This is a genomic window from Streptomyces sp. NPDC006372, from assembly GCF_040612515.1.
In the GTDB taxonomy this organism is placed as follows: domain Bacteria; phylum Actinomycetota; class Actinomycetes; order Streptomycetales; family Streptomycetaceae; genus Streptomyces.
Genome location: NZ_JBEXQJ010000004.1, coordinates 110730 through 165268 on the forward strand (window position 1 = coordinate 110730; position 54539 = coordinate 165268).

54 protein-coding genes and 3 pseudogenes (2 of these 57 cut by a window edge) are annotated in these 54539 nt (G+C 71.7%); 36 read left to right on the top strand and 21 right to left on the bottom strand.

The annotated features are described in order from the left end of the window. Nucleotides 1-144, top strand: the 3' end of a protein-coding gene (locus tag ABZ016_RS09895; protein WP_356916052.1) for a hypothetical protein. The gene continues 240 nt to the left of window position 1, outside the view; only the last 144 of its 384 coding nucleotides appear in the window; its start codon lies beyond the left edge, outside the window; the stop codon is at nt 142-144. Between the two features lie 14 nt (nt 145-158). Here the strand turns inward: ABZ016_RS09895 and ABZ016_RS09900 are convergent, their stop codons facing one another. Further along, complete coding sequence (locus ABZ016_RS09900; RefSeq protein WP_356916331.1) at nt 159-1151, bottom strand: LacI family DNA-binding transcriptional regulator; 993 nt, start codon at nt 1149-1151, stop codon at nt 159-161. Between the two features lie 288 nt (nt 1152-1439). Here ABZ016_RS09900 and ABZ016_RS09905 point away from each other — a divergent pair, with 288 nt between their 5' ends. Continuing rightward, the gene (locus ABZ016_RS09905; RefSeq protein ID WP_356916053.1) at nt 1440-3494 is read left to right on the top strand and encodes a glycoside hydrolase; all 2055 of its coding nucleotides are present in this window, start codon (nt 1440-1442) and stop codon (nt 3492-3494) included. A gap of 108 nt (nt 3495-3602) precedes the next feature. Here the strand turns inward: ABZ016_RS09905 and ABZ016_RS09910 are convergent. Beyond that, nucleotides 3603-3773: pseudogene (locus tag ABZ016_RS09910) on the bottom strand (antibiotic biosynthesis monooxygenase); the annotation flags it as partial. A gap of 101 nt (nt 3774-3874) precedes the next feature. Here ABZ016_RS09910 and ABZ016_RS09915 point away from each other — a divergent pair. After that, nucleotides 3875-4741 carry an LLM class flavin-dependent oxidoreductase gene (locus ABZ016_RS09915; protein WP_356916054.1) on the top strand — a complete coding sequence of 289 codons (867 nt, stop codon included), beginning with the start codon at nt 3875-3877 and terminating at the stop codon, nt 4739-4741. A gap of 26 nt (nt 4742-4767) precedes the next feature. Here the strand turns inward: ABZ016_RS09915 and ABZ016_RS09920 are convergent, their stop codons facing one another. Next, a complete protein-coding gene (locus tag ABZ016_RS09920) occupies nt 4768-5391 on the bottom strand; it encodes a helix-turn-helix domain-containing protein (RefSeq protein WP_356916055.1) in 624 nt (207 codons plus the stop codon). Between the two features lie 157 nt (nt 5392-5548). Here ABZ016_RS09920 and ABZ016_RS09925 point away from each other — a divergent pair, with 157 nt between their 5' ends. The 3 genes from ABZ016_RS09925 (at nt 5549) to ABZ016_RS09935 (ending at nt 9811) form a co-directional block, all read left to right on the top strand. Continuing rightward, the gene (locus ABZ016_RS09925) at nt 5549-6319 is read left to right on the top strand and encodes a glucose 1-dehydrogenase (RefSeq protein ID WP_356916056.1); all 771 of its coding nucleotides are present in this window, start codon (nt 5549-5551) and stop codon (nt 6317-6319) included. 79 nt (nt 6320-6398) lie between these two features. Next, nucleotides 6399-8210: an NAD(P)/FAD-dependent oxidoreductase gene (locus ABZ016_RS09930; RefSeq protein ID WP_356916057.1), complete on the top strand. Its 1812-nt coding sequence runs from the start codon at nt 6399-6401 to the stop codon at nt 8208-8210. Then, complete coding sequence (locus tag ABZ016_RS09935) at nt 8207-9811, top strand: SMP-30/gluconolactonase/LRE family protein (protein WP_356916058.1); 1605 nt, start codon at nt 8207-8209, stop codon at nt 9809-9811. Before ABZ016_RS09930 ends, ABZ016_RS09935 begins: the two co-directional genes overlap by 4 nt. Here ABZ016_RS09935 and ABZ016_RS09940 read toward each other — a convergent pair. Continuing rightward, nucleotides 9808-11256 carry a DEAD/DEAH box helicase gene (locus tag ABZ016_RS09940; RefSeq protein ID WP_356916059.1) on the bottom strand — a complete coding sequence of 483 codons (1449 nt, stop codon included), beginning with the start codon at nt 11254-11256 and terminating at the stop codon, nt 9808-9810. The genes ABZ016_RS09935 and ABZ016_RS09940 overlap by 4 nt on opposite strands. 148 nt (nt 11257-11404) lie before the next feature. Further along, the gene (locus tag ABZ016_RS09945; RefSeq protein ID WP_003991681.1) at nt 11405-11608 is read right to left on the bottom strand and encodes a cold-shock protein; all 204 of its coding nucleotides are present in this window, start codon (nt 11606-11608) and stop codon (nt 11405-11407) included. Nucleotides 11609-11954: 346 nt separating this feature from the next. On the opposite strand from ABZ016_RS09945, the gene ABZ016_RS09950 reads away from it, so the two are divergent. The 3 genes from ABZ016_RS09950 to ABZ016_RS09960 all read left to right on the top strand — a co-directional run bounded on the left by ABZ016_RS09950 (nt 11955) and on the right by ABZ016_RS09960 (nt 16195). Beyond that, entirely contained in the window at nt 11955-14168 is a 2214-nt protein-coding gene (locus ABZ016_RS09950) for an MMPL family transporter (protein WP_356916060.1), read from the top strand. A 114-nt stretch (nt 14169-14282) separates the two neighbouring features. After that, on the top strand, nt 14283-15518 hold the full coding sequence (locus ABZ016_RS09955; protein ID WP_356916061.1) for a sensor histidine kinase: 1236 nt from the start codon (nt 14283-14285) through the stop codon (nt 15516-15518). Next, nucleotides 15515-16195 (top strand): response regulator transcription factor, encoded by a 681-nt coding sequence (locus ABZ016_RS09960; protein WP_356916062.1) that lies wholly within the window; start codon nt 15515-15517, stop codon nt 16193-16195. Before ABZ016_RS09955 ends, ABZ016_RS09960 begins: the two co-directional genes overlap by 4 nt. A 9-nt stretch (nt 16196-16204) precedes the next feature. Here the strand turns inward: ABZ016_RS09960 and ABZ016_RS09965 are convergent, their stop codons facing one another. The 5 genes from ABZ016_RS09965 to ABZ016_RS09985 all read right to left on the bottom strand — a co-directional run bounded on the left by ABZ016_RS09965 (nt 16205) and on the right by ABZ016_RS09985 (nt 20520). Continuing rightward, entirely contained in the window at nt 16205-17413 is a 1209-nt protein-coding gene (locus ABZ016_RS09965) for a serine hydrolase domain-containing protein (protein WP_356916063.1), read from the bottom strand. A 95-nt stretch (nt 17414-17508) separates the two neighbouring features. Next, a complete protein-coding gene (locus ABZ016_RS09970; protein ID WP_356916064.1) occupies nt 17509-18222 on the bottom strand; it encodes a response regulator transcription factor in 714 nt (237 codons plus the stop codon). Beyond that, nucleotides 18219-19397 (bottom strand): histidine kinase, encoded by a 1179-nt coding sequence (locus ABZ016_RS09975; RefSeq protein WP_356916065.1) that lies wholly within the window; start codon nt 19395-19397, stop codon nt 18219-18221. Before ABZ016_RS09975 ends, ABZ016_RS09970 begins: the two co-directional genes overlap by 4 nt. Nucleotides 19398-19453: 56 nt before the next feature. After that, a complete protein-coding gene (locus tag ABZ016_RS09980) occupies nt 19454-19774 on the bottom strand; it encodes a GYD domain-containing protein (RefSeq protein WP_356916066.1) in 321 nt (106 codons plus the stop codon). 98 nt (nt 19775-19872) lie between these two features. Next, nucleotides 19873-20520, bottom strand: a complete 648-nt coding sequence (locus ABZ016_RS09985; protein WP_356916067.1) for a MerR family transcriptional regulator — start codon at nt 20518-20520, stop codon at nt 19873-19875. Between the two features lie 182 nt (nt 20521-20702). Between ABZ016_RS09985 and ABZ016_RS09990 the strand changes: the two genes are divergently transcribed. Together ABZ016_RS09990 and ABZ016_RS09995 are read left to right on the top strand one after the other, a co-directional pair. Further along, nucleotides 20703-21626: a hypothetical protein gene (locus ABZ016_RS09990; RefSeq protein ID WP_356916332.1), complete on the top strand. Its 924-nt coding sequence runs from the start codon at nt 20703-20705 to the stop codon at nt 21624-21626. Further along, nucleotides 21623-22057, top strand: a complete 435-nt coding sequence (locus ABZ016_RS09995) for an ABA4-like family protein (RefSeq protein ID WP_356916068.1) — start codon at nt 21623-21625, stop codon at nt 22055-22057. The genes ABZ016_RS09990 and ABZ016_RS09995 overlap by 4 nt, the downstream gene beginning before the upstream one ends. Nucleotides 22058-22070: 13 nt before the next feature. Here ABZ016_RS09995 and ABZ016_RS10000 read toward each other — a convergent pair. Both ABZ016_RS10000 and ABZ016_RS10005 read right to left on the bottom strand, forming a co-directional pair. Beyond that, nucleotides 22071-22193, bottom strand: a pseudogene (locus tag ABZ016_RS10000) (DNA-binding response regulator); the annotation flags it as partial. Then, nucleotides 22190-22594, bottom strand: a complete 405-nt coding sequence (locus ABZ016_RS10005; RefSeq protein ID WP_356916340.1) for a hypothetical protein — start codon at nt 22592-22594, stop codon at nt 22190-22192. The gene ABZ016_RS10005 and the pseudogene ABZ016_RS10000, both read right to left, overlap by 4 nt. Nucleotides 22595-22795: 201 nt before the next feature. On the opposite strand from ABZ016_RS10005, the gene ABZ016_RS10010 reads away from it, so the two are divergent. From ABZ016_RS10010 to ABZ016_RS10025, 4 genes are all read left to right on the top strand, one after another. Then, nucleotides 22796-23152 carry a hypothetical protein gene (locus ABZ016_RS10010; RefSeq protein ID WP_356916069.1) on the top strand — a complete coding sequence of 119 codons (357 nt, stop codon included), beginning with the start codon at nt 22796-22798 and terminating at the stop codon, nt 23150-23152. A 342-nt stretch (nt 23153-23494) separates the two neighbouring features. Then, nucleotides 23495-25552, top strand: coding sequence for an FAD-dependent oxidoreductase (locus ABZ016_RS10015; RefSeq protein WP_356916070.1), 2058 nt, complete (start codon nt 23495-23497; stop codon nt 25550-25552). Beyond that, nucleotides 25549-27393 (top strand): thiamine pyrophosphate-binding protein, encoded by a 1845-nt coding sequence (locus ABZ016_RS10020; RefSeq protein WP_356916071.1) that lies wholly within the window; start codon nt 25549-25551, stop codon nt 27391-27393. Before ABZ016_RS10015 ends, ABZ016_RS10020 begins: the two co-directional genes overlap by 4 nt. Next, on the top strand, nt 27386-27895 hold the full coding sequence (locus ABZ016_RS10025; RefSeq protein ID WP_356916072.1) for an inclusion body family protein: 510 nt from the start codon (nt 27386-27388) through the stop codon (nt 27893-27895). The genes ABZ016_RS10020 and ABZ016_RS10025 overlap by 8 nt, the downstream gene beginning before the upstream one ends. A gap of 5 nt (nt 27896-27900) precedes the next feature. On the opposite strand, the gene ABZ016_RS10030 is transcribed toward ABZ016_RS10025, so the two are convergent. Then, nucleotides 27901-28488 (bottom strand): TetR/AcrR family transcriptional regulator, encoded by a 588-nt coding sequence (locus ABZ016_RS10030; protein ID WP_356916073.1) that lies wholly within the window; start codon nt 28486-28488, stop codon nt 27901-27903. Nucleotides 28489-28624: 136 nt separating this feature from the next. Here ABZ016_RS10030 and ABZ016_RS10035 point away from each other — a divergent pair, with 136 nt between their 5' ends. The 15 genes from ABZ016_RS10035 to ABZ016_RS10105 all read left to right on the top strand — a co-directional run bounded on the left by ABZ016_RS10035 (nt 28625) and on the right by ABZ016_RS10105 (nt 44019). Further along, nucleotides 28625-29644, top strand: coding sequence for an aldo/keto reductase (locus ABZ016_RS10035; RefSeq protein ID WP_356916074.1), 1020 nt, complete (start codon nt 28625-28627; stop codon nt 29642-29644). Nucleotides 29645-29860: 216 nt separating this feature from the next. Continuing rightward, nucleotides 29861-30772, top strand: coding sequence for a LysR family transcriptional regulator (locus ABZ016_RS10040; RefSeq protein WP_356916333.1), 912 nt, complete (start codon nt 29861-29863; stop codon nt 30770-30772). Nucleotides 30773-30915: 143 nt separating this feature from the next. Continuing rightward, nucleotides 30916-32085, top strand: coding sequence for a CoA transferase (locus ABZ016_RS10045; protein WP_356916075.1), 1170 nt, complete (start codon nt 30916-30918; stop codon nt 32083-32085). Nucleotides 32086-32104: 19 nt separating this feature from the next. Then, nucleotides 32105-32881, top strand: a complete 777-nt coding sequence (locus ABZ016_RS10050) for a crotonase/enoyl-CoA hydratase family protein (protein ID WP_356916076.1) — start codon at nt 32105-32107, stop codon at nt 32879-32881. Between the two features lie 7 nt (nt 32882-32888). Beyond that, nucleotides 32889-33635: an acetoacetate decarboxylase gene (locus ABZ016_RS10055; RefSeq protein WP_356916077.1), complete on the top strand. Its 747-nt coding sequence runs from the start codon at nt 32889-32891 to the stop codon at nt 33633-33635. Then, nucleotides 33632-34606, top strand: a complete 975-nt coding sequence (locus tag ABZ016_RS10060) for a 3-hydroxyacyl-CoA dehydrogenase NAD-binding domain-containing protein (RefSeq protein ID WP_356916078.1) — start codon at nt 33632-33634, stop codon at nt 34604-34606. Before ABZ016_RS10055 ends, ABZ016_RS10060 begins: the two co-directional genes overlap by 4 nt. Before the next feature lies 1 nt (nt 34607). Further along, complete coding sequence (locus tag ABZ016_RS10065; protein ID WP_356916079.1) at nt 34608-35810, top strand: acyl-CoA dehydrogenase family protein; 1203 nt, start codon at nt 34608-34610, stop codon at nt 35808-35810. Between the two features lie 139 nt (nt 35811-35949). Then, nucleotides 35950-36624, top strand: a complete 675-nt coding sequence (locus ABZ016_RS10070) for an HAD family phosphatase (RefSeq protein WP_356916080.1) — start codon at nt 35950-35952, stop codon at nt 36622-36624. Nucleotides 36625-36722: 98 nt separating this feature from the next. Continuing rightward, nucleotides 36723-37136, top strand: a complete 414-nt coding sequence (locus ABZ016_RS10075) for a hypothetical protein (RefSeq protein ID WP_356916081.1) — start codon at nt 36723-36725, stop codon at nt 37134-37136. A 113-nt stretch (nt 37137-37249) separates the two neighbouring features. Then, complete coding sequence (locus tag ABZ016_RS10080) at nt 37250-38617, top strand: MFS transporter (RefSeq protein WP_356916082.1); 1368 nt, start codon at nt 37250-37252, stop codon at nt 38615-38617. Nucleotides 38618-38639: 22 nt separating this feature from the next. After that, nucleotides 38640-39299, top strand: coding sequence for a response regulator transcription factor (locus tag ABZ016_RS10085; RefSeq protein WP_003991703.1), 660 nt, complete (start codon nt 38640-38642; stop codon nt 39297-39299). A 27-nt stretch (nt 39300-39326) separates the two neighbouring features. Further along, complete coding sequence (locus ABZ016_RS10090; protein ID WP_356916083.1) at nt 39327-40718, top strand: HAMP domain-containing sensor histidine kinase; 1392 nt, start codon at nt 39327-39329, stop codon at nt 40716-40718. Continuing rightward, complete coding sequence (locus ABZ016_RS10095; protein ID WP_356916084.1) at nt 40715-41758, top strand: TAXI family TRAP transporter solute-binding subunit; 1044 nt, start codon at nt 40715-40717, stop codon at nt 41756-41758. Before ABZ016_RS10090 ends, ABZ016_RS10095 begins: the two co-directional genes overlap by 4 nt. A 38-nt stretch (nt 41759-41796) precedes the next feature. Continuing rightward, a complete protein-coding gene (locus ABZ016_RS10100; RefSeq protein ID WP_356916085.1) occupies nt 41797-42738 on the top strand; it encodes an RNA polymerase sigma-70 factor in 942 nt (313 codons plus the stop codon). Between the two features lie 84 nt (nt 42739-42822). Continuing rightward, nucleotides 42823-44019 (top strand): FAD-dependent oxidoreductase, encoded by a 1197-nt coding sequence (locus tag ABZ016_RS10105; RefSeq protein ID WP_356916086.1) that lies wholly within the window; start codon nt 42823-42825, stop codon nt 44017-44019. Between the two features lie 2 nt (nt 44020-44021). Here the strand turns inward: ABZ016_RS10105 and ABZ016_RS10110 are convergent, their stop codons facing one another. Next, the gene (locus ABZ016_RS10110) at nt 44022-44864 is read right to left on the bottom strand and encodes a hypothetical protein (RefSeq protein ID WP_356916087.1); all 843 of its coding nucleotides are present in this window, start codon (nt 44862-44864) and stop codon (nt 44022-44024) included. A gap of 94 nt (nt 44865-44958) precedes the next feature. On the opposite strand from ABZ016_RS10110, the gene ABZ016_RS10115 reads away from it, so the two are divergent. The 4 genes and pseudogenes from ABZ016_RS10115 to ABZ016_RS10130 all read left to right on the top strand — a co-directional run bounded on the left by ABZ016_RS10115 (nt 44959) and on the right by ABZ016_RS10130 (nt 45862). Beyond that, complete coding sequence (locus tag ABZ016_RS10115) at nt 44959-45126, top strand: hypothetical protein (protein WP_356916088.1); 168 nt, start codon at nt 44959-44961, stop codon at nt 45124-45126. Beyond that, nucleotides 45123-45203, top strand: a pseudogene (locus ABZ016_RS10120) (hypothetical protein); the annotation flags it as partial. The gene ABZ016_RS10115 and the pseudogene ABZ016_RS10120, both read left to right, overlap by 4 nt. Nucleotides 45204-45336: 133 nt before the next feature. Continuing rightward, the gene (locus ABZ016_RS10125) at nt 45337-45525 is read left to right on the top strand and encodes a hypothetical protein (protein WP_356916341.1); all 189 of its coding nucleotides are present in this window, start codon (nt 45337-45339) and stop codon (nt 45523-45525) included. Between the two features lie 49 nt (nt 45526-45574). Beyond that, nucleotides 45575-45862 (top strand): DUF4190 domain-containing protein, encoded by a 288-nt coding sequence (locus tag ABZ016_RS10130; protein ID WP_356916089.1) that lies wholly within the window; start codon nt 45575-45577, stop codon nt 45860-45862. 15 nt (nt 45863-45877) lie between these two features. Here ABZ016_RS10130 and ABZ016_RS10135 read toward each other — a convergent pair whose 3' ends face one another. Continuing rightward, a complete protein-coding gene (locus ABZ016_RS10135) occupies nt 45878-46708 on the bottom strand; it encodes an alpha/beta hydrolase (protein ID WP_356916090.1) in 831 nt (276 codons plus the stop codon). Between the two features lie 277 nt (nt 46709-46985). On the opposite strand from ABZ016_RS10135, the gene ABZ016_RS10140 reads away from it, so the two are divergent. Beyond that, nucleotides 46986-48932 (top strand): protein-arginine deiminase domain-containing protein, encoded by a 1947-nt coding sequence (locus ABZ016_RS10140; protein WP_356916091.1) that lies wholly within the window; start codon nt 46986-46988, stop codon nt 48930-48932. An 83-nt stretch (nt 48933-49015) separates the two neighbouring features. Here the strand turns inward: ABZ016_RS10140 and ABZ016_RS10145 are convergent, their stop codons facing one another. Further along, complete coding sequence (locus ABZ016_RS10145; protein ID WP_356916092.1) at nt 49016-49441, bottom strand: DUF1707 domain-containing protein; 426 nt, start codon at nt 49439-49441, stop codon at nt 49016-49018. An 86-nt stretch (nt 49442-49527) separates the two neighbouring features. Between ABZ016_RS10145 and ABZ016_RS10150 the strand changes: the two genes are divergently transcribed. Further along, nucleotides 49528-50133: a TetR/AcrR family transcriptional regulator gene (locus tag ABZ016_RS10150; RefSeq protein ID WP_356916093.1), complete on the top strand. Its 606-nt coding sequence runs from the start codon at nt 49528-49530 to the stop codon at nt 50131-50133. Here the strand turns inward: ABZ016_RS10150 and ABZ016_RS10155 are convergent. From ABZ016_RS10155 to ABZ016_RS10175, 5 genes are all read right to left on the bottom strand, one after another. Further along, nucleotides 50117-50884, bottom strand: a complete 768-nt coding sequence (locus ABZ016_RS10155; RefSeq protein WP_356916094.1) for a hypothetical protein — start codon at nt 50882-50884, stop codon at nt 50117-50119. The genes ABZ016_RS10150 and ABZ016_RS10155 overlap by 17 nt on opposite strands. A 212-nt stretch (nt 50885-51096) precedes the next feature. Continuing rightward, on the bottom strand, nt 51097-51969 hold the full coding sequence (locus tag ABZ016_RS10160; protein WP_356916095.1) for a transporter substrate-binding domain-containing protein: 873 nt from the start codon (nt 51967-51969) through the stop codon (nt 51097-51099). 59 nt (nt 51970-52028) lie between these two features. Beyond that, complete coding sequence (locus ABZ016_RS10165; RefSeq protein WP_356916096.1) at nt 52029-52817, bottom strand: amino acid ABC transporter ATP-binding protein; 789 nt, start codon at nt 52815-52817, stop codon at nt 52029-52031. Further along, nucleotides 52814-53626 carry an amino acid ABC transporter permease gene (locus ABZ016_RS10170; protein ID WP_356916097.1) on the bottom strand — a complete coding sequence of 271 codons (813 nt, stop codon included), beginning with the start codon at nt 53624-53626 and terminating at the stop codon, nt 52814-52816. The genes ABZ016_RS10165 and ABZ016_RS10170 overlap by 4 nt, the downstream gene beginning before the upstream one ends. Continuing rightward, nucleotides 53623-54539, bottom strand: the 3' portion of a protein-coding gene (locus ABZ016_RS10175) for an amidohydrolase (protein WP_356916098.1). It continues 328 nt past the right edge of the window; 917 of the gene's 1245 nt are visible here — the last part of the coding sequence; the start codon falls outside the window, past its right edge; the stop codon is at nt 53623-53625. Before ABZ016_RS10175 ends, ABZ016_RS10170 begins: the two co-directional genes overlap by 4 nt.

Here is a 54539-nt window from a genome sequence, read left to right on the forward strand (position 1 = left end):
TTCTGGTACGACGGCTTCGATCGCCCTTCCACGCTTTCGAGCCACTTCCGGATCTCCGTCGCGGAACTGGTGGCCACGAAGGAGACACCGCCCGCCGAGCCTCGCAAGAAGGGCTGGGTGAGCAGGGTGATCCCCGGCAGGTAGTCCGACCGCCGGACTCACCGCCCCCGCCCCGGCGGCGCCGTGCTCTCCCGCACCACCACCCGCGTGGGCACCAACGTCGTCCCGTGCTCCGCCCCGTCCTGCCGCATCTTGCTCAGCACCCCTTCCACGCACAGCCGTCCCACCTCGGCGAAGTCCTGGTGGATGGTCGTGAGGGGCGGGAGGAAGGACGCGGACTCCGGGATGTCGTCGAAGCCGATGACGCTGATGTCGCCGGGGACGCGCAGGCCGCGTTCGTGCAGGGCCCGGAGCAGGCCGAGGGCCATCTGGTCGTTGGCCGTGAACACCGCCGTGCAGTCCGGCTCGTCGGCCAGCCGCAGACCGGCCCGGTAGCCGGACTCGGCCGACCAGTCGCCCCGGACCAGGGGCGGCGGGACCCGGCCCGCCTCGGTCAGCGTGTCGCGCCAGGCGTTGGCGCGGCGCTGGGCGGCGAAGGAGCCCTCCGGGCCGGCCAGATGCCACACCGTTTCGTGGCCGAGGTCGAGCAGGTGCCGTACGGCGTCCCGCGCTCCGCCCGCCTGGTCGGTGTCGACCACGGTGTAGCGGTCACCGGCGTCCGAATCGGCCACCACGACCTGCACACCGGGCGGCAGCGAGACCGTCGCCGCGTCCAGCAGATGGATCTCCATGATGACGATGACGGCGTCCACGGCGAGTTCGCCCAGGCGGGAGAAGGCGCCGTTCACCTCGTCCTGGGTGGGGACGGCGACGGGCAGCAACGTCACGGCGTAGCCGTGCTGGGCGGCGGAGGTGGCGATGGCCTCCAGGGTGCGGATGTTGCCCATGGTGGAGAGCGAGAAGGTGATCACGCCGAGCGTGCGGAACTCGCCCCGCCTGAGGGCCCGGGCCGCGCTGTTGGGGCGGTAGCCCAGTTCCCGCATGGCGTCCAGGACCTGGCGGCGGGTGTCCTCCGTGACGCCGGGGAAGCCGTTGGAGACGCGGGAGACCGTCTGGGAGGAGACCCCGGCGAGGCGGGCCACGTCGGCCATGGAGGCGCCCTGCCGGGGCCGGGCGGCACGCCGTCTCGTACGGCTCGTGCCCGTCGGCTCGCTCTCGCCGTCCACCGCGCCCACCTGCCCCTTTGATGTCGGTCCGGAACGAGTCCTTGACCCCTGAGATTCGGACAGTGTAGACATCCCGCCAGTGGATGTTTACGTAAACATTGCCTAGTCGAAACCACGCGACAAGGCATCGAATCCGTATGAGTCGCACCACGTAGGCCCCGATCTCTGCGTCCGCCCGGACGCGCGGCACGCGGAAGAGTTGGAGTACTCGAGATGGCACACCGCACCCGTAAGAGAAGGCTCCTCGGGGCCATCGGCGTCACCGCCGTGGCGACCGGAACCCTCCTGGCCACGACGACCCTGCCCGCCGCGCACGCCGAACCGGCCCAGGCCGCGGCCGCCGGGGTCACCGTCCGGCCGGACCCCTCCTACTCGGGGGAGAAGTTCGAGGGCTGGGGCACGAGCCTCGTCTGGTTCGCCAACGCCACCGGCGACTACCCGCCCGCGATCCGCGAGAAGCTCTACAAGCTCCTCTTCGGCGACGACGGGCTCAACCTGAACATCGCCCGCTACAACATCGGCGGCGGCAACGCCCCCGACGTCAAGGACTACCTGCGGGCCGGCGGCGCGGTCGAGGGCTGGTGGAAGGCCCCGGCGGGCACGACCCGCGAGGACGTCGACTGGTGGGACGCCGACGACCCGGCCGACTGGAACAAGAACGCGGACAAGACGCAGCGCTGGTGGGTCGACCGGATCAAGAACGACATCACCCACTGGGAGACCTTCAGCAACTCCCCGCCCTGGTTCATGACCGAGAGCGGCTACGTCTCCGGCAACTTCGACGCCGGCAAGGACCAGCTGAAGACCGACTCCGTCGAGGACTTCGCCAAGTACCTGGTGGGCGCGACCGAGCGTCTGGAGAAGGCGCACGGCATCAAGGTCGACACCCTGGACCCGTTCAACGAGCCGAACACCAACTACTGGGGCACCAAGCTCGGCCCCGACGGCGAACCGACCGGCGGCCGCCAGGAGGGCGCCCACATCGGCCCCGAGCTCCAGCAGAAGGTGATCCGCGCGCTGGCCCCGGTGCTGAAGAAGTCCCGGTCGGACGCGGAGATATCCGCGATGGACGAGACGAACCCCGGCACGTTCGCCACGAACTGGAACTCCTACCCGCAGGAGGTCCGAGACCTCGTCGGCCAGATGAACGTCCACACCTACGGCACCGGTCAGCGCACCACCGTCCGCGACCTGGCCAAGGCCGCCGACAAGCCGCTGTGGATGAGCGAGGTCGAGGGCGACTGGGGCGACGGGCAGAGCTTCACGGACATGCGGCCGGGCCTGGGCCTCGCCCAGCGCATGGTCGACGACCTGCGTGAACTGGAGCCCAAGGCCTGGGTGTTCTGGCAGCCCGTCGAGGACTACGACAACATGAAGCCGGGCGGCGAGTCCGCGAAGGGCGGCAACTGGGGCGAGATCCAGCTCCCGTTCAGCTGCACCTCGAAGGACACGCTGAAGTCCTGCCCGGTCTACACGAACACCAAGTTCGACACGGCCCGCAACTTCACGCACTACATCAAGCCCGGCGACCGGCTGATCAAGACGAACGACACGTCCAGCACCGCGGCGATCTCCCGCAAGGGCGACGCGGCGACCGTCGTGCACGTCAACAGCACCACCGAGGCCCGTGAGGTCACCCTCGACCTGTCGAAGTTCGGCCGCGTCTCCTCCCGTGCCACGGTCACCCCGGTGGTGACCAGCGCCGACGGCAAGCTGGAGAAGCAGAAGGCCGTCCGGGTCACCGGCAAGCAGGCCACGCTCACCGTGCCCGCCCAGTCGGTGACGTCGTTCCTCGTCAAGGGCGTGTCCGGGGTGGCGAAGGACGCGGCCGAGCTGCAGAAGGGCCACACCTACCGGCTGACCGGCGCCCAGAGCGGCAAGGACCTCACCATCGCCGGCAACGGGACGGGCCTGGTCATCAGGAGCGCGAACGCGACCGACCCGGCCGGTCAGCAGTGGCGGGTCGAGCAGGTCCGCGGCAAGGACAACCGCAAGCGGTACGTCCTCACGGAGACCGCCACCGACAAGCGCCTGGCCATCCGTGACGGCGCGCTGGTCGCCGAGCCCGACGAGGGCCGCCGCGACGCCGCCGCCGAATGGATCATGTCCTCGACCGGCGACGGCACCTGGACCCTCGTCAACGCCGCCACCGGCCAGCTCCCGGACGTCTCGGGCCAGTCCACGAACGACGGCGCGAGTGTGGGCGTGTGGCAGCCGAACTCCGGGGCGAACCAGCGCTGGAAGGTGACGGAGGTGACGGGCGGCTAGCCCTTCGCGAGGCGTACGCCCTTTCCGACGCCCCCGCCTGCCGCCGCCGCACGGTGCCGGCAGGCGGGGTCCCGCTCGACAGCCACCGCATCCCGAGGACCAGCCGGGTCAGCCCGCGGGGCTCTGCGTAACCTTCCCCCGCTCGAACCCGTGGCTCCGCTCCACCTTCGCCACATGCAGCGTGTAGCTCTGGTACCACTCGGCCCGCCCGCGCTCCTGCGCCGCACGGTGCTCGACGTCGGTCCGCCACTCCGTGAGGGCGTCCGCGTCACGGAAGTAGCGGGGTGACTGCTCATGGCGTCACCGTAAGACAGAGGGCGCGTCTGCGGCCGCCCGGTTAATCGATTGCCGACCCGGGGAGCGTTCAGCAGGATGCGGGGATGCGCTTCTCGGTCAACATCCCGAACTTCGGTGACTTCGCCGATCCCAGGACCGTGGCGAAGGTGGCCGTGGCGGTGGAGCAGGCCGGGTGGGACGGGCTGTTCGTCTGGGATCACCTGGTGCATCGACGGCACGGGGACAGGCCCTTCGGGGATCCCTGGATGCTGCTGACCGCCGCCGCGTTGGCGACCTCCCGGATCAGGCTGGGCACCATGGTCACCCCGGTCGCCCGGCGGCGCCCGCAGCAGCTCGCGCGCCAGGTCGCGACACTCGACGCCGTGAGCGGTGGGCGGGTCACGTTCGGCGCGGGACTGGGCGGGCCCGTCGAGGACGAGTACGAGAGCTTCGGGGACACCACGGACCCGAAGGTGCTGGCCGAACGGCTGGACGAGGGCCTGGACCTGCTGCCGCGCTACTGGTCCGGTGAGCCGGTGAACCACGACGGGCGGCACTATCAGGCACGGGACGTGACGCTGCTGCCCGCCACGGTGCAACGTCCTCGGCCGCCGGTCTGGATCGCCGGCTTCTGGCCGAACCGCCCGCCCATGCGCCGGGCCGCACGCTGGGACGGAGCGGTTCCCCTGTTCCACGAGGCCAGGCACGGCCACGTGCCGCCCCTCGACCAGGTCCGGGACCTCGTCGCGTACCTCCGGGCGCAACGCGAGGGGCGGGCCGACGCTCCCTTCGAGATCGTCCTCGGCGGGGCGACACCGGGCGATGACCCGGCCAAGGCCCGTGACGTCATCGGCCCGTTGGCCGAGGCCGGCGCCACCTGGTGGGACGAGCGGCAGATCCAGACCGGCGACGCCATCGACCGCCTGACACCGGTGCTGCGCCGGGTCGAGCAGGGGCCGCCCAACCTGTAGTCAGGGGGAGTGCGCGGCCGGGCGGCTCAGGACTTCGCCACCGCGTCCACCATCCGCACCGCCCGCGTGACCGTCTCCGTGAAGGACGGCCCGGCCTCCCGTTCGGGCCGCAGGGCCCAGTCCTCCACCCCGATGCGCAGCGCGGTGTTCAGTACGCCCGCCTCCACGCGGACCGCGAGATCATCGGCGGGCAGGCCCGTGCGCTCGGCGATCATCGCGGCGAACGCCGCCTCCGCGTCGTAGTGCGCCTCCAGCCACACCGCACGCAGCCCCGGCTCGTCACGGCACAGCCGCAGCAGGTCGCCCAGGGCGCGCAGACGCGGTGAGGCGTCGGCGTCGTCGTACTGGATGCCGAGGATCGCCTCGGCGAGCGAGCCGTGGTCCGCCCGGCACTCCCGCAGCCGCTCCGACAGCAGCTCCAGGCCCGTGGTGAGCAGGGGGCGTACGCACTCCTCCTTGGAGCGGAAGTACCGCCAGAGCGTGCGCGTCGACACCCCGGACGCGGAGGCGATGTCCTCCGCGGTGACCGCCGCCACGCCCTTGGCGGCGAAGAGCCGGACCGCCTCCTCGGCGATCTCCATGCGCGTCTCGGCGCGTCGCCGCTCCGTCAGCGGCGGCCGCCCCGTGGCACCACCTGCTCGTCCGGCCATGCGCCCTCCTCGACTTGCCGTGCTCACTCTATTTTACGTCGCGTCACGTCTTGGTGGCGTGAAACGACCTGTTGGCACGTCACGTCTTTATGTCGCACTGAGACAAAAACCAGTACTGTGCCGGACGCCGGGTCAACGCGACAAGCGGAGGAACGCCATGAGTGGCACGGGTCTGTCGGGCAAGAGCGTCATCGTCACCGGAGCCGCCTCCGGCATCGGCCGCGCCACCGCGCTGCGGTTCGCCGCGGAGGGGGCGAGGGTCGTGGTCGCCGACCTGAACGCGGAGGGCGCCAAGAACGTCGTGGGCGCCATCGAGGCCGCCGGCGGAACGGCCGTCGCCGTCACGGGCGACCTGAGCGACGGCGCGGTGGTCGACGCGGTCGTGGCCGCCGCGGTCGGCACCTTCGGCGGCGTCGACGTCCTGGTCAACAACGCGGGCGTCATGGACAGCATGTCCGCCGCCGCGGACGTCACCGACGCCGAGTGGGAGAGGGTCCTGCGGATCAACGTCACGGCACCGTTCCTGCTGACGCGGGCCGCCCTGCCGCACATGATCGCGGCGGGCGGCGGCGCCATCGTCAACACCGCCTCCGAGGCGTCGCTGCGCGGCAGCGCGGCCGGCACGGCCTACACCGTGTCCAAGCACGGTGTCCTCGGGCTCACCCGCTCCCTCGCGGTGATGTACCGGGACCAGGGCATCCGCGCCAACGCCATAGCCCCGGGCGGCACCGCCACCGACATCACCGCCGACGTCCACATCGACCGGGAGGCACACGGACCGTCCGTCGTCGGGCGGCACTTCGTCAACATGGGCCGCATCTGCGAGCCGGAGGAGCAGGCCGCCGCCATCGTCTACCTCGCCTCCGACGCGGCGAGCGGGGTCAACGGCGTGATCCTGCCCGTGGACAACGCCTGGGCCGCCGTCTGACCGACGTGGTCGCCCCCCGGACCTCCGCGGAGCCAAGAGAGCCACGAGCCACGAGAGTCACGAGAGGAAGAGGACAGCCATGTCCACCCCCCACAGCCCGGCACCCGCCCTGGACTTCGACCCGGACGCCCTGCGCGAGCGGTACCGGGCCGAGCGCGACCGGCGGATCAGACCGGACGGCAACCGTCAGTACCGGCGCACCACCGGCGAGTTCGGCCGCTTCGACGAGGACCCGCACGCCGGGCCCGGGCGCACCCGGGAGCCCCTGCACGACCACGTCGACGTGGTCGTCGTCGGCGGCGGGTTCGGCGGCCTGCTGGCCGGTGCCCGGCTGCGCCAGGCGGGTCTGGAGGACGTCCGGATCATCGAGAAGGGCGGCGACTTCGGCGGCACCTGGTACTGGAACCGCTACCCCGGCATCCACTGCGACATCGAGTCGTACGTCTACATGCCGCTGCTGGAGGAACTCGGCTACGTCCCGAAGTGGAAGTACGCGCCGGGCGAGGAGATCCGGGAGCACGCCCAGGCGATCGCACGGCACTTCGGCCTCTACCGCGACGCCTGCTTCGGGACGCAGGTGAGCGAACTCCGCTGGGACGAGGGCGAGTCCGCGTGGATCGTCACGACCGACCGCGGCGACCGCATGACCGCCCGTCACGTCGTCGTGGCCACCGGGCTGCTCAGCCAGCCCAAACTGCCCGGCATCGAAGGCATCGAGACCTTCAAGGGCCACATGTTCCACACCAGCCGCTGGGACTACGACTACACCGGCGGCGACGCGAACGGCGGCCTGACGGGGCTCGCCGACAAGCGCGTCGCCCTCATCGGCACCGGCGCCACCGCCATCCAGGTCGTCCCCCACCTGGGCCGGGACGCCCAGCACTTGTACGTGTTCCAGCGCACCCCGTCCTCCGTGGACGTACGCGGACAGCGCCCCACCGACCCCGAGTGGGCCGCTTCGCTGGAGCCCGGCTGGGCGCGGGCCCGCCGGGACAACTTCCTCACGGTCGTCACCGGCGGCCGGGTCGAGGAGGACCTGGTGGCCGACGGCTGGACCAGCAGCGCCCGCCTCCAGCAGAAGCTCATCCCGACGAACAGCTACGCCGGACTCACCCCGGAGGAACGCGAACGTCTGGAGGAGATCGCCGACTTCCAGAAGATGAACGAGCTGCGGGCCCGGGTGGACGCCGTCGTCGACGACCCGGCGACCGCCGAGGCCCTCAAGCCCTGGTACCGCTACATGTGCAAGCGGCCCACCTTCAGCGACGCGTACCTGGAGACCTTCAACCGGCCGAACGTCACCCTCGTGGACACGGCCGACCACGGGGGAGTGGAACGCATCACGGAGCACGCGGTCGTGGTCGGCGGGGTGGAGTACGAGGTCGACTGCGTCGTCTTCGGCACCGGCTTCGAGGTCGGCGTCTCGGGGCTGCTGTCCGGGCGGCTCCCCGCCTACGGCAGGGGCGGCACCGCCCTGCTGGAGGCCTGGCGGCAGACCGGCCCGAGGACCCTGCACGGCTTCTACAGCCGGGGCTTCCCCAACCTGTTCATGCTCGGCTCGGTGCAGAGTGCCAGCTCCGTCAACTACGTGCACGTCCTGGACGAACAGGCCTCCCACGTCGCCGAGGTGATCGCCGAGGCCCGCCGGCGCCGGGTCCGGTGTGTGGAGCCGACCGCCGAGGCGGAGGCCGCCTGGGGGGCCACGATCCGGGAGAAGTCGGTCGACCTGTACCGGTTCCAGTCCGAGTGCACCCCCGGCTACTACAACGGCGAGGGCATGCCGAGGCCGCGCGGCGAGTCGTACGGCGACGGCCCGATCGCGTTCTACGGGCTGATCCGGCGCTGGCGCGCGGAGGGCGGCATGGACGAGGTACTGGTGGAGGAGTCATGACGGGGCGTTCGAGCGGCCGCGAGGGAAGTACCCGCTGGCAGGCCCGCCGCCTCAACTCCCCCAATCCGCTGTGCGGTTCGAACGGTGTGGCGTTCGGTCCCGACGGGCGGCTGTACGTCGCGCAGTTCCTCGCCGGGCAGATCAGCGCCGTGGACCCGGCCACCGGGGACGTCGAGGTGGTCGTACCGCCGGACGGCCCGGTCCGCTCGCCCGACGACCTGGCCTTCGGGGCGGACGGGTCGATGTACATCGCCGACCTGGTCCCCGGCCGGGTGTGGCGCCGCGGCCCCGAGGGAGAGTACTCGCTGGTCTCCGACGAGGTGAAGGTGCCCAACGGGATCACCTGCGTCGGCGACCGGCTCTTCGTCAACGAGATGCGGATGAACGGCCGGCTGCTGGAGCTCTTCCCGGAGGGCGGTGACCCGGTCGTCCTCACCGACGGGCTGGCCTTCGGCAACGCGATGCAGCTGGGCCCGGACGGCTGCCTCTACTACCCGCACATGATCAGCAGGCAGGTCTGGCGCATCCCTCCCGACGGCGGGGTGCCCGAGGTCGTCGCCGAGGACGTGCACGACCCGGTCGCGGTCCGCTTCGACCAGGGCGGTGTCCTGCACGTCCTGTCACGCGGCCCCGAGGGCATCGTCACCCGCGTCGACCTGCACGGCGGTGGCTCCCGCTCGCTGGTGACCAGCGGGGTCGTCGGCCTGGACAACGCCGCGTTCGACGCGGAGAACCGCATGTTCGTCTCCAGCTTCGCGAGCGGCGGCATCACGGAACTGCACCCCGACGGCCGCACCCGCCCCGTCGTCCCGCGCGGCCTGGACGGCCCCTACGGCGTGACGGTCGACCTGGGCGGCACGGTGTACGCGGCGGACCACTACCGGGTGGCCCGCCCCGAGCAGCCCGCCGACGGCGGGTCGGGCGACGTGACCACGGAGATCCTCCAGCCCTTCTTCCACGGCATCACGGCCGACGGCGACGTCCTGCACACCACCTCGCAGTTCGGCACCGTGCAGACCTACGACCCCGCCACCGGCACCACCCGGATCCGGGCGACGGGCCTGAACCAGCCCCTCGGCATCGCGACCCGCGCCGACGGCACCCTCCTGGTCGCCGAGACGGGCGCCGGACGTGTCGTCGCCCTCGACGGGACGGACGACACGGTCACGGTCGTGGCGGAGGGCCTGGACCACCCCGTCGACGTGGCGCTGGACGCCGACGGGCGCTGCTACGTCACCGACGACCACCGGGGAGCGGTACTGCGCCTCGACGACGGCGAGGCGGTGCCGCTGGCGGAGGGCCTCGGCGCCCCGCAGGGCGTGACGGTCCACGGCGACGACCTGTTCACCGTGGACACCGGACACCGCCGGCTGTGGTCGGTCTCCCTGACGACGGGCCAGGCCCGTGTCGAGGCCGAGGACCTGGCCGTCGGCGTCCCCCCGGGCACCACCCCGGGCCCGGCTCCCGCCCTCTTCACCCACGGACTGCCCGGCGTGGCGGCCCGGTTCGCCGGGCTCACCGCCGGCCCGGACGGCTCCCTGCTCCTGTCGTCGAACGGCGAGGGCACGGTGGTGCGGCTGTCGCCGGCGGACACGACCTAACGGCGGCGGCCCCGGGAAGGCCTGCCGCGCCGTCCGCCCCGGGCGGCACCCGTGCGCGCCGGGCGGTTCTCGGCGGGCGGCGGGGCGAGGACGACGGGCACGCCCGAGGGGGCCTGCGCGCCGGTGATGCGGTTCAGTTCGGGCTCGCCCGAGCGGACCCGCGTGACCTGCGGGGTGATGCCGGCGTCGGCCATCAGCCGGGTCATCTCGCGGCGCTGGTGGGGCAGGACCAGCGTCACGACGGTGCCGGACTCACCGGCGCGGGCAGTACGGCCGCCCCGGTGCAGATAGTCCTTGTGGTCGCCCGGCGGGTCCACGTTGACGACGAGGTCGAGGTTGTCGACGTGGATGCCACGGGCGGCGACGTTGGTGGCCACCAGGACCGTGACCTCGCCGTCCTTGAACCGCGTCAGGGTGCGGGTGCGCTGCGACTGGGACTTCCCGCCGTGCAGGGCGGAAGCGCGCACCCCGACCGCCAGCAGCTTCTTGGCCAGCCGGTCGGCGGCGTGCTTGGTGTCGAGGAACATGATCACGCGTCCGTCGCGGGCGGCGATCTGCGTCGTGGTGGCGTGCTTGTCGTCGTCCTCCACGTGCAGCAGGTGGTGCTCCATCGTGGTGACCGCGCCCGCGGACGGGTCGACCGAGTGCACGACGGGATCGTGCAGGTAGGCGCGGACCAGGCGGTCGACGTTGCGGTCCAGGGTCGCCGAGAACAGCATCCGCTGGCCGCCCGGGGCGACCTGGTCGAGCAGCGCGGTCACCTGCGGCATGAAGCCCATGTCGGTCATCTGGTCGGCCTCGTCGAGCACCGTGATGGCGACGCGGTCCAGACGGCAGTCGCCGCGGTCTATGAGGTCCTTGAGCCGGCCTGGCGTCGCGACGACGACCTCGGCCCCGGAGTGCAGCGCGTTCGCCTGGCGGCCGATGGACAGGCCGCCGACCACCGTGGCGAGCCGCAGCCGCAGCGCGCGGGCGAACGGGGTGAGGGCGTCGGTGACCTGCTGGGCCAGTTCCCGCGTGGGGACGAGGACGAGGGCCAGGGGCTGCCGGGACTCGGCCCGCTGCCCCGCGGTACGGGCCAGCAGCGCGAGACCGAAGGCGAGCGTCTTGCCCGACCCGGTGCGCCCGCGGCCCAGCACGTCCCGCCCGGCCAGCGAGTTCGGCAGCGTGGCCGCCTGGATCGGGAACGGCGTGAGCACGCCCTCGGCGCTCAGCGCGGTCAGCAGCCGCTCGGGCAGGCCGAGGTCGGCGAACGCCTCGACGGCGGGGAGCGCCGGGGTGACGGTGGCCGGCGGTGCGAACTCCTGGCCGCCGGCGGGACGCCGCCCGCCGCGGCCGCCGCCCGCCGGACGGGACGCGGTGCCTGAGCCGCCGGCCTTGCGAGACCGGAAACCGTTGTTACGGGAGTGGGAGGAGCCGTTGTTCCTGCGAGCCGTGCGGTCCATGGGGAACCTTCCTCGATGCGGCACGTGTCGGGGAATGCGCGGCGGCGCCGGAGGGCCGCAGGATTCGCAAGATTGAGCCGGAAATGAATGAAACGAGCCGAGGCCCGCACCGCGAGGGTGCGGGCCCCGGTCAGGGCATACGTCCGCGTCAGGCGGGAACGATGTTCTCGGCCTGCGGGCCCTTCTGGCCCTGCGTGACGTCGAAGGTCACCTTCTGGCCTTCCTGGAGCTCACGGAAGCCGGAGGTGGCGATGTTCGAGTAGTGGGCGAACACGTCCGGACCGCCACCCTCCTGCTCGATGAAGCCGAAGCCCTTTTCCGAGTTGAACCACTTCACGGTGCCGGTAGCCATATGAATCTCCCTTGAGGGCAGTACTCAGGGCCCGCACCTTGCGGGCCCGTAGTCGCCGAAATGATCACCCTACGGAGAGATCCGAGAAGCCTCGGAAACAAAAAAGAGTGCTCGTCGACAAAGGTCGAAGAGCACTCGAAGTCTCTGGGAACCAAAACTGCAACACCAGCGAAGGTAGCACAGGTCGGGGCGGAAGGCTCGGGAATCTCGTACCCGAGGTGGACCTCCCGGCGGCTGGTACTGCGTTCTCAGTAGTCCGGATTGTCGGCAGCCGCACGACGACGGGACGGGCCCCTCGCGGAGAGCCTTGGCAGACGATCGACACCAGATGTGGAGACCTGCTGCCGTGGCAACTTTCCTGTATCGAGTGGGCCGTCTGGCCTTCCGGCGACGCTGGTACGTCGCCCTGGTCTGGGCGGCCGTCCTGGCCGCCGTGGGGCTGGGTGCGCTCAAGGCGCCGGGGGCCGTCGACGAGGAGTTCTCGATGCCCGGCATCGAGTCCCAGAAGGCGTTCGACCTGATGGAACAGCGTTTCCCCGGGGCCACGGCCGACGGGGCGACCGCCCGGGTCGTGTTCATCGCGCCGGACGGCGAGAAGGTGACGGCGGCCGGGAACAGGCAGGCCGTCGAGAAGGCCGTGGCCGGTCTCGGCGACGGCACGCAGGTCGCGAGCGCCGTCGACCCGTTCCGGGCGAAGACGATCAGCCGGGACGGCTCCACCGCCTTCGCGACCGTCACCTACAAGGTCGGCGCCGACGACCTCACCGACGCCGGCCGCACCCACCTGGAGAGGACCATCGACCAGGCCCGCGACTCCGGCCTGACCGTCGAGGCGGGCGGCACCGCGCTCGCCGCGGACGGCGGGCCGGGCGGCATGGCCGAGGTGATCGGCGTCGCGATCGCCGCCGTGGTGCTCCTCATCACCTTCGGGTCCCTGGCCGCCGCCGGGCTGCCCCTGCTGACCGCCGTCATCGGCGTCGGCGTCAGCATGGCCACGATCCTCGCCCTGTCCTCCGCCCTCGGCCTGTCCACGACCACCGGCACCCTGGCGATGATGCTGGGCCTCGCCGTCGGCATCGACTACGCCCTGTTCGTCGTCTCCCGCTACCGGGAGGAGCGCGCCAAGGGACGGGTGCCGCAGGAGGCGGCCGCACTGGCCGTGGGCACGGCCGGGTCGGCGGTCGTGTTCGCCGGGCTCACCGTCGTCATCGCGCTGGCCGGGCTCGCCGTGGTCGGCATCCCCATGCTCACCAAGATGGGACTGGCCGCCGCGGGCGCCGTCGTCGTCGCCGTGCTGATCGCGCTGACCCTCGTCCCGGCGTTCCTCGGCTTCTGGCCGAACGCCGTGCTCACCCGGCGGGCCCGCCGCAGCGGCCGGATCGAGGAGAGCGGCGAGGCGGGCGCCGGCACCCGCTGGGCCCGGTTCGTGCTGCGCCGCCCGCTGCCCGTCCTGCTCCTCGGTGTCGTCGGCCTCGGCGCCCTCGCCCTGCCCGCGGCCGACCTCCAGCTGGGCATGCCCGGCGACGAGGCCAAGCCGGTCTCCACCACCGAACGCCGGGCCTACGACGCGCTCGCCGAGGGCTTCGGGCCGGGCTTCAACGGGCCGCTGACCATCGTCGTGGACGGCAAGGGCGCCACCGACCCGAAGAGGGCCGCGGGCACCATCGCCAAGGACATCGGCTCCACCGGGGGCGTCGTGTCCGTCTCCCCGGCCCGTTTCAACGACGCCGGCGACACCGCCGTCTTCTCCGTGGTTCCCGCCACCGCCCCGACCGACGAGAAGACCAAGAACCTGGTGACGACCATCCGTGACGAGCGTCCCGGCATCGAGTCCCGCACCGGCGCGAGCTACGAGGTCACCGGCACCACCGCGCTCAACATCGACATCGCCGACAAGGTGCAGGCCGCGCTGATCCCGTACCTGATCGTCGTCGTCGGCCTCGCGATCGTCCTGCTGCTGGTGGTGTTCCGCTCCGTGCTGGTCCCGCTCAAGGCGGCCCTCGGTTTCCTGCTGTCGGTGCTGGCCTCCCTCGGCGCGGTCGTGGTGGTCTTCCAGCAGGGCCACGGCGCGGAACTCCTCGGGGTGGAGCAGACCGGCCCCATCATGAGCCTGATGCCGATCTTCCTGGTGGGCATCGTCTTCGGGCTCGCCATGGACTACGAGGTGTTCCTCGTCTCACGGATGCGGGAGGCGTACGTGCACGGCGAGTCGCCCGCGCAGGCGGTCACGTCCGGCTTCCGGCACAGCGCCCGCGTGGTCGTGGCGGCCGCCCTGATCATGATCGCGGTGTTCGCCGGGTTCATCGGCGAGAGCGACTCCATGATCAAGATGATCGGTTTCGGACTCGCCTCCGCCGTCCTGTTCGACGCCTTCGTCGTCCGCATGGCGATCGTGCCCGCCGTGCTCGCCCTGCTCGGCCACAAGGCCTGGTGGCTGCCGAAGTGGCTGGACCGGGCGCTGCCCCGCGTCGATGTGGAGGGCGAGGCGCTCAGCCGCGGGCCGGACACCGGGGAGCCCGCCCCGGAGGCCGCACCCGGCCTGGAACCGGTGCGCACCTGATCCCACGATCCATCCCGGCCGGGGCCGCCCGTGGCGAAGGACACGGGCGGCCCCCAGGGCGTTCCCGCCCCGGGTCGACCACGATGGACCCAGCCCCACCCCCCGGAGAGCCCCATGACCACCACCCTGGAGCGGCGCTACCAGGACCGCCTGGAGGAGTTCACGGCCCGCCACGCCTTCCTCGTCGACCTGACGATGGCCCTGGCGCTGATGGGCTGCGCGACACTCGGCGGCTCCCTCACCCTGCCCGGCGCCGACCCGCCGGACCAGGACAAGACGGCCACCGTGCTCATGGGTATCTCCTGCCTCAGCCTGCTCAAGCACCGCACCCATCCGCGCACCTCCCTCACCGTCACCGCGATCTGCACGGTGGCCGCGATCGCGCTGGGCTACCTGCTGACGCCCCTGATGCTCGCCCCGCTCATGGCGGCCCTCTACTGGCTGGCCGCGGACACCGACCGCAGGACCACCCGCGTCTACGGCCTCACCACCATGGTGGTGGTGACGATCGCGGCCGTGTTCGCCGACTCCATGGACCACCTGTCCCTGGTGCTGCGGACGATCGGCCCGTTCTTCTGGCTGCTGCTGCCGCTGGCCGCCGGCCGCGGGGCCCAGGTGCGGCGCGCCTACCTCCGTGCCGTCCAGGCTCGCGCCGAACACGCCGAGCGCACCCGGGAGGAGGAGGCCCGGCTGCGTGTCACCGAGGAACGGATGCGCATCGCCCGCGAGCTGCACGACGTCGTCGCCCACCACATGGCCCTGGCCAACGCCCAGGCCGGCACCGCCGCGCACCTCGCGCTCACCAGCCCCGAGCAGACCCAGAAGATCCTCACCGACCTGACCGGCACCACGTCCTCCGCGCTGCGGGAGCTGAAGGCCACGCTGGGCCTGCTGCGGCAGAACGACGAGGACCCCGGTTCCCCGGCGCTGGAACCGTCCCCCGGGCTCGCCCGCCTGCCCGAGCTGGTCACGGCGTGCGCGTCGGCGGGCCTGGACGTCACCGTCACCACCGAGGGGGAGCCGCGGCCGCTCTCGCCGGGCGTGGACCTGACGGCCTTCCGGATCGTGCAGGAGGCCCTCACCAATGTCACCAAGCACGCCGCCGCCGAGGCCGCCCACGTCACCCTCGCCTACACCGGCTCCCGTCTGCTGATCACCGTCACCAACGACGGCCCCACCGCCGCCGAGCCCGCACCGGGCCGCGGCTTCGGCGTCATGGGCATGCGCGAACGCGCCCTCTCCATCGGCGGCGAACTGTGCGCCGGGCCCCGCCCCCAGGGCGGCTTCGAGGTCACCACGGCCCTGCCGCTGCAACCCGCCACCCACCTCGCGGAAGGAACGACAGCATGAGCATCAGGGTGCTGCTCGCCGACGACCAGGCCCTGCTGCGGGCCACCTTCCGGATCCTCATCGACTCCTGCGCGGACATGGAAGTGGTCGCCGAGGCCTCCGACGGCGCGGAAGCGGTGGAGCTGACCCGCGCCCACCACCCCGACATCGTCCTCATGGACATCCGCATGCCCGGCACCGACGGCCTCGCCGCCACCGCCACGCTCTGCGCCGACCCGGAACTGTCCGCCACCCGTGTCCTCATCCTGACGACCTTCGAGACCGAGGACTACGTCGCCCAGGCGCTGCGCGCCGGTGCCAGCGGCTTCCTCGGCAAGGACGTCACCGCCGACACGCTGCTGGCGGGCCTGCGCACGGTGGCCTCCGGCGAGGCCCTCCTCTCACCCGTCGCCACCCGTTCCCTCATCACCCGCTTCCTCCTGGCCCCCGCCCCCGAGACCCACCTGGCACCGCCGGAACGCCTGGCCGACCTCACGGTCCGCGAACGCGAGGTGATGGCCCTGGCCGCGGAGGGCAGGTCCAACACCGAGATCGCCGAGGACCTGACCCTCAGCCCGCTGACCGTGCGCACCCACATCCACCGGGCCATGACCAAGCTGGACGCCCGGGACCGTGCGCAACTGGTCGTCATCGCCTACCAGACGGGTCTGGTGCGGGCGGTTCCGCCGGTGAGGTGAGGGCGCCGGTCACGGCCGGCCGAACGCCGCCACCATGAGGTTCTCCGCGACCTTGTTCATGTCCTGGCCCTTGGCGTCCGTGGAGTTGACGCTGTAGACGAGGGTGCGGGAGCCGCCGCGGGTGGCGGCGATCGCCGCGTTGTAGCCCCAGCGTCCGCCCGTCTTGCCCCACACCTCGCGGCCGCCCAGCACCTTCATCGACAGGCCCACGGAGTACGCGGCCGGCTTCCCCGTCCTGAAGTCGGTCACCTTCGGCAGGGTGAACATCTGCTCCAGCAGCGGCCCGCGCACCACCTGTCCCGCGAACAGCGCCTGCGTGAAGCGCTCCAGGTCCGCCGTCGTCGAGATGATGTCACCGGCCGCCCAGCCGTCCGTCGCCCCCCACACGGACGCGTCACGCAGTCCGGTGGTGCCGTCGTCCAGCCGCATCCGCTGGTAGCCGTGGTTGTGCGGCCCGGCGATGCGGGGGTTCTTCCCCGGGAAGTAGGTGCCGGACAGCCCCAGTGGCTTCAGCACCCGCCGGGCGACCTGGTGTTCGTAGGAGTCACCGGTGACGCGCTCGATCAGCAGTCCGGCGATCGTGTACCCGATGTTGAGGTAGTGCTGGCTCTCGCCCGGCGCGAACTCGCGCTCCTTCGACGTGGCCGAGCGGACCATGTCCTCGGGGTCGTAGACATGGAAGCGGTTCGCGTACACCTCCTCGACCGTGTTTCCGGAGAAGTCCGGGGCCGGGATGCCGTGCGTGTGGTTGAGCAACTGCCGCACGGTGACGCCCGCGTACGACGCCGGGATCAGGTCCGGCAGGTACGAGCGGGCACTGCGGTCGAGGTCCAGCTCGCCCTCGGCGGCCAGTTGCAGGGCGACCGCCGCGGTGAAGACCTTGGTCACGGAACCGGCGCGGAACCGGGCGTCCGGGTCGGCCGGCCGGTTGCTCCGCAGGTCGTGCACGCCGGAACTGCCGCGCCAGACGCCCTCGCGACCGCCGACGCGCACGAGTGCGGCGGTGGCGTCGTCGGTGGGCAGCCCGGCGATGGCCGCTGCGAGGGCGGCGCGGGTGTCGTCCGGGACCGTTTCGGACGCCGTGGTGGCCGAGCGGGGGGCCGGGGCGTGCGCGGTGGCCGGAAGAGGGGCGGCACCGGCCGGGAGGACCGACGGGCCGGCGACGATCCCCACGACGAGGAGGGCGGCCGCGAGACCACCACGAGCCGTGTTCTTCATGGTCAACTCCGTTGGTGTGAGCCGTTGTTGTGGACGGCTCCATCCTCCGGACCCGGGACGTCGCGCGGATCGCCCCCGCAGGCGGTTCCGGGCGGTCAGTTCCTCGCCGACGTGGGGGAGGAACCGGCCCGGGGCGCTCCCCCGGGCGGGGGATCCCCGGCCGCGACCAGCCCGGTCTCGTAGGCGCAGATCACGGCCTGGATCCGGTCCCGCAGCCCGAGTTTGGCCAGCACGTTGCCGACGTGCGTCTTCACCGTGTGGTCGCTGACCACCAGCTCGGCGGCGATCTCGGCGTTCGACAGGCCCCGCGCGAGCAGCAGCAGCGTCTCGCGCTCCCGCCCGGTCAGCACGTCCAGCCGGGGATCGGGCCGGCGCGGCCGGGTGGCGGCGGGCCGGGTGTACTGCTCCACCAGCCGCCGGGCCACGGACGGCGCGAGCAGCGAATCGCCCTGGGCGACGACCCGCACGGCATGCACGAGGTCGTCCCGGCGTACGTCCTTGAGCAGGAAGCCGCTCGCGCCCGCGTGCAGCGCGTCGTACACGTACTCGTCGGAGTCGAAGGTCGTGAGCATCACGCACCGGCAGCCGCCGGCACCGCTGATCTCCCGGCAGGCCTCGATCCCGTCCAGGCGCGGCATCCGGACGTCGAGCAGCGCCACGTCGGCCGCGTACCGCCGCACCGCCGCCACGGCCTCGGCCCCGTCGCCCACCTCCGCGACGACCTCGATGTCCGGCTGGACGTCCAGGATCAGGGCGAATCCGCTGCGCACCAGCTCCTGGTCGTCGGCCACGACCACCCGGATCGTCATGCCGCCGCCTCCTCCACCGGGGCCGGTACCGGCAGCCGGACCAGCACCTCGAACCCCCGCCCGTCGGCTCCCCGCCCGGTCATCGCGGTCCCTCCGTGTGCCGCGGCCCGCTCCCGGATCCCGACCAGCCCGTGCCCGCTCCCGCCGGAACCGGCCTGCGGCCCCCGCCCGTCGTCCGTCACCCGCACGCACAACTCACCGTCCTCGTACGTCAGTTGCACGGCCACGGTGCGGGCGTCCGCATGCCTGACGGTATTGGTCAGGGCCTCCTGGACGACCCGGAAGACGGTCGCCGCGACCGCCCCCGGCAGCGGCCGGGCGACGCCGGCCGTCCCGTACCGCACGTCGAGTCCACCGGCCCGCACCCGTTCGAGCAGTCCGGGCAGGTCGGCGAGGCCCGGCTGCGGCTCACGCGGGGCGGCGCCGGTGCCCTCGTCGCCGTCCTCCCGCAGCACCCCCAGCATCCGCCGCAGCTGCGCCATGGCGTCCCGCCCGGCCGCCGAGATGGCGTCGAAAGCGGCCTCGGCCCGCTCCGGCGCGGCCCGCACCGCCACCGGCCCGGCCTCCGCCTGGACGATCATCAGGCTCACCGCGTGGGACAGGATGTCGTGCATCTCCCGGGCGATCCGGGCCCGTTCCCGCGCGGCGGCCTGCTCGGCCTCGACACGGTTCGCGCGCTGCCGGGCGTCGGTGAGCCGCCCGAAGCCGTAGGCGGCCGCGAACACGAAGAGGGAGAAGGTCAGTTCACGGGCGGACCGGGTGTTGAGCCAGACCCCCACCGGCACGGCGACCAGCAGCACGGCCCCGGTGGCGATCCGCTTGCGGGCCGAGGACAGCGCGGCGATCGTGTAGACGACCACCAGCCCGGTGTACGGCAACGGCTGCCCTGGCCCGTCCAGGGTGAACCGGTACAGCGCGCTCGTGGCCAGCACCCCGAACAGCACGGCGACGGGGGCGCGCCGCCGCCAGACGAGGGGCACCACGGTGAGGGTGCTCAGCCCGTAGGCACCCCAGGTCGCCGGTGGCGCCCCGGCCGCCCGCGGCACGACGAACGGCATGGTCATCGCAATCTGCACGAGGAGCGCGAGACCGATGTCGACGACCAGGGGATTGGCCGCTCCCAGCGCCCGGCCGCGCTCCCACCACACCCGTAAGTCCCCGCGTATGCCCCCCACGCGACCACACGGTAACGGGCAGGCCGGTCCGGTGCGACCGGATCACCGCTCCCGCGTCACGCTCCCGCGGCCCGGAACTTGACCTCCCGGCGGACGGCCTCGTCGATCTCGTCGAGGGTGACCAGCGGCGTCGCCCGGGTCTGCACGGTCCCGCTGGCCTTGACGGTGAGGCTGACGGCGGCCATGGAGACGCTGTCGGGGAAGTCGACGATCATCACGAGGTCGTCCGCCCCGAAGGTGAAGTACATCGCCTCGACCCGGCCGCCGAGCCCGCTGACGACCTGCTCGACAGCGGCCCGACGCCCACTCGCCCCTTCCTGGAGCAGACCCTTGGTGCCTTCTGCGGTGTAGCTGGCCTGGATGAGGAACTTCGGCATGACTGTTTCCGCCCGTCGGTCGTCCGGTGTGCGGGATGCCTTCCCGGTGCGTCGGCGGTCGCTGTGCACGCGGGCTCGCATTCACCCGTTGGCCGGCGTCAGACGGGGTCTTCTGCCGCTTGCGTGCCGTAGAGCCTGGCCGACGCGTCGACGTGGGCCATACGGCGCAGTGCGCTGAGCACCGCCTCGCCGAGGACGGTGCCGATCACCACGCCCTCCACCATGTCCTCCACGGCCACCCGCCGGTCCACGTAGGCGAGGTCGGCCCGGGCGATCTGCTCGGCGGCGTCGGCATAGGTGTCGAGCAGTTCGGCGAAGGCTCCGTGGCCCAACCGGGTCAGCGCGGCGAGGGCCCGGGAGAGGTCGGCGGCGGCGGGGTTCGACTCGTTCGTGCGCCAGCCGCGCCGGGAGATGAGGTCCGCGACGGTGGTGCGGGCGGCGGCCGACTCGGCGTCGTCGTCTTCGGCGGCCGCACCGCCCATGCGGTCCGCCGCCGCGCCGAGCACCTTGTGCAGCGGACGCTGCGGGTCGTCGACCGCCGCCAGTACGTCCGCGATCTCGGCCACCTTCATGCCGCCGACGTCGAGCAGGGCGCGGATCAGCCGGAGCCTGCGTTCGTGCGTGTCGTCGTAGGTCGCCTGGTTGCGGCTGGTCAGCTCGCCCGCGGGCAGCAGCCCTTCCCGGACGTAGTACTTGATCGTCGGCACCGGCACCCCGGTCCTCCGGCTCAACTCTCCGATGCGCAAAGCAGGTTCACTCCTCGGCACTCGCCTCTGCCTTTCGCGCCGGCCCTTGCCGACCCGGCACCCATCATAGATAGTGGGACTATCGGATAGCGGATAGTGCTGCTATCCATCATGGACATGGGGTGGGCATGGTCTTCTTACGTACGTCCTGGCATCGACCGCTGGTGCTGTTCTCGGCCGCCATGGCGCTGATGGCGCTCGTGTCCGCGGTGGGGCTCGTGGTCGACGACCGCGTTCTCGTGGGGGCGCCGATCTGGGCCAAGCCGTTCAAGTTCTCGGTCTCGTTCGTGGCGTACTGCCTCTCGCTGGCCTGGATGCTGTCGCTCCTGCCCAGCGGCCGGCGCGTGGGCTGGTGGGCAGGCACAGTCGTCGCACTGACGAGCCTCGTCGAGATGGTGATCATCACCGGGCAGGTCGTGCGCGGTAAGCGCAGTCACTTCAACCACGAGACCCCGCTCGACGGCGCGTTGTTCAACGCGATGGCCGTCACGGTCGTCGTTCTGTGGGCCGGCACGCTCGTCGTCGCCGTGCTGCTGCTCCGCGCCCGGATCGCCGACCGGGCGTCCGCCTGGGCGATGCGCTCCGGGGTCCTGCTGGCGCTGGCGGGGGCCGCCGTCGGCTTCCTGATGACGCAACCCGCGCCAGGTCAGCGCCGGGGCGTCTCCAAGGTGGTCGGCGCGCACAGCGTGGGCGTGCCCGACGGGGGCCCCTCGATGCCGCTGACCGGCTGGTCCACGACCGGCGGCGACCTGCGGATTCCCCACTTCTTCGGCATGCACGCGCTGCAACTGCTGCCGCTGCTGGTCATGGTGCTGACGGTCCTCGCACCACGCTTCGCCCGCCTGGCGGACGACCGGGTCCGGCTGCGCCTCGTGCTGGTCGCCTCGGGGGCGTACGCCGCCGTCTTCGCCCTGGTCCTGTGGCAGGCACTGCGCGGTCAGCCCCTCCTCCGCCCGGACGGGGCGACACTCGGGGCGGCCGGCCTGATCCTCTCGGCCGTCGCTCTCGGGGCGTACGGAGCGCTGCGGCCGCCGGCCCGGACCTCCCCGTCGCTCAGCGCGCCCGGCACCGAACGCGCTCCCGCCTCCAGGGATCTCACGCCATGACCGGATTCCTCTTCGAACTCTCCTTCCTGCTGGCCGCGCCGGTCTGGCTGCTCATGATCCTCGCCCCGGGATGGGGGCCGACCGCTCGCATCGCCGGGTCACCGTTGACCGTGGTGCCAGTGCTCCTCGTGTATCTCGCGCTCGCGGTACCGGTGTTCCCCGAGCTGTGGACGGCGGTCAGCAGCCCGGACCTCGGCACCTTCCGCGACCTGACGGCCCTCCCGGGCGGTGCCGGAGCCGTCTGGGCACAGGTCATCGCCTGGGATCTGCTGATCGGGCAGTGGATGTACCGGGAGGGCCGGCGGCTGGAGCTCTCCGCGCTGGTGATGGGGCCGCTGCTGATCCTCACGGTCCTGCTGTCGCCGTTCGGACTGCTGGTGTTCCTCGTCCTGCGCGCGGCGAGGTCGCGGCGGGCGCTCGCGGTTCCGTGACGGACCGCGGTTCTCAGGTCCGCAGGTACGCCAGGACCGCCAGCACGCGGCGGTGGTCGTCCGGGGCCGACGGGGGGAGGTCGAGCTTCTGGAGGATGCTCGCGATGTGCTTGGCGACGGCGGCGTCCGCGCTCAGGGGACGGCGAACTCCAGCACGGCGCCCTTTCCGTGCTGCGCGACGACCTTCACCTTCAGGCCGGAGCCGAACTGGGCCACGCTGCCCTGGCCGCCGAGGTTCGTGAGGGTGCCCGGTGTCCTGAAGGTGACGGAGCCGTCCACGGTGACATGGACGTCCGTCCCGTTCGCCGTGATGTCGGCGGTGGAGGTCACCAGCACCTGGCACGCACCGTCCGAGCAGGCGCCGTAGTCCCTGCCGTCCGCAGCCTCGGGCAGCGGGCCGGCGGGGTCGGCCGACCGGCCCGGTGTCGCCTCGGCTGCTGCCGTGCCGCCGTTCTCGTGCGTCCCGCCGCCCCCACACCCTCCGACCGTCAGCACCAGCGCGACGACCACGATCCCGACGCCCGTACTCCTGCGCATTCGACACCCCTCTCCTCACTACGGCTCGTCCCACGGGTTCGGTTCAAACAACGACCCACCCGCTGTGTTCGCCCCGATCTGCGTTCAATTTCACTGAATTCGCACAAGCTCTTTCCGTTCTGGGCTCGCATTCTGATCACACGTCAATACCGGAGTGATAAGTTTCCAATTGACTGATGCATTTCGGAGAAACGGGGTTTCATGCGTAAGAAGATGATGGGCGTGTTGGGTGCGGTGGCGCTGGCTGGTGTCGCCTTCACTTCGGCCCCGGCGGTCGCTGCTCCGGCGGCCACCGCTTCCTCCGGCCAGGTTTCCACGCTTGCCGCGTGCCAGGGCGAGAAGATCAAGGCGCGTGAAAGCGTCAAGATCCGCAAGACCAAGAGCGTCTCGGGGACCGCGCTGGGCCTCTTCCCGAAGGGGAAGGCCGGCTGCAGCCTCAAGAACGAGAAGGCGAAGTGGTACGACGACAAGTGCGGCCAGGGCAGTGACCAGTGGGATTACATCTCCTACAACGGGACCAAGGGCTGGGTTCCTACCACCTGCATCGTCCTCGCCTAGGGACTGCGCCGACCGGCAAGGGGCCTGCCTCACCCATGGGGCGGGCCCCGGCCTTGTTGTCCGCCCGGGCGCGACGGCGGGAACCGGCCGATGGGCCGCGCGCCGTGGCCGTTCCGCTGGCGTGAACCGCGACCTTCGCTGATTGCAGGACGTCCACATTCCGCGAATGGGCTTTCGAACCGGCTTCGCCTCTCCTTCCCCTCCGTCCCTGCTGAAGCAACCGTTCTCGCAGGGGGCAGCCGGACGTGTCGAATTCCCGTCGGTGCGTGCGATCAGTGATTTCAGGACGTTGTCCCACAGGGAAAGCGGGAAATCGTTCCGGCATATCTACGATCGCAGGCTATGACCGACTCACCTCGGGACGACTCCGCCACCCGTGCGCGCTGGCAGACCTGTCTCAAGCTCGCCCGCGAACTCCTCCTCGTCGGGCCGGACGGCCAGGACCTCAAGCTCGACTACCTGCACACCCTCATCGACACGGGCCGCCTCGGCCACACCCCTCACCCGCGCAAGAAGATCCTCGTGATCGGCGCCGGGATCACCGGCCTCGTCGCCGCCCGGCTGCTCAAGGACGCCGGCCACGACGTCACCGTCCTCGAGGCCAACGCCAGCCGGGTCGGCGGACGCATCAAGACCTTCCGGGCCACCAAGCACCACCAGCCCTTCGACGACCCGGCCCAGTACGCCGAGGCCGGTGCCATGCGGCTGCCCGACTTCCACCCGCTCGTCCTCGCCCTGGTCGACAAACTCGGGCTCGGCCGCCGCCAGTTCCACAACGTCGACGTCGACCCCGGCACCGGCAGCGGGCCCGACGTCCCCGTGCCCCCGGTGACGTACACCTCCTTCACCGGCCGGACCTGGACCTACGGCGACGACAGCCCCGACTTCCGCGCGCCCGACAAGCGCGGCAACTCCTGGATCCGGGTCAACCGCGTCCAGGTGCGGCGGGCCGACTACGCCGCCGGCCCGGAGCGCGTCAACGAGGGCTTCCACCTCACCGGGGACGAAGTCCGGGCGCCCGTGGTGAAGTTGGTCGACGACGCGCTGGAATGCGTGCGCGACTACTACTCGGACGTCGTCGACGGCCAACGCGTCAACAAGCCGTTCGACGAGTGGGTCGAGGGCTGGGCCCGGGTGATCCGCGACTTCGACGGCTACTCGATGGGCGGTTTCCTGCGTGACCACGCCGGGCTCAGCGACGAGGCGATCGAGGCCGTCGGAACCCTGGAGAACATGTCCTCGCGGCTCCACCTGTCCTTCTTCCACAGCTTCCTGAGCCGCAGCGACATCAACCCGGCCGTCCGCTACTGGGAAATACCCGGAGGCAGTTGGCGCCTGCCGCACGCGCTGCACGAGGGGCTGCGCGACGAGGTGCGGCTCGGACACCGCATGATCCGCCTGGAGTACCACGACCCCAGCCGCGACACCGATCCCGAGGGCACCGGCGTGGTCGGGCCCGACAGCTGGGGCGTGGCCGTGCAGACCGTCGCCGAGAACGATCCACAGGCCCCGCCGCGCCTGTGGACGGCCGACCTGGCGATCGTCACCGTCCCGTTCTCCGCGCTGCGCTTCGTGGAGATCGTCCCCTCGATGTCGTACAAGAAGCGCCGGGCCGTCATCGAGACCCACTACGACCAGGCCACCAAGGTGCTGCTGGAGTTCAGTCACCGGTGGTGGGAGTTCACCGAGGAGGAGTGGCGGGAGGAGCTGGACCGCATCGGGCCGGGGCTGTACGAGTACTACCGGCAGGCCGCGCCGGACCTGACGCTCGCCGAGACGGACAGTGGTCCCACCCTGACGTTCGCCGGCACGGCCACCGGGCTCCTCGGCGCCGCCGTGAAGGACAGCAGCGTCACCGAGGAGATGCGGGAGCTGAACAGCGGCCTGCCGCTGCGCGGCCCCGCCGTCCGCCCGGCGACCCACTGCTTCGGCGGGGGCTCGGCCGCCGACAACCCCAACCGGTTCATGTACTACCCGTCGCATCCGGTCGAGGGCAGCTCCGGCGGTGTCGTGCTCGCCTCGTACTGCTGGTCCGACGACGCCGCCCGCTGGGACTCCATGCGCGGCGCCGAGCGCTACGTCTACGCCCTGCGCAACCTCCAGGCCCTGCACGGCCGCCGTATCGAGGTGTTCTTCACCGGGCGCGGCGCCACCAAGAGCTGGGCGCGGGACCCGTACGCCTTCGGTGAGGCCGCGATCTACACCGCGCACCAGATGACCAGCTTCCACCTGGACGTCTCCCGGCCCGAGGGGCCGGTGCACTTCGCCGGGGAGCACACCTCCCTCAAGCACGCCTGGATCGAGGGCGCCCTGGAGAGCGCCGTCCGCGCCGCCCTCGCCGTCCACCGGGCGCCGCCGGTCACCACCCCGGGCGCCGGGCGGGAAGGGGAGTGTTCATGACCGCGATCGAGCCCGGGTGCACGGTCGCCCGTTATCTCGCCCTGCGGCTGGCCGAGTTGGGCATCACCCACCTGTTCGGCGTTCCCGGCAACCACCTCGGTCCGTTCCTGACGACCCTGCGGGCCGAGGGCGACATCGAGTGGGTCGGCACGCCGACCGAGGGCGGTGCGGGCCAGGCCGCCGACGCCTTCGCGCGCATCCACGGTGTGGGCGCGGCCGCGGTCACCTACAGCGTCGGCGCGTTCAACCTCCTCAATGCCTGCGGCGGCGCCTACGTCGAGCGGATCCCGCTCGTCGCGGTCAACGCCTCGCCGCCGTACGAGCAGTGGCAGAACTACCGTGCGCTCGGGCTGCTCACCTCGCACATGAGTCCCCGCCCGGAAAGCAACCTGGACGTCTACCGGCAGGTGACCGTGGACGCGCAGGTCATCTCCAACCCGGGTCTCGCGCCCGGCCAGATCGACGCCGCGCTCACCGCGTGCCTCACCGAGCGCCGGCCGGTCTACCTGGAGGTCATGGAGGACCTGTGGGACGAGCCCTGTCCCGAGCCGGGGGCGCCGATCGTGCCCCGCGAGCGGCCGTTCAGCGCGCGGGGCCGGCACATGCTGGACCAGGCCGTCCAGGCGGTCCTCACCCTGGTCGAGGAACACCCGGGCCCGGACGGCAGGCCCCGGCCGATCGTGTGGGCCGGTGAGGAGATCGACCGGTTCCGTCTCGGCGAGCGGCTCACCGACCTGGTGGAGGCGACGGGCGTGCCGTTCTGCACCACCGTCGGCGCCAAGGCCGTCGTCGACGAGGACCTGCCGCAGTTCCACGGCGTGTACAACGGCGGTGCCAGCCACCCGGACGTGCACCGGATCTTCAAGGACTGGGCGACCTGCCGGATCGGGCTCGGCGCCTGGTCCACGTCGAAGAACCTCGGCGGCGCGAGTTGCGTCGGCGGCGACTGGGTGATGGCGGCGAACGGCGGGGTCAGCGTCGGCACGTCCTACTTCCCCGACGTCCAGCTCGAACTGCTGCTGCCGGCCCTCCAGGACGCGCTCGTGAAGGCGTACGGCACCGGGGGCCTGTCCGCCGACTACTTCGCCGAGTCCTACGCCCACCACGGCTCGCCGGGCGACCGCCCCGCGGCCCTCGAACACCACCGAGCGGCACTCAGCGTCGGCGCCTCGCGGTCCCGCCGCACGGCCGGGCACCACCTCACCTACGACGGCGTCTTCGACCGGATCAACCACTTCCTGAACCAGGACAGCGGGGAGGACTGGACGGTCGTCTCGGACGCCGCGTTCTCCCTCATCGGCTCGATGAACCTGTCGCTGCCCGCGGGCGGGTTCCTCTCACAGGTCAGCTGGCTGTCCATCGGCTGGTCGGTCGGCGCGGCCACCGGCGCCGCGCTCGCCCCCGGGCGCGAGTACGCCCGCCCGATGGTGTTCGTGGGCGACGGTGCCTTCCAGGAGACCTGCCAGGAGCTCTCCACCCACACCCGGCTCGGCATCCGCTCGGTCGTGTTCGTCATGGACAACGGCCACTTCTACGGCGTCGAGCAGATGCTGGTGCACCCGGAGTACTACGCCGGCCGGGACGCCGCCGCACCGGACTTCTACAACGTCCTCCACCCCTGGCACTACGAACGCCTCGCGGACGTCTTCGCCGGCCGGCACACCCCGGCGAACGGCGTCACCGTCACGGACACCCGCGACCTCGACGACCTCCTGGACCGCCTCACCGACCCGGCCGACCCGGTCAACGCCGGACCTCTCCTGGTCCGTGTCCGCCTCGACCGCCACGACTACCCCCGCGCGATGGCCTACAAGGTTCCGAAGGAGCAGGCACATGGCTGATCTCAACGTCCTGATCGCGTTCGACGCGGCGACGATCGTCGAACAGAACCCCAACGCCTCACGCAACCCCGACGCCCCGACCCTGGCCGACGAGAGCCTGATCTACATGACCACCCGGCACGACCACATCGTCGGCACCTCGGGAGCCGAGCTGAACCTCCGGGCCGAACCCGGGGACACCATCAAGTGGCGCGAGACGACCCTGTCGCTCGGCAGCGACTACAAGGCCCTGCTCTACCGGTACGTCAGCAGCGACAGCCGGCACCAGCTCATCCGGACGCCCGAGATCGAGGTGATCGACGGTGTCTACCCGCTGCCGAGGGAGGGCGGCGAGGGCCGGCCGGAGTTCGACACCCAGCGCTACCAGGACCACTACTGGCGCACGACCGTCAGGAAGCCCGGCAAGGTCGTCTACCACTTCTCCTTCCAGATCCTGGACCGCCACCGCCAGTTGAAGGGGTACTTCCAGTGGGACCCCTTCATCACCATCGAGGACTCCTGACGGCGTCAGGTCCCGCGTAGTCCCGCGATGAGGAGCCCGACCAGCCGGCGCGGGTCGTAGCGGGGATCGGTGTCCGCCCCGATGCACAGGTTGCCGACGCCGCGCATCAGCTCGTAGGCGTCGATGTCGGGGCGGATCTCTCCGGCGGCGGCAGCGGCTTCCAGCAGCTGCGCGCAGACGGGGACGAGCCGTTCGATGAAATAGGCGTGCAGCGTGTCGAAGCCGCTGTCGTCGGAGTGCAGTGCGGCGGCGAGGCCGTGCTTGGTCGCGAGGAAGTCGACGAACTGGTCGATCCAGCGGCCGAGCGCGGTGTGCGGGGACGCGCTGTCCGCCAGCAGGGCCGGGCCGGCCTCGGCGCAGGCGTCGACCTGGTGCCGGTAGACGGCGACGATGAGGTCCGCCCGGGTCGGGAAGTGGCGGTAGATCGTGCCCACCCCGACTCCGGCCCTGGCCGCGATGTCCCGCACCGGCGCGTCGACGCCGGAGATGACGAAGGCCGCGGCGGCCGCGTCGAGCAGGGCCGCCTTGTTGCGCCGGGCGTCCTTCCGCCCGGAGGAGGCCGTACGCCCGGCGTCCTCGTCGCTGTGGTTCATCGCGCTGCTCCGTCCACCCTCGTGCTCCGTCCGGCCATGCCCGGACCACCTGCTTGCCAAAACGGAACCATGTTCCGTATCGTCTCTTCCGGAACGGCGTTCCGTTTCCCATGATGCCAGAGCAGGAGGCACAGTCATGCAGTACCGCACGTTGGGCCGCACCGGTGTACAGGTCAGCTCCCTCGCGCTCGGCGCGATGAACTTCGGCGCGATCGGGCGCACCGGTCAGGACGAGGCCACCGCGATCGTGGACGCCGCTCTCGACGCCGGGATCAACCTCGTCGACACGGCCGACATGTACGGCGGCGGCGAGTCGGAGGAGATGGTCGGCAAGGCCATCGCCGGCCGCCGTGACGACATCGTGCTGGCCACGAAGGCGGGCATGCCGATGAGCGACGAGCGCAACCACCGTGGGAGTTCGCGCCGCTGGCTGGTCACCGAGCTGGAGAACAGCCTGCGCCGGCTCGGTGTCGACCACGTCGACCTCTACCAGATCCACCGCTGGGACCCGGAGACCAGTGACGAGGAGACGCTGTCGGCCCTGACCGATCTGCAACGCGCGGGGAAGATCCGCTACTTCGGCTCCTCGACGTTCCCCGCGTACCGCGTGGTGCAGGCCCAGTGGGCGGCCCGCGAGCACCGGCTGGGCCGCTACGTCACCGAACAGCCCAGCTACTCGATCCTCCAGCGCGGGATCGAGGCCCATGTCCTGCCCGTCGCCGAGGAGTACGGGCTCGGCGTCCTGGTGTGGAGCCCGCTGGCCTCGGGCTGGCTCTCGGGCGCGGTCCGCGCGGGCCGGGACGTGACGACCCACCGCTCGGGGTTCATGCCGGAGCGCTTCGACACCGGCATCCCGGCCAACCGGGCCCGGCTCGACGCCGTCGAGCGGCTCGACGAGGTCGCCGACCAGGCCGGTCTGACCCTGATTCAGCTCGCCCTCGGTTTCGTCACCGCGCACCCGGCCGTGACCAGCGCGCTCGTCGGACCCCGCACACTCGACCATCTGCGGGCCCAACTCGCCGCCGCCGACACCGTGCTCCCCGCCGACGTCCTCGACGCGATCGACGCGATCGTGGCCCCCGGCACCGACCTGGCCGCGCACGAGAAGTACGACACCCCGCCGGCCCTCCTCGACCCGGCCCTGCGCCGCCGCTGACCGGCAGCGCGGTCAGCACCTGCGGCCAGCCCTGCGGACAGGGGCCCTTTCACTATGCCCGCCCGGGTCGCGCGGCCTGGCACCGCACCTCGCCGCGTTGCCGGAGCGCCCACGTGGCTCCGCCACGAAGGCGCTCCGGCGCCTTGCGATGCACGGCGCCAGACCACGCGACCTGACCGGCCGCTCATAGTGAAAGGACCCCTTAGGGTGAGCGACGTGGAGCTCCTGCACCTGCGCTACTTCGTCGCCGTCGCCCAAGAACTGAACTTCTCCACCGCGGCCCGCAAACTGCACATGGCGGCCTCGCCGTTGAGCCGGCGGATCAAGGATCTCGAGAACGAGCTCGGACACCGGCTGTTCGACCGGGACACCCATCATGTGCGGCTCACCACGGCCGGCAGCGCGCTGCTGCCGATCGCGCGCGGGATTCTGGAGCAGGTCGACTCCATCCAGTGGCGGCTGGACGAGACCGCCCGCCCGCGGCGGACCACCCTGCTGCTCGGCGTGCCCAGCGGTGTCCATCCGGACCTGCGGACCCGGATGGACGACCTCGCCGAGCGGGTCGCCGACCGGTTCGAGATCAAACGCTGGCCGGGCGGCACCGAGCGGCTGGTGGACGCGGTGTGTGACGGCAGACTGGCGCTGACCCTGGCCCGGCTCCCGGTCGGCGGCGACCCGGCCCTGGAACAGCTGCCGGTGATGTCGGAGCGGCTCGGCGCGGTCGTGCCCAGGGACCGGTTCGCGGGGCGGGAGTCGATCGCCCTGGCGGAACTGACCGAGCTCGCCTACGCGGGCTCCCCGACGGCGGTGACCAACGCCTACTTCCGCGGGCTCGACCAGCAGCTCTCCGAGCTCGGCATCCGGAAACGGATCGAACTGGGCAGTGCCACTTTCGAGGGAGTTTCCGAAATCGTCTCCAGTGGTCTGGCATTTTCCATTTCCATGCTGGATCCGCGGAGCCCGGTGCAGAATTACCGTCTCGACAATGTGACCGTCCTGCCCTTCTCGGATTTCCATCCCCGGCTCGAGACCGGACTGCTGTGGCGCAAGGACCGGGCGCGCGGCGGTGACCTGGAGGAAGTCATCGCCGCCGCCCGGGAGGTCTTCGCCGAACCACTCCACGCATAAACTCCGCGAACGCTTCACAAAGCGGTATGACCACTGCGGTCATACCGCTTTTCGTTATTCGGTCATTCCGTTTCCCACACCCGCTTGCTAACTTAGTTTCCAGATACACATACATGGCGAAGCGAGGAACGGAAGGAAAAGTGATGACGGACCTCACGGACACCGTCGCCGGCCCCCTGGAGGGCGTGCGCGTGATCGACCTGTCGACCGTGGTGATGGGCCCCTATGCCGCCCAGATCCTCGGCGACCTGGGCGCCGACGTGATCAAGATCGAGTCGCCCTCCGACACCGTACGCGTGGGCCACTACAAGACCACGCCGGGCATGACACCGCTGAACCTCAACGTCAACCGCAACAAGCGCAGCGTGGCCCTCAACCTCAAGGACGACACCGACCGCGAGCGGGCGCTGCGGCTGATCGACACGGCGGACGTGCTGATCACCAACATGCGGCCCGGCGCGCTGCACCGCCTCGGCCTGTCCTACACCGACATCGCCGCCCGCAACCCCGGCCTCGTCTACGCGCACGCCCAGGGCTTCCGCAGCGACTCGGACCGCGCCGGCAACGCCGCGTACGACGAGACCGTGCAGGCTGCTTCCGGCCTGGTCGACATCGCCGACCGCGCGCTGGGCGAGCCCGTCTACCTGCCGACCATCATCGGCGACAAGGTCTCCTCACTGACCATCGCCTACAGCGTGCTGGCCGCCCTGCTGCACCGGAACCGGACCGGCGAGGGCCAGCTCGTCGAGATCCCGATGACGGACACGCTGATCGCGTTCAACCTGGTCGAGCACCTGGCGGGACACACCCACGTGCCCGAGACCGCCCCTACCGGGTTCCCGCTCTCGATGCTCAAGGGCCACAAGGCGGTGCGCACCAAGGACGGCCTCGCCTGCGTCATCCCGTACAACCCGCAGAACTACCGGGACTTCTTCACCGCCGCCGGACGCCCGGACCTCGCCGAGGACCCGCGGGTGGCCGGGGACGCCATCGACAGCGCCGACCACGAGGACCTCGCCGCGCTGATCGGCGTCTGCGCGCCGGAACTGACCACCGAGGAGTGGGCGGAGGTCTGCGCCAAGCACAGCATCCCGATGGCGCCGGTACTGGAACTGGAGCGCGCCCACGACGACCCCTACGTCCGCGACGGCCACCTGCTCGACACCGTCGAGCACCCCACCGAGGGCTCGGTCCGCACCATCGGCATCCCGCTGCGTTTCTCCGCCACGCCCGGCTCGATCCGCCGTCTGGCGCCGGTCGCGGGCCAGGACACCGAGGACGTCCTCGCCGAACTCGACGCCACCACCCGCTGATCGCCCCAGGAGGACAGTCATGAGCACCCCCACACCTCCCGTCGTGCGCACCGAACGCATCGGCTCCACCCTGCTGATCACCCTCGACCGCCCCGAGGCCCGCAACGCCGTGAACGCGGCGACCGCCACCGCGCTGGCCGCCGCACTCGACGAGCTGGAGGCCGACCCCGATCTGCGGGCCGGCGTCCTGACCGGCGAGGGCGGCACGTTCAGCGCAGGCATGGACCTCAAGGCCGCCCTGCGCGGCGAGTCGCCCGAGGTCGAGGGCCGCGGCTTCGGCGGCCTGACCGAGGCCCGGCCGGACAAGCCCCTCATCGCCGCCGTGGAGGGCTTCGCCATGGGCGGCGGCTTCGAACTGGCCCTGGCCTGCGACCTGATCGTCGCCGCCGAGGACGCCCGGTTCGGCCTGCCCGAGGTCAAGCGCGGCCTGATCGCCGCGGGCGGCGGCGTGATCCGGCTGCCTCAGCGCATCCCGTACCACCTCGCGATGGAGTTCCTGCTGACCGGCGAGCCGGTCGACGGCCGCCGGGCAGGCGAACTGGGTCTGGCCAACCGGGTCACCGCGAAGGGGCAGACCGTCGCCGAGGCGCTCCGCCTCGCCGAACGGGTCGCGGAGAACGCCCCGCTCGCCCTCAGGGCCGTCAAGCGCGTCGTGCGTGCCGCCGACGGAGCGTCCGAGGAGGAGGCCTTCGCCTTCCAGCGCACCCAGATGAAGACCCTGATGGCCTCGGACGACGTGCGCGAGGGCATGACCGCCTTCGCCGAGCGCCGCCCCGCGCGGTGGACCGGGCGGTGAGCCGGACATGAAGGCCGCAGACGTACGGCAGCACGTCACCACCCCCCTCACCAGTCCGGCGTACGCGCCGATGGCCCCGCGGTTCACCGACCGCGAGTACCTCAACGTCGTCTACCGCACCGACCCCGAGGCGCTGCGCGCCGTCGTCCCCGAACCGCTGCGGATCGCCGAGCCGCTGGTCCGCTTCGAGGTCATGAAGATGGGCGACGTCAGCGGATACGGCCCCTACACCGAGGCCGGCCAGGCGATCCCCGTCGCATTCGAGGGCGAGCACGGCGAGTACCTGCACGCGATGTACCTCGACAACTTCCCGGCGACCGCCTCCGGCCGCGAGGTGTCCGCCTACCCGAAGGTCATCGGCTCACCGGCGCTGTACGTCGACTCCGGCGCGCTCGTCGGCACCCTCGACCACGGCGGCCTGCGGGTCGCCACCGCGACGATGGGCTACAAGCACCACGAGCTGGACCGGGCCGAGGCCGAGGCACAGATCACCGTGCCGGCCTTCATGCTCAAGACGATCCCCGGCTACGACGGTCTGCCGCGCGTGCAGGAACTCGTCCGCACCCGCATCACCGACGTCACCGTCAAGGGCGCCTGGACCGGCCCCGCCCGGCTCCAGCTGTTCCAGCACGTGCTCGCCCCGCTGGCCGACCTGCCGGTGCTGGAGGTCGTCTCCGCGAGCCACATCCTCACCGACCTGACGCTGGCAGGCGTCGAGCCGGTCCACGACTACCTGAGGGGAGCCGCGTCATGACCCGCGCCTTCCGCACCGCCGCGGTGATCGGCGCCGGGACCATCGGACTGTCCTGGGCGACCCTGTTCGCCGCACACGGACTGACCGTCCGGGTGACCGACCCGCGCCCCGACCTCGCCGAGGCCGTGGACGAGGCCCTGGCCACCTACGCCCCGCATCTGGCCGCCCGCGGCCTGCACGTGACGGGCCTCGCCGACCGCGTGCACCTCGCTGACGGCGTCACCGAGGCCGTCCGGGACGCCGACGTCGTCCAGGAGAACGGCCCCGAGCGGCTCGAGTTCAAGCAGGACCTCTTCGCCAAGCTGGTCCGGGAGGCCCCCGGCCACGCGCTGCTGCTCAGCTCCTCGTCGGCGATCCCGTCCAGCGCGTTCACCCGTGAGCTGCCGGACGAGGCCGCCGCCCGGGTCCTGATCGGCCACCCCTTCAACCCGCCGCACCTGGTCCCGCTCGTCGAGGTCGTGCCCGGCGAACGTACCGCCGAGGACGCCGTGCTGGACGCGGTGGACTTCTACACCTCGGTCGGCCGCACCCCGGTCGTCGAGCGCAAGGAGATCCCCGGCTTCGTCGGCAACCGCCTCCAGAACGCCCTCAGCCGCGAGGCGGTGTACCTCGTCCAGGAGGGTGTGGTGACACCGGAGGACCTCGACAAGGTCGTGATCAACTCGCTGGGCCTGCGCTGGGCCACGGTCGGGCCGTTCCTCGGCGCGCACCTGGGCGGCGGACCCGGCGGCTACCGGCACCTGGTCGAGCACATCGGCAAGTCGATGCCGCGGACGGGGGCGGAACTCGGCACCCCGTCGCAGACCGAGGAACAGAACGAGGAACAGAACGAGGAACGACAGGAACGGCTCATCGAAGCCGTGGAAAAGGCCTACGGCTCCTCCACGTACCCGGAACTCACCGGGGCGCGCGACCGCAGGCAACTCGCTGTCCTGGCAGCCCTGGACGGCGCGGACAAGGAGGAGAACTGAGATGACCACCACCATGGAACCGCTCGAGGATCAGCTGACCGCCGACTTCTACAACTACGAGTCCCTGCTGCCGGACGACGAACGCAAGCTGCTCCTGAAGGCCCGCGCCCTCATGCGCGACCAGGTCAAGCCGCTGGTCAACGAGAACTGGGCCAAGGACGCGTTCCCGACCGAGCTCATCGGCCTGTTCCGCGACAGCGGCCTCGCCGGCCTGCCCTACGAGGGCTACGGCGAGCACCGTCCCGCCGTCAGCAACCTGCTCAGCGGCACGATGGCCATGGAGATGGCCCGCACCGACGCCTCGGTCTCCACCTTCTTCGGCGTCCACAACGGCCTGGCGATGTACTCGATCCACTCCGGCGGAGACCAGGAGCAGCGCGACCGCTGGCTCCCGGCGATGGCCGCGATGGACAAGATCGGCGCGTTCGCCATGACCGAGCCGCTCGGCGGGTCCGACGTCGCGGGCGGCATGCGCACCACGGCCCGGCGCGAGGGAGACGCCTGGGTACTGAACGGCGCCAAGAAGTGGATCGGCAACGCCACCTTCGCCGACTACGTCGTGGTGTGGGCCCGGGACGAGGACGACAACCACGTCAAGGGCTTCGTCGTGGAGAAGGGCACGCCCGGCTTCGACCCCGTGAAGATCGAGGGCAAGATCGCCTTCCGCATCGTCGAGAACGCCGAGATCACCCTGACCGACGTCCGGGTGCCGGAGGCCAACCGCCTGCGGAACATCGACTCCTTCCGCGACGTCGCAGAGATCCTGCGCGCGACCCGTGCGGGCGTGGCCTGGCAGGCGCTCGGTGTCATGATCGGCGCCTACGAACTGGCCCTGGACTACGCCCGGGAGCGCAAGCAGTTCGGCCGCCCGATCGGAGGCTTCCAGCTCGTACAGGATCTGCTGGTCAAGAGCCTCGGGAACATCACCGCGTCCTGGGGCATGATGGTGCAGCTCGCCCGGCTGCAGGACGCGGGCATCTTCCGCGACGAACACTCCTCGCTGGCCAAGGCGTTCGTCACGTCCCGGATGCGGGAGGTCGTGGCCTGGAGCCGTGAGATCTTCGGCGGCAACGGCATCCTCCTGGAGCACGACATCGCCCGCTTCTTCGCCGACGCCGAGGCGATCTACTCCTTCGAAGGCACCCGCGAGATGAACACCCTGATCGTCGGCAAGTCGATCACGGGCCAGAGCGCCTTCGTCTGAACCGCCCGCTCCTGAACTTCCATGGTCCTGCCCGATATCGGGCAGGACCATGGAAGTTTCGCGTTGTCCCGACCTAGAGTTGCCGTTCGTCGTGAACAAGCCTGAACAAGCGTCAACAAACGTGAACAAAGGGGGATTCATGCGCTCGCTGCCCACCGGTACGGAGGCCGTGGTCTTCGACTGCGACGGCCTTCTGGTCAACACCGAGGACTGCTGGACGGTGGCCGAAACGGCGGTCTTCGCGGCCCACGGCCTGCCGTTCGGCCCCGCCGAGAAGGCCCTGGTCCTCGGCCGGACCCTGGAAGCCGCCGGGGAGGCCATGGCCGAGCACTTCGGACGGCCCGGAGCGGGCGCGGAGATCGCCGCCGGTCTTCTCGCCCGGGTACGCAAGGAGTTGGCGCGGGGCGCCGAGGCCCTGCCCGGAGCGGTGGACCTGGTGCGCGCCTGCCGGGCGAGCGTGCCGGTGGCCGTGGCCAGCAACAGCCCGCGGGAACTCCTCGACACGGCACTGGAGTCGGCCGGCCTGCGCGACTTCTTCCCCATGTCGTTCGCGGCCGACGAGGTGAGCTCCCCCAAGCCGGCCCCGGACCTCTACCGCACGGCGTGCGCGGCGCTCGGCGTCGCTCCGGAGCGTTCCGTCGCCTTCGAGGACTCGGCCACGGGCGTCGCCGCGGCACGTGCCGCCGGCCTCTTCGTGGCGGTTGTACCGTCCCTGCCCGGAGGTGCCCCCGACCACGACTGGCTGGGCACGAGCCTGGCCGAACCCGAACTGCTGGACTGGGCCGGGGGACTGGGCCCGGGCGGCCCCCGCTGACCCACTCGCTGTCCGGTTTGGCCGCTACTGCGGATGGTGACTTCCTGGCACGCTGACCAGCACCCGCGCGGCCAGCAGGACCGGAAGGAAGCGCCAGCATGATCGAGTGGAAGCCCCTGGGCACCGGAGCCAGGCCCGTCCCGAAGCCCGTGGCGACCCCGTTGGTCTGGGCCGGGGCCTTCGGCGGCGCACTCGTCCTGGTGGTGCTCCTCAACACCGTGGTGGGACCCGGCCGTCCGGAGATGGCACTCCCGGCGCTGTCCCTGCTGGCCGCCCTGCTCGGCCTGTGCGCACGCTTCACGGCCGCCCCCGGCACGGCCGTCCTCTGCTGGCTCTTCCTCAACGGCTTCGTCATCCCGCCCGCCGGCACCCTCACCTGGGCCGGTCACCGCGACACCACCTGGCTCGCCTGTCTGCTCACCGCCACCCTCGTCGGCACACTCCTGGCCCGCCTGCGCCACGCCCGCGCCGCCTACCGCCGCCTCGCCCCCGGCAGCGACCGGGAGTCCTGAGGGTCCTGGTCTCGCCGCCCTAAGAGACTGTTAGGACTTGGTTCACGCCGTTGAGCGGCGCTGTTCCCGCCATCGACCCTGTGTGCTCCCGGGCCGCAGACAAGGGAGTTCCGATGGCCACACCGACCACCGCCGCGCGCGGGCAACAGCCGCGCCAGGGCGAACGCAGGGTCGTCAGCAACATCGTGCGCGGATCGATCGGCAACCTGATCGAGTGGTACGACTGGTACGCGTACACCGCCTTCAGCGTCTACTTCGCCTCCGTCTTCTTCCCCTCCGGCGACCAGACCGCCCAACTGCTGAACACCGCCGCGGTGTTCGCCGTCGGCTTCCTGATGCGGCCGATCGGCGGCTGGGTCCTCGGCCGCTACGCCGACCGCCGGGGCCGGCGCGCGGCGCTGACGCTCTCGGTCACGCTCATGGCGGCCGGTTCGCTGATCGTCGCCCTGACCCCCTCGTACGGGTCGATCGGGGTCGCCGCGCCGGTGCTCCTGGTGGCCGCGCGGCTGCTGCAGGGCCTCTCGGTGGGAGGGGAGTACTCGACCTCGGCCACCTACATGTCCGAGGTGGCCTCACCGGGCCGCCGCGGCTACTACTCCAGCTTCCAGTACGTCACCCTCATCGCCGGCCAGCTGACGGCGCTCGGCCTGCAGATCGTCCTGCAACAGCTGCTCAGCACCGCGCAGATGGAGTCCTGGGGCTGGCGGATCGCGTTCGTGGTCGGTGCCGCTGGGGCGGTGGTCGTGCTGTGGCTGCGGCGCGGCATGGACGAGTCCGAGAGCTTCGAGCGTGCCGCCGAGGAGGGCGAGAAGGGCGAGAAGAGCGAGCAGGGGCAGAGCGGCCCGGCCCGCGGCAGCCTGCGGCTGCTGCTGTCCTACCCGCGGCAGTGCCTGACCGTCGTCGGACTGACCATGGGCGGCACGCTGTTCTTCTACACGTACACGACGTACCTGCAGAAGTTCATGGTCAACACCAGCGGCATCGCCAAACCGACCGCGGCCTGGATCAACTTCTTCGCGCTGCTCGTGTTCGTCGTGCTCCAGCCGGTCGTGGGCCTGCTCTCGGACCGGGTGGGGCGCCGCCCCCTGCTGATCGCGTTCGGGGTGCTGGGCACCGTGGTGGTGGTGCCCTCGCTCACTCTGCTGTCCCACACCAGCGACCCCGTGTACGCGTTCCTGCTCATGGTCGTGCCGCTGGCCGTCAGCTCCCTGTACACGTCGATCAGCGCGGTGGTGAAGGCCGAGCTGTTCCCGACCTCGATCCGGGCCCTTGGCGTCGGCCTGCCCTACGCCCTGACCGTGGCCGTGTTCGGCGGGACCGCCGAGTACGTCGCCCTCTGGTTCAAGGACGCCGGGCACGAGAACTGGTACTTCTTCTACGTCACCGCCTGCGTCCTGGTCTCGCTGCTCGTCTACATTCGGATGCGCGAGACCTCGGAGGCGTCCCCGCTGGACGAGGACACCTCCCGGTCCCGCGGCTGACGAGGCGGGAAGGAGGCGGACCGTGCGGGTGCTGCTGGCCGAGGACGACGACGGGGTGGCGGGCGCGCTGACCGAGGCGCTGTACGACAACGGTCATCTGCCGGCCCGGGTGCGGCGCGGCGAGGACGTCCTCGCCCGCCACCGGCAGGCGGACCTGCTGCTGCTCGACCTCGGCCTGCCCGACCTGGACGGTCTGGAGGTGCTGCGCAAGCTGCGCGCGGTGAGCGCCCTGCCGGTGGTCGTCCTCACCGCGCGGGGCGACGAACGGTCGGTGGTGCGCGGCCTGCGGCTGGGCGCCGACGACTACCTGGTCAAGCCGGTCCGGCTGGCCGAGCTGCTGGCCCGCATAGAGGCCGTCACCCGCCGCGCCACCACGTCCGCCGCCCCGGCGCCGCGCACCGTGCGCGCCGCCGACGTCGAGGTCGACCTGGACGCGCGCCGGGTGACCGTCGGCGGGGCGGAGGTGCGGCTGACCACGAAGGAGTTCGAGGTCCTCGCCGCGCTGGCGGCCCGGGCCGGCACGGCGGTCAGCCGCCAGCAGCTGATGGACGAGGTGTGGGGCGACGCCTTCCTCGCCGTGTCCCGCTCGCTCGACGTGCACCTCACCCAGGTGCGGGCCAAACTCGGCCGCCCCGAGGTGCTGACCACCATCCGCGGCTTCGGCTACCGCTTCGGCGACTGAGCCGGCCCTCCCGCACAGGTCCTGTTCATGCGCACCCGCGTCCTCACCGTCGTCCTGGCCTTCGCGGTCCTCGCGGTGGCCGGCTTCGCCGTCCCGCTGCTCGCCGTCACCGCCGCGCAGCGCACCCAGCAGCTCGTCGCGGCGCGCACCGCCGACCTCGACCGGTTCGCCTCCCTGGCCGAGCAGGCCGCCGAGAGCGACGACACCGGCGCCCTGACCGCCGAGGTCCTCCGCTACACCGAGCTGTACGGCGAAGCGGTCGTGGTCGTCGACGCCCGCCGGGCCCCCGTGGTGCAGACGGGCGGGCTGCGGGCCGCCGACCCGGCCGTCGCCCGGCTCGTCGACGCCGCGCTGCGCAATCAGCCCGTCTCGCCCGGAGGGACGCTGCGGCCGTGGTCCCGGGGCGACCGGCTGCTCGCCCGCCCCGTGGGCACCGGCACCCGGGTGTCCGGGGCGGTGGTGCTGCGCTCCTCGGTGCGGGCCGCCGCGGACGACATCGCCCTGCGCTGGGCGCTCGTCCTGGCCGGCGCCGGCCTGTTCGCCGTGGCGTGCGTGCTGCTCGCCCGCCGGGCCACGCAGTGGGTCGTACGGCCGCTGCACCGCCTCGACCGCGCCGTCGGCACCCTGGCCGCCGGTCTGCCGCCCGAGCACGCGCGGGCCGGTGGCCCGCCGGAGCTGCGCCAGCTGGCCAACGGCTTCAACCGCATGGCCGACGCGGTCACCACCGCCCTGGAGCAGCAGCATCGCCTGGTGGCCGACACCTCGCACCAGCTGCGCAACCCCCTGGCCGCGCTGCGCCTGCGTATCGACTCGCTCCAGCCCCATGTGCGCACCTCCGCCACCCGCACCTACTCCGGGGTGACGGCCGAACTCGAACGCATGGAGCACCTGCTCGACGACCTGCTCACCCTGGCGAACGCCGAGCACCGCGCCGGCGAACTGGCCATGGCCGAGACTCGGGAGGCCTCCTGCGACGCGGCGGCGGTCGCCGCGGCCCAGGCCGGGCTCTGGCGGCCGGTGGCCGAACAGGCCGGAGTCCGCCTGGAGTTCGTCCCGGGCCCGGCCGTCCGCACGGCCTGCACGGAGGGCGAACTGGCGCAGGTCGCCGACATCCTCCTCGACAACGCGATCAAGTACGCCGGGAGCGGCGCCCGCGTCGAGACGCGCTGTTTCAGCGACGGCCCGGACGCGGTGTTCGAGGTCCGTGACGACGGGCCGGGCCTCGCCACCGGCGAACTGCCCCGGGCGGGCACCCGCTTCTGGCGCGCGGAACGCCACCGCGACGTGCGGGGCAGCGGCCTCGGCCTGGCCATCGCCGAGCGGCTGGTGGCCGGTCGCGGCGGACGCGTCGAGTTCGCGGCGGCCGCACCGCACGGCCTGCGCGTCCGGGTCGTCCTCCCGCACGGGCCCACGCCATGACCCGCCCCGCCGACGGCCGGGTGGAGACCGCCCCGGGCGTTCCCGCACCGGCCGGCCCCGCCCGCCGCACCGCCCTGCGCGCCGCACTGGGTGCGGCGTGCACCAGCCTGCTCGCGGGCGCCACGACGGCCGACGCACGGCACACGGACCGCGGCCCGGAGGGCGGCCTGCGGGTGGCGACCGGCGAGTCGGACGGCTTCTACACGGCCTTCGGCCGGCTGCTCGCCGCCGAGGTCACGGCGGCCTACCCGCGGCTGTCCTGCGAGGTGATCAACAGCGAGGGCAGCGTGGCCAACATACGGCTGCTCCAGGCACGCCGGGCCGATGTGGCGCTGGCCCTGTCGGACATCGCCTGGGCCGCGTACGGCGGCACCGAGCCGTTCGGCCACCGCGTGCCGCTGCGCGCCATCGGCAGGGTCTACGAGAACTACGTCCAACTGGCGGTGCGCTCCGGGTCGGGCATCCGCAGCGTGGCCGGACTGGCCGGCCGTACCGTCTCGCTGGGCGCGGCCGGCTCCGGCGGTGCCGTGCTCGGCGACCGGCTGCTGCGTGCCGCGGGCCTGACCCCGGGCACCGACGTGCGGGTCCGGCACCTGCTGATGCCGCAGGCGGGGCGCGCGATGCGGGCCGGTGCCATCGACGCCCTGCTGGTCGCGGGAGGAGTGCCGCTGCCCGTGCTGTCCGGGCTGGACACCGACCCCGGCATACGTCTGCTGCCGCTGTCCGGCCTGCTGCCGCGGCTGCGGGCGGGCCTGGGCCGGGCGGGTTCGGGTCTGGAGGTGGTGACGGTGCCCGCCGGGGCGTACCGGGAGACGCCCGAGGTGCCCACCATCGGCGTCGCCAACCTCCTGCTCTGCCGCCCCGGCCTGTCCGCCCCCGTCGCCGCCGCCCTCACCCGCGTCCTGGTCCGCCGGGCCACCAGCCTCGTCCCCGCCCCGGCCCTCGGCACCCAGTTCCTCGACGCACGCAGCCTGATCTCCACGGGGGCCGTCCCCCTGCACCCGGGGGCGGTCGCCGCCTATCGCGAGCTGCACGGTTAGCGGCCCCGGCCGGTGGGACACCCCCTAGGATCGCTGCCATGGCCCTGACCATGAACGACGTGGACCGGTTCGAGGCCTCCAGGCCGCGTCTGGAGGCCATCGCCTACCGCCTTCTCGGTTCGGCGAGCGAGGCCGAGGACGCCGTGCAGGAGACGTACCTGCGCTGGCAGGCCGCCGACACCGGGCGGATCGAGGTGCCCGAGGCCTGGCTGACGAAGGTGCTCACCAACCTGTGCCTCAACCAGCTCACCTCGGCACGCGCCCGGCGCGAGACCTACGTGGGCCAGTGGCTCCCCGAGCCGCTGCTCGCCGGGGACCCGATGCTCGGCCCGGCCGACACCGCCGAGCAGCGGGAGTCCGTGTCGTACGCGGTGCTCGTCCTGCTGGAGCGTCTGTCCCCGGGCGAGCGGGCGGTGTACGTGCTGCGGGAGGCGTTCGAGTACCCGCACCGGGAGATCGCCGAGATCCTCGACATCTCCGAGGCCGCCAGCCAGCAGATCTTCCACCGGGCCAGGAAGCACGTCGCGGAGGGCAAGGTCCGCACCGAGATCGACGAGGCCGCGGCCCGGCGGGTCATCGACGAGTTCCTCGCGGCCGCCACCAGCGGCCGGACGGAGCCGCTCGTACGGCTGCTCACCGAGGACGCCGTCTCGATCGGTGACGGCGGCGGCAAGGTCCCGGCCCGTGCCAAGGCGTTCGAGGGCGCGGCCGCGGTCGCGCGGTTCATGCGGGGCCTGTTCAAGCCCAGCAAGGCCAAGCGGGCCCTGGTCGGCGGCTCGCCCGAGGTGTTCGCCGCGACCGCCAACGGCGGCCCCGCCCTCGTCGCGGTCGTCGACGGCCGGGTCATCGGCGTCATGTGCCTGGAGATCACTGCCGAGGGCATCGCCGCGTTCCGCAACCAGGTCAACCCCGACAAGCTCGAACGAGCGACGAGGCGGTGGGCGGCCGGAGACCACGGAGAGCCTCTCACCTCGATGTGACCTGCTTCACACCGTCTTCCTGTCAGGAAACGGCGGGCTGCCCGGTTCAGGTGGCGAACCCGCTCGAGACAGGAGACCCAAGCCATGCAGCACCGCATCATCGTCCTCGGAGCCGGCTACACCGGAGCCATCGCCGCCGGACGCCTCGCCAGGCGGCTGCACCGCGAGGACGTCGCCATCACCCTCGTCAACCCGGAACCCGACTTCGTCGAGCGCGTGCGGATGCACCAGCTCGCGACCGGCCAGGACCTCAGGCCCCGGCCCTTCCACGAGATGTTCGCGGGCACCGGCGTCGAGCTGAGGCTCGCGCGGGTCACCGGCGTCGACGTGGAGCGCCGGACCGTCGCCGTCACCGGCGAGGACGGCGACGGGGAGCTGGAGTACGACACCCTCGTGTACGCCCTCGGCAGCGGCTGGAACGACCAGGGGGTCCCCGGCACCGCCGAGTACGCCCATGAGATCGCCGGCCGGCCCGGAGCGCTCCGGCTGCGCGAGCGGCTGGCCGGTCTGGACGCCGGGCAGACCGTCGTCGTGGTCGGCGGTGGCCTCACCGGGGTGGAGGCCGCGACCGAGATCGCCGAGGCCCGCCCGGATCTCGACGTGGCCCTCGCCGCCCGCGACGGCCTCGGCGACTGGCTCTCCGCCAAGGGCCGCGCGCACCTGCGCAAGGTCGTCGACGAACTGGGCATCACGGTGCACGAGCACACCGCCGTCACCGGCGTCGAGGCCGACCGCGTCACCACCGCCGACGGCACCTCCCTCCCGGCGGCCGTCACCGTGTGGACGACGGGCTTCGCCGTCCACCCGATCGCTCGGGCCACCGCCCTGGAGGTGACCGGCACCGGCCAGATCGTGGTCGACCGCACCATGCGCTCGGTCTCCCACCCGGACGTCTACGCGGTCGGCGACGCGGCCCTGGTGGCGGGCCCCGGCGACAAGCCGCTGCGGATGTCCTGCGCCTCGGGTGTCCCCACCGCGTGGCAGGCCGCCGACGCCATCGCGGCGCGACTGACCGGCGGGAAGATCCCGGCCGTGCCGCTGCGCTACTTCAACCAGTGCATCTCGCTGGGCCGCAGGGACGGCCTGATCCAGTACGTCACCGCCGACGACCGGTCCGTACGCGCGGCCCTGACCGGGCGGCTCGCCGCCCTCTACAAGGAAGTGGTCTGCAAGGGCGCGGCCTGGGGCGTCGCCCACCCGGTCCTGACGCCGACCCGGCGCCGCCGCGTGGTGCGGGAGACCGCACGGGCGGAGGCACCGGCTCCTCTCGCGAGGGTCTGACGCTAGGGGCGCTCACCGAACTGGAGGAGGCCGCCGAGAAGGAAGCACGCGGCTCCGACCAGGGTGCCCCAGTTGGCGACGCCGGCGTCGACCATGCTGCCGGTGGCGGGACGGGTGAAGCCGGCGATCGCCGAGACCATGAAGAGGACGGAACCGAACTGGTTCACCGCGACGATCCACCAGCCCAGACTGCGGCGGCGGAAGCAGAACCGTCCGTGGCAGACCTCCACGAACGCGAGATGCCCGGAGACCAGGAAGAGCACGCAGCCGATCACGTCCGGGACCCAGACCAGCCGGTTGACCTGCTGGACGCTCAGCCCCTGCAGGAAGGAGTCCAGCAGGTCGACGGCGAACACGAGGGTGCCGAAGAAGAGGACGACCGCGCTCAGCCAGTCCACCCGGTCCGGCTCGTAACTCCACCAGCGCCAACCGGGGGTGACGAGCCGGGCCTCGCCACCGGGCACATGGCGGGGAGCGTTGACGACCTGGAGCAGTGCGACGTAGCCGCCGGCGCTGAAGAACAGACCCCCGGCGAAGTAGATCGAGGCGCAGGTGGTGGCGTCGCCGGAGCCGAGCTGGGCCACGCCGGCGCCGGTCGCGAAGAGGGCACCGCCGATGACGAACGCGGTCGCGGCGAGGGCGTTGAGTCCACGCAGCCGGCGGAGCACGGTCTCGTCGGCGCCGGTGGGCCGGCTGCCGGGGGCGCCGGGCGGGCGGACGGCCATCACTCCGCGCCGCCGGGCCGGCCGTGACTCCCACACGGCGGTGCCGCCGCCGGGAAGGTCCCAGGTGAGCCGGGTGGTGAAGGGGCCCGCGCCCTCGGCGCGCTGCTCGGTTGCTCGCACCGGCCGAGAGTAGATCGGCCACCGAGTCCCTCCCCCGCACGAAACGCCGCCGTGGCGGCGGCTCCTCCGGCAGCACTGCGGGGATCGTGGTGGCATGAGCGAGCAGCGGTTCGCCGTGTGGGCGGCCGGGGCCGCGTACGAGCGGTACATGGGGCGCTGGAGCCGTCTCGTGGCGGCGGAGTTCGCGGCGTGGCTCGACCGCGACCGGAGCTGCGGTGGCTCGACGTGGGATGCGGGACGGGTGTGCTGTCGGCTGTGGTGAGCGCCCACTGCCGGCCCCGGACCGTGCTGGGCGTCGACCGTTCCGAGGGTTTCGTGCGCTCGGCCCGGATCGCGGCTCCCGCCCCGGCGCACTTCGTCGTGGCGGACGCGATGTCGCTTCCGCTGCGCACCGCCACGGCCTGCGCTCCCGCTACCTGGTCGGTGTGCCCCTGCCGCCGGCCCTGCTGTGGGGCGGGACTACGCCGAGGGGATGGGCTTCCTGCGCCGGTTCTGGGACGCCGCCGTCGAGGTCACCCCCTCCGCACGCCCGCTGGACTTCGCCGACCTGTGGGAGCCCTTCCTGTCGGGTCAGGGCCCCGCCCCCGGCTACGTGGCGGCAAAACAAGGCGACATGGGAACGCCTCGAAGGGGCATTCGAAAACAAGCAAGTCAACAGTGAGGAGAGTGCGGCCCGTTCGGTCCGTGCAACCGACAACCGGGAGTATCCAATGACGAGTTACGGCAGTTCCCCTGCCGCTTCCTCCGGATCGCGCACCAACGGTCTGGCGATCGCGAGCCTCTGCTGCGGCATCATCGGACTGTTCATCCTGAACATCGTCCTGGGGCCCCTCGCCATCATCTTCGGCGCCGTCGCCCGCCGCCAGGCAGCGGCCAAGAACGGCGCCGGAATGGCCAAGGCCGGCATCATCCTCGGCATCGTCGACGTCGTCCTCTGGCTCGTACTCCTGATGGTCGCCGCCAACAACGGCGGGTTCAGCTGGTACGTCGGCGGCTAGCGGCCACCGGCGCGGTCAGGACCGCAGGAACGCCAGGATGTCCGGGTTGAGGACCTCCGGGTGGGTCGACAGCATCCCGTGCGGGAGCCCTTCGTAGCTCTTGAGCGTGCCGTTCTTCAGGAGCTCGACGGTCAGCGGTGCCGAGTCCTCGTACGGAACGACCTGGTCGTCGGTGCCGTGGGCGACCAGGACCGGTACGTCGATCTGCCGGAGGTCCTCGGTGAAGTCGGTCTCCGAGAAGGCCTTGATGCATTCGTAGTGGGCGTTGGCCGCGCCGGCCATTCCCTGCCGCCACCAGTTGTCGATCAGCCCTTGGGACACCTTCGCGCCGGGGCGGTTGAAGCCGTAGAACGGCCCCGAGGGCACATCGATGTAGAACTGCGCCCGGTTGGCGGCGAGAGCCTCGCGGAAGGCGTCGAAGGTCTCGATGGGCAGACCGCCCGGGTTGGACTCCGACCTGACCATGACGGGCGGTACGGCCCCCACCAGCACCGCCTTCGCGACGCGGCCGGGCGCGGCACGGGCGACGTAGCGCGCGACCTCGCCGCCGCCGGTGGAGTGGCCGATGTGGAACGCGTCCCGCAGGTCGAGCGCCGTGGTGAGCGCGGTGACGTCGGCGGCGTACGTGTCCATGTCGTGGCCGGTGGCGCTCTGGCTGGACCGGCCGTGCCCACGGCGGTCGTGGGCGATGACCCGGTAGCCCTGCGCCAGGAAGAACAACATCTGGTTGTCCCAGTCGTCGGCGCTCAGTGGCCATCCGTGGTGGAAGACGATCGGCCGGCCGTCGCGCGGACCCCAGTCCTTGTAGAAGATGCTGGTGCCGTCGACGGTGGTGACTGTACTCATCGCTGCTCCTCCGCTCACCAGGGCGTGCCCCGGCGACGCTGAGGCGCGGGACACGCGGGGACCGACGAGTTCACGCCTCGGGGCGCGACGTACCCGCACCACACTACGCCCGGGCCGGGTACGGCACATCCTCAGAGGATCGCCCGGAAGCGGTTCGTGCCACTCGCCACGGCCGGCCGTTCGGCACCGCCACCCGGTGACTCCCGACCCACAGGGAACGCACAGGCGTCGTTCCTCCTCTAGCACGGCGACACCCCCCAACTGAGAGGAACGCGCCGTGCGTTCACGTGTACGCATACGTTCACGCCTGTACCCGGCCGGGTCGCTGGTCCTGGCGCTGGCCGCGGCGGGATCCGTGCTGGCCGGAACGGCCGCCCCCGCCTCCGCCGAGGGCTCGCCCGCCCGTGCCGATCTCCGCGCCGATGTGAACCGTGACGGGCGGGTCGACGTCGGCGACGGCACCGACAGGAGCGGCGAGGACGGCTGGTCCGTCGGCCGTGGTGCCGTCGTCCTGCCCAACATCGACGACGACACCAAGCGGTGTCCGGTCAGCGGGCCGGGCGGGAGACCCCTGTCCGACGCCAAGCTGGCCGCCTGCAACGACGCCACCGACAAGAAGGTCAACGGCGGCGCGGACGCCTCCGACCTGGCCCGGGTCCGTTCCGTCCCCATGCCCGGCCTCCCCGCGGACGCCAAGGGCAGCCTGAAGATCACCACGGGTGGAAAGCAGGCACACCTCTTCCTCAAGCGGTCGGGGAAGTGGGTGCTGGTGACGTCCACGACCCGGCTGACCGCCGCCGAGCTGCGGGCCGGTGCGGAGTTCGGCGTCGAGGCGACCGATGTCGTCCGGGACACCGCCACGTGGGACGGCCGGGTGGTGGTCCGGCTGACGGTGACGTCCGGCTCCCGCGAGACCACCTCCGACTCGGTGACCCTGCGCGTCGCCCCGCTGCTGACCCAGCATCACCTGCAGAACACCCAGCAGGTGATGGTGACCGAGGTCCAGGGCGAGGGCCCGTACAGCCGCCTCCAGCAGAAGTTCGTCAAGGAACTGGCGAAGGAGGTCAAGAAGGCCGGGGTCACCACGCCGCTGGTCAAGTTCACCAAGTACGCCGACCCCTGGGCCCAGGACTTCGTCGAACCGGCCTATGTCAGCATGACCGGGCCGGGCGGCAAGCGGCAGGTGATGCGCGTGATGCTGCGCTCCGCCCAGCCGGACCGGGACGCCGGCCGGGAGCTGTTCGAGAAAGTGCGCGGCCGGGACGTCGGTGTGGTGCAGGTGACCGACCGGGCCGAACCCGACGACTGGTCGCTGAACTCCATGGGGAACCTGGAGACCATTCCGCCCTACGCGCACGGCGGCCGCTCCTACCCCGCCGGGCGGATCATCCAGGGCTGGCGCAAGGACAGCGGCGCCCGCACCTCGAAGGTGATGCGCACGCTGCTGAAGTCGCAGGGGCTGCAGGACCCGCTGCAACTGGACACCTCCTGGCTGGGCGTCGGGCACGTCGACGAGTTCGTGCAGTTCCTGCCCGCCGACACTCCGCGCGGCTGGCGCATCGGCATCGCCGATCCCGAGGCGGGGCTGCGGCTGCTGCGCGACGCCAAGAGCGCGGGACACGGCAGGACGAAGATGTTCTCCGTGCCGGGCCGCAGCGACCAGCCGGCGCCCAAGGAGACCATCGACCAGGCGCTCGCCGACCGGCATCTGGTGGCCGACAACGAGATGGCGGCCCGTCGCATCGCGGCCAACCTGGAGATCCTCAAGCGCGAGACCGGCGTCACCGAGGACGAGGTCGTACGGGTGCCCGCGCTGTACACCCGTGAGTCGGAGGCGGTGGCCGACAGCGGGCAGGAGGTTCCGGTACCGCGTCTGAGCCGCATGGGCGCCGGCGCCGACCTGGTGGGCGCGCTCAAGGACCACGGCCAGCAGAAGTGGCTCGCCGGGAACCCCGCCGCCCCGCGTACGGTGACGACCAGCGCGTACGTCCCCGGAGCGGTCAACGGCGTGCTCCTGGGCCGCGACCGGTACCTCGCCCCGCGCCAGTGGGGTCCCGTCATCGACGGCAAGGACATCTTCACCGAGGCGGTGGGCGCCGTGTACCGGCGGGCGGGTCTGAAGGTGTCGTACATCGACGACTGGTACACGTACCACCTCGGCATGGGCGAGGTGCACTGCGGCACCAACACCCTGCGCGACGCGTCGGCCGCGTGGTGGCGGTAGCCGGTAGCCGGTGATCGGCAGCCGGGACTGTGCGGGTGTGGACCGGACGGCCGTCCGGTCCACACCTGACGGGCGTTCACGCCTCAGCCCTTCGCGGGGCCTTCGTCGTCGCGGGGCCAGACGGCGATCGCGATGAGCACGGCCGCCCACACGCCCAGCGGTGTGACCGGCCAGTAGTACGTCAGCTCGCCCTCCCGCGCGCAGCGCACACCCCAGATCCCGGACATGATCACCGCGCCGCCGAGCCAGTAGCGCCATTCGGCCAGCCACTCACGGAGGTCTCCGCGGTCCTGTTCCGAACGGGTCGGCGTCGGCGCGGGCAAGTCCGCTGTCAACGAGGCGAGTTCGTCGGCGGTACGCGCCCGCAACGCGCTCCGCGACCGGACCTCGTGCTCGGACGTGTCCAGCCGCCCCTCGGCCAGCGCCGCCGCCAGCACCTCCAGCGCCGCGTCGCGTTCACGGTCCGACACCCGCATCGCGGGCACGGCGGGCTCACCTCGGTCGTCCACTGCTGTCCCCCTTCCTGCACCGTGGAGGCATACGGCCTCGACAGCTTTTAGAATACGACCGTATCCTGAAAAGGGGAGTGCGAGCGATGCCCAAGACCGTCGACAGGGAGGAACAGCGCCGGCAGATCGGTGCGGCCCTGCTCCAACTCGTCTCCGAACGGGGCCTCGACGAGGTCAGCGTGCGCACGGTGGCCGCCGCCACCGGCCGCTCCCCGGGGGCCGTGCAGAAGTACTTCCGCACCAAGGACGAGATGCTCACCTTCGCCGCCGAGCTGGCCGGGGAGCGCATCGAGGGCCGTATGGCGGGCGTCGACACCACGCTCCCGCTGCGCCGGGCGCTGCGGGAGCTGATCCTCACCACCCTCCCCCTGGACGCCGAGCGTCGCGCCGAGGCCACCGCGCAACTCGCCTTCGCCGTCCACGCGGCACACCACCCCCGCCTCGCCACGATCCGGCGCCAGGTCGACCAGGACGTCCGTCAGGCCCTGGCCGCCTGGCTGGAGTCGGCCGGGCACGGCACGGACGCGACAGCCGTCGCCGACGCGGTGATCGCCCTGTCCGACGGCCTGGCCCTGCGCATGCTGTACACCCCGCGGGAGCACGAGCAGTTGCTCGTCGCGCTGGACCGGGCGCTCGACGCGCTCGTCACGGCCCGCGAGTCGTCGGCGGAACGGCTCAGTGGTCGTCCGTGATGGTGGTCGCGATGCCGTTGCTGATCACGACCTCGGCGCTGACGCCCTTCTTGGCGGCCGTCTCCAGGTCGGCCTCGGTGCACTCGGTGCCGTCCTGGCTGCCTTCGTCGCCGCAGATGTCGCCGTAGCCCAGGATCCTGGTGTCCTCGGCGAGGAGGAACTGCTGCTCGACGCCCTTCATGCCGGAGACCGTGTACTTGCCGGGCGCCAGGTACGAGACGTTGCCCAGCCAGGTGCCGTTGACGCCCTTGCCCTTGTTGATGCCGTCGACGACGGTCTCACCCGAGCCCGAGCCCGAGCCGGTGTCCTGCTGGGTGGTACGCCGCTCGGTCACCAGGGTCGCGATACCGTCCTTCATCTCGACGTCGGCGCTGACGGCCCCCTTCTTGGCAGCCGCCTCCAACTGGTCCAGCGTGCACGGCGCGTCCACCTTCGACCCCGCGTCGCCGCATATCGTGCCGCCGCCGTAGACCTCGGTGTCGTCGGCCACCAGGAACTGCTGGTCGCCCTTGCCCGGTACGGACACGATGAACTTGCCGGGGGCGAGATAGGTGACCTTGCCGTTCTTGAACGAACCGCTGACGCCCTTCGAGTCCTTGGAGCCCGACGCCTTCTCCGCGACCGCAGCCGAGCCCGTCCCGCTCTTGCCGGACGACGAGTTGTCGTCGGTGCCGTTCTGGCACGCCGTCATCAGCAGTCCGGCGGTGAGCGCGGCGGTGGCGACGACGGCCTTGCGCAGGTGGCGGTTCATCAAGGGAGTTCCTTCCGAGGCGGGGTGCTGTACCGACTATGAGGGACCCCGAAGCCCGCAGGTCACCCCCGTCTTCCCTTCAGGACACCGCAGTGGCACAGCCGTGACACGGCAACACATCGGCTGTGGCGGACAGTTCGTCGACGCGCCGCCTTGCGTGAGGCGGGCAGGGGCGTGGTGGGGGCGCCGGGGAGGACGCCCCCACCGGATGGTCAGCGCCGGCCGGGGGCCAGGTCGGGGTGCTCCATGACCTGCTCCGCCAGCTTCGGGCGCTCCTTGATCAGGTCGGCGGCGATCGGATCGTGGAAGTACTTCTTGTACAGCCTGATGTAGGTGCCGTCGTCGATCATCTGGTCGATCTGGTGGTCGATGTCCTTGAGCAGCTCCGGATCGCCGTTCTTGCGCATCGGGAAGGCGCTGCCCTGGAGACTCTCCAGTTTCACGGCGATGCGGACCGGCTCCTTCGCGACGTACGCGTCCGCGCTGGCACCGCCGAGAACGGCCGCCTCGATGCCTCCCGAGAGCAGCTGCGTGATCAGTGCGGTCTGGTCCTTGAACTTCACCAGCTCCGCTCCCCCCATCTCGCGGTGGACGAAGGTCTCCTGCACGGACCCGCTGACGGCGCCGACGCGTTTGCCGTCGAAGTCCGGCAGAGCGTCCTGCTTGCCGTTCTTGAGCGTCAGGACGTCGGTGAAGCCCCAGTAGAACGGGGTGGTGAAGGAGACCGACTTCTTGCGCTCGGCGGTCGCGCCGACACCGGCCACGCCGATGTCGTACTGCCCGGCCGACAGGCCGGCGAGGATGCCCTGCAGGGTGGTGGTCTTGTACTGGACCTTCAGGTCGAGGCGCTTGGCGGCTTCGTTCATCAACTCGACGGCGAACCCGGTGGGCCTGCCCGCGGCGTCGGTGATCGCGAAGGGCGGCTGCTCGGACTGGGTGGCCGCGGTGATCACACCGTCCTGGACGAGCTTGTACTCACTGGTCGTGGCGTCCGCCGCCGCACCGCCGCCACAGGCGGAGAGGGACAGCAGCAGAGTGACGACCGCGGTCGCGGCGAGCAGGGGTCTGCGCGAAGTGAGGTGCATGTTCCGGGCTTTCTGGTGGGAGGGGTCACGACGGGGGAGACGACGGCCCCGGTGAGGGCTCACAGGACCTGGGAGAGGAACTGGCGCAGCCTGGGGTGGTCGGCGCGCTCGAAGATCCGGTCGGGGGTGCCGATCTCGGCGATGCGGCCGTCGCACATGAAGGCGACGCGGTCGGCGGCCTCCCGGGCGAAGCCCATTTCGTGGGTGACGACGGCCATGGTCATGCCGCCCGATGCGAGGTCCCGCATCACGGCGAGCACGTCCTTGACCAGTTCGGGGTCGAGCGCGGAGGTGGCCTCGTCGAACAGCATCAACTCCGGCTCCATGGCGAGCGCGCGGGCGATGGCCACGCGCTGCTGCTGCCCGCCGGACAGCCGGCCGGGCCGCTGGTCGGCGAAGGCGGCGAGGCCGACTCCGTCGAGGTGGCGTCGTGCGAGCGCACGGGCCTCCTCACGGCCCATGCCCTTGACGGAGGTCAGTGCGACCGTGACGTTGCGCTCGACGCTCATGTGCGGGAAGAGGTTGAAGTGCTGGAAGACCATGCCGATGCGGGCACGGGCGGCGTCGACGTCGGCGTGCGGCGCGGTCAGGCAGGTCTCGCCGAGCCGGATCTCACCGGCCTGGGGCTTCTCCAGCAGGTTGAGACACTTCAGGAGGGTGGACTTGCCGGAGCCCGAGGGGCCGATCAGACAGAGGGTCTCCGCGCGCCGCACATCGAGGTTGATGTCGTGCAGCACGGGGGTGTCGCCGTAGCTCTTGCTGAGGCCGGTGACCTGGAGGACGACAGGGGTGACGGGCGTGACGGGGCCCGCGGCAGCTGGGCCGATCGTGTTCTGCGCGGGGGTCATCGGCCTTCTCCTCCTGCGGTTCCGGCGGGCTGGAGCGGGGTTTTGGGCAGGTCGGGCTCGGCCGGCGCCGGGGGCGTCGCGGGGCGCGGGCCTTCGCGCAGCCGCCTGTCGAGGTGGTTGACGAGGTAGGTCATGGGGATGGTGAGCGAGAGGTAGCAGAGGCCCGCTGCGATCAGCGGCGAGGAGTTGTAGGTCCGGGCGACCTCCTCCTGCGCGATGAAGTACAACTCCCGCTGCCCCGCGGCCAGGCCGAGGAGGTAGACCAGCGAGCTCTCCTTGATGTCCTTGACGAACTGGCCGGCCATGGCGGGCAGTACGCGGCGGATGCCCTGCGGCACCACCACCAGACGCATCGCCTTGAGATAGCTCAGCCCCAGGCTGCGGGCGGCCTGCAACTGGCCGGGGTCGACGCTCTGGATGCCGGAGCGGAAGATCTCCGCGGTGTAGGCGCCGGAGATGATGCCGATCGCGAGGATCGCGTAGCCGAACGGGTCGGTGCCGAAGGGACGGATCCCGGCCGCGGGCAGGCCCACCCCGACCAGCATCACCGTGATGATCACCGGGAGGCCGCGGAAGACGTCGACGTAGACGCGGGCGGGCAGGCGCACCAGCCGGCGTTCGGACAGCAGCAGCATCGCGGCCAGGAGGGCGATGACGACGCCGAGGACGATCGCGCCCGCGGCGATGACCAGGGTGTTCAGCAGCCCTTCGGTGATCAGGCGGGGGAAGGTCTGGGCGATCAGGTCCCAGTTGAAGAACGTGTTGAGCAGAGCCTCCGAGGCGAGGCCCGGCGGGGACGAGGAGGTCATGACGGCTCCTGGCCGGCGGCGGGACGGGGAGCGGGCGTGTGGACTTCCGCGTCGGCGGTGGGGCGGGGGACGGACGCGTGGAACTCCTCGCGGACCGCGGTGAGGAACTCCGGATCGCCGAGCAGGTCGAGGACGAGCGCGGCCATGGCGGTCGCCATCGTCGTGGCCGCCTCGTGCGCCCGCGGGCTGCGGGCCGCCTCGCGCATGGGTACGGAGTGGCTCGGGGTGTCGCGGGGGCAGATCTGCACGTACGGATGGATCGCCGGGAGCTTGATCGAGACGTTGCCGATGTCCGAGGAACCGGCCGGGTTGGCCGGGGACGGCGGTTCCAGCTCCAGGCCGAGGCCGGCGGTGTAGGCGGCGATCCGCCGGCCCATCACCAGGTTGTCGTTGCGCTCGGCGTAGCGCGGCGCGGTCTCCGCGGTCTCGACGGTGGTGCCGGTGGCGAGCGCCGCTCCGTCGGCGGCGGCGAGGACCCGGGGGACCAGCGCGTCCAGGGCGGCGGAGGTCGCCTCGCGTACGAAGAGGTCCACCTCGGTGCGGTCGGGCACGACGTTGGGGGCGCTGCCGCCGTGCGCGATGATCCCGTGCACCCGGGCGGTCGGCGGCACGAACTGGCGCAGCGAGTCGACCGCCGTGAGGAACAACTGGGCGCCCGCGGCGGCGGATCGGCCGTCCCAGGGCATCTTGGCGGCGTGCGCGGCCACACCGTGGAACGTCAGTCGCAGATGGCAGACGGCCAGTGCGTGCCGGGCCATCAGACTGCGGTCGCCCGGATGGAACATCACCGCCGCGTCCACGTCGTCGAACACGCCGCGTTCCAGCATGAGGATCTTGCCGCCGCCGCCCTCCTCGCCAGGGGTGCCGATCACCGTCAGCGTGCCGGGATGGTCGGGCCGTACGGCGGCCGCGG

What these genes read in the sequence shown, in the direction of transcription:
- ABZ016_RS10155 (WP_356916094.1), bottom strand. Translation starts at nt 50,884, where the DNA reads ATGAACCGCCACCTGCGCAAGGCCGTCGTCGCCACCGCCGCGCTCACC.
- ABZ016_RS09900 (WP_356916331.1), bottom strand. Translation starts at nt 1,151, where the DNA reads ATGGCCGACGTGGCCCGCCTCGCCGGGGTCTCCTCCCAGACGGTCTCC.
- ABZ016_RS10015 (WP_356916070.1), top strand. Translation starts at nt 23,495, where the DNA reads ATGACCGACTCACCTCGGGACGACTCCGCCACCCGTGCGCGCTGGCAG.
- ABZ016_RS10165 (WP_356916096.1), bottom strand. Translation starts at nt 52,817, where the DNA reads ATGACCCCCGCGCAGAACACGATCGGCCCAGCTGCCGCGGGCCCCGTC.
- ABZ016_RS10170 (WP_356916097.1), bottom strand. Translation starts at nt 53,626, where the DNA reads ATGACCTCCTCGTCCCCGCCGGGCCTCGCCTCGGAGGCTCTGCTCAAC.
- ABZ016_RS09935 (WP_356916058.1), top strand. Translation starts at nt 8,207, where the DNA reads ATGACGGGGCGTTCGAGCGGCCGCGAGGGAAGTACCCGCTGGCAGGCC.
- ABZ016_RS10135 (WP_356916090.1), bottom strand. Translation starts at nt 46,708, where the DNA reads ATGAGTACAGTCACCACCGTCGACGGCACCAGCATCTTCTACAAGGAC.
- ABZ016_RS09925 (WP_356916056.1), top strand. Translation starts at nt 5,549, where the DNA reads ATGAGTGGCACGGGTCTGTCGGGCAAGAGCGTCATCGTCACCGGAGCC.
- ABZ016_RS09960 (WP_356916062.1), top strand. Translation starts at nt 15,515, where the DNA reads ATGAGCATCAGGGTGCTGCTCGCCGACGACCAGGCCCTGCTGCGGGCC.
- ABZ016_RS10115 (WP_356916088.1), top strand. Translation starts at nt 44,959, where the DNA reads ATGAGCGAGCAGCGGTTCGCCGTGTGGGCGGCCGGGGCCGCGTACGAG.
- ABZ016_RS10050 (WP_356916076.1), top strand. Translation starts at nt 32,105, where the DNA reads ATGAGCACCCCCACACCTCCCGTCGTGCGCACCGAACGCATCGGCTCC.
- ABZ016_RS09965 (WP_356916063.1), bottom strand. Translation starts at nt 17,413, where the DNA reads ATGAAGAACACGGCTCGTGGTGGTCTCGCGGCCGCCCTCCTCGTCGTG.
- ABZ016_RS10025 (WP_356916072.1), top strand. Translation starts at nt 27,386, where the DNA reads ATGGCTGATCTCAACGTCCTGATCGCGTTCGACGCGGCGACGATCGTC.
- ABZ016_RS10060 (WP_356916078.1), top strand. Translation starts at nt 33,632, where the DNA reads ATGACCCGCGCCTTCCGCACCGCCGCGGTGATCGGCGCCGGGACCATC.
- ABZ016_RS10020 (WP_356916071.1), top strand. Translation starts at nt 25,549, where the DNA reads ATGACCGCGATCGAGCCCGGGTGCACGGTCGCCCGTTATCTCGCCCTG.
- ABZ016_RS10160 (WP_356916095.1), bottom strand. Translation starts at nt 51,969, where the DNA reads ATGCACCTCACTTCGCGCAGACCCCTGCTCGCCGCGACCGCGGTCGTC.
- ABZ016_RS10075 (WP_356916081.1), top strand. Translation starts at nt 36,723, where the DNA reads ATGATCGAGTGGAAGCCCCTGGGCACCGGAGCCAGGCCCGTCCCGAAG.
- ABZ016_RS10030 (WP_356916073.1), bottom strand. Translation starts at nt 28,488, where the DNA reads ATGAACCACAGCGACGAGGACGCCGGGCGTACGGCCTCCTCCGGGCGG.
- ABZ016_RS10100 (WP_356916085.1), top strand. Translation starts at nt 41,797, where the DNA reads ATGGCCCTGACCATGAACGACGTGGACCGGTTCGAGGCCTCCAGGCCG.
- ABZ016_RS10090 (WP_356916083.1), top strand. Translation starts at nt 39,327, where the DNA reads ATGCGCACCCGCGTCCTCACCGTCGTCCTGGCCTTCGCGGTCCTCGCG.
- ABZ016_RS10065 (WP_356916079.1), top strand. Translation starts at nt 34,608, where the DNA reads ATGACCACCACCATGGAACCGCTCGAGGATCAGCTGACCGCCGACTTC.
- ABZ016_RS10095 (WP_356916084.1), top strand. Translation starts at nt 40,715, where the DNA reads ATGACCCGCCCCGCCGACGGCCGGGTGGAGACCGCCCCGGGCGTTCCC.
- ABZ016_RS10130 (WP_356916089.1), top strand. Translation starts at nt 45,575, where the DNA reads ATGACGAGTTACGGCAGTTCCCCTGCCGCTTCCTCCGGATCGCGCACC.
- ABZ016_RS09995 (WP_356916068.1), top strand. Translation starts at nt 21,623, where the DNA reads ATGACCGGATTCCTCTTCGAACTCTCCTTCCTGCTGGCCGCGCCGGTC.
- ABZ016_RS10150 (WP_356916093.1), top strand. Translation starts at nt 49,528, where the DNA reads ATGCCCAAGACCGTCGACAGGGAGGAACAGCGCCGGCAGATCGGTGCG.
- ABZ016_RS10010 (WP_356916069.1), top strand. Translation starts at nt 22,796, where the DNA reads ATGCGTAAGAAGATGATGGGCGTGTTGGGTGCGGTGGCGCTGGCTGGT.
- ABZ016_RS09955 (WP_356916061.1), top strand. Translation starts at nt 14,283, where the DNA reads ATGACCACCACCCTGGAGCGGCGCTACCAGGACCGCCTGGAGGAGTTC.
- ABZ016_RS09915 (WP_356916054.1), top strand. Translation starts at nt 3,875, where the DNA reads ATGCGCTTCTCGGTCAACATCCCGAACTTCGGTGACTTCGCCGATCCC.
- ABZ016_RS10080 (WP_356916082.1), top strand. Translation starts at nt 37,250, where the DNA reads ATGGCCACACCGACCACCGCCGCGCGCGGGCAACAGCCGCGCCAGGGC.
- ABZ016_RS10055 (WP_356916077.1), top strand. Translation starts at nt 32,889, where the DNA reads ATGAAGGCCGCAGACGTACGGCAGCACGTCACCACCCCCCTCACCAGT.
- ABZ016_RS10070 (WP_356916080.1), top strand. Translation starts at nt 35,950, where the DNA reads ATGCGCTCGCTGCCCACCGGTACGGAGGCCGTGGTCTTCGACTGCGAC.
- ABZ016_RS09970 (WP_356916064.1), bottom strand. Translation starts at nt 18,222, where the DNA reads ATGACGATCCGGGTGGTCGTGGCCGACGACCAGGAGCTGGTGCGCAGC.
- ABZ016_RS09980 (WP_356916066.1), bottom strand. Translation starts at nt 19,774, where the DNA reads ATGCCGAAGTTCCTCATCCAGGCCAGCTACACCGCAGAAGGCACCAAG.
- ABZ016_RS09990 (WP_356916332.1), top strand. Translation starts at nt 20,703, where the DNA reads ATGGCGCTGATGGCGCTCGTGTCCGCGGTGGGGCTCGTGGTCGACGAC.
- ABZ016_RS10045 (WP_356916075.1), top strand. Translation starts at nt 30,916, where the DNA reads ATGACGGACCTCACGGACACCGTCGCCGGCCCCCTGGAGGGCGTGCGC.
- ABZ016_RS09945 (WP_003991681.1), bottom strand. Translation starts at nt 11,608, where the DNA reads ATGGCTACCGGCACCGTGAAGTGGTTCAACTCGGAAAAGGGCTTCGGC.
- ABZ016_RS10035 (WP_356916074.1), top strand. Translation starts at nt 28,625, where the DNA reads ATGCAGTACCGCACGTTGGGCCGCACCGGTGTACAGGTCAGCTCCCTC.
- ABZ016_RS09930 (WP_356916057.1), top strand. Translation starts at nt 6,399, where the DNA reads ATGTCCACCCCCCACAGCCCGGCACCCGCCCTGGACTTCGACCCGGAC.
- ABZ016_RS10125 (WP_356916341.1), top strand. Translation starts at nt 45,337, where the DNA reads ATGGGCTTCCTGCGCCGGTTCTGGGACGCCGCCGTCGAGGTCACCCCC.
- ABZ016_RS09940 (WP_356916059.1), bottom strand. Translation starts at nt 11,256, where the DNA reads ATGGACCGCACGGCTCGCAGGAACAACGGCTCCTCCCACTCCCGTAAC.
- ABZ016_RS10105 (WP_356916086.1), top strand. Translation starts at nt 42,823, where the DNA reads ATGCAGCACCGCATCATCGTCCTCGGAGCCGGCTACACCGGAGCCATC.
- ABZ016_RS09920 (WP_356916055.1), bottom strand. Translation starts at nt 5,391, where the DNA reads ATGGCCGGACGAGCAGGTGGTGCCACGGGGCGGCCGCCGCTGACGGAG.
- ABZ016_RS09905 (WP_356916053.1), top strand. Translation starts at nt 1,440, where the DNA reads ATGGCACACCGCACCCGTAAGAGAAGGCTCCTCGGGGCCATCGGCGTC.
- ABZ016_RS10005 (WP_356916340.1), bottom strand. Translation starts at nt 22,594, where the DNA reads ATGCGCAGGAGTACGGGCGTCGGGATCGTGGTCGTCGCGCTGGTGCTG.